Raw genomic sequence first — 57,671 nt, forward strand, 5'->3', positions numbered from 1 at the left:
CACCTTCAAGAATATCATCATGTTCCAATCGCTTGTTCGATAGCATACGATAGAAGGCAGCTTTTAAGGAATGGGTTGGAGCTAACCGATTGATGACTGCTGTTCCCGAAGATAATAAATCTGACAAACAATTTTCTAATCTAACTGCAATACGACTATCTGATAAAAAACCTTTATAAACACCTGAATAACAATGATCTAACATCATTAAAGATACAAAAAATAAACCACAAATAATTGATAATCAGATCGTTATAATATGTTTTCTATAAATAAATGTGTGTAAAGATTAGCTCTTTTAGAGGGGTGTCCGCAGGACGGGGTGTTCTATTTGTTCTAGCCGGTCAGGCCTTTTTCTTTTTGGCATCAAAAAGAAACAAAAAATGCCGGCTGAAAATTTTTCTTTAGAGGTCAGTGGTGTGGCGGGGTCAGCAGAATCCGAAAAATTTGTTAGGCCGGATTTAAGTGGAACGGGGATATGGTGCTGTGGCCTAGCTGGATGGAAATGTATAATGTCGCAAATATCTTATTAGTAAGTAATTGCAAAATAACGTCAATTAAAGCTTAGTCGAAGGACCTTACTTATAAAAGGCTAATTGTTAAATCGCTCAATCCACGCCAACCGCTTAACGCCAAAACCGTGGCCCGACTGTAAAAGCGATAATTATATAAACATTTTCGGTAAAAGTGTAACATCCGGAAAGGCCATACCGCTAGCTTTGTTTAACAATAAAACCCTGCTCTGGTTGCAAAGCAAATTAAAAATGCAGCTCGCTAACTGGTATCAGGAAATACTTTGGTAACAATTTAACTTAAACACAAAATGAAAACGTTATTTAAATTATTGACAATCAATATCCTCGCGCTAATTGTGGCTGGCAGTTTGTCAGCGCAAGAAAAAGCAGCGTCAGTTAACCCTTTGCAGGCTTACTACGATGTTAAAGATGCCTTAATTAGTAGCAATGCAAGCACAGCGGGCAACAAGGCTACTGTATTAATTAACGCCATAAAAGCCAACGAAAAAACCAACGCTTCGAAAGTATTGCGTGATAAAATATTATTTGATGCCGAACACATTGCCGAAAGTAAAGATATCGAACATCAAAGAGGTCATTTTGCCTCCCTGTCGACCGATTTTTATGCCTTGGTAAAAGCAGTAAAACTTAGCGAGGAACCCATTTATTACGCTTATTGTCCAATGAAAAAAAACTATTGGTTAAGCGAAGGCGAGGCGATAAAAAACCCGTATTATGGTAATAAAATGTTAACTTGTGGCAAGGTTGCCGAGGTACTTAAATAAAACATAAGCCAAAAATGAAGTTTATTTTAGTTTGTTGCCTTAGTATTTTGCTCAGTAATTTTGCTTTTGCCCAACATCAGCACAACGAGGTAGAAGCAGCTGCCCCCAAAAAAGCCCCTCAAAAAGCAAGTGCTATCGAAACTTTAAGCAACAACAGGTTGCCAAGGCTTGTTCGCTATGATTTGTACATTGCCGATACAACGGTAACTTTTGGCGGAAAACCTAAACGAGCCATTGCGGTTAATGGGCAAATACCGATGCCAACGCTAACCTTTACCGAGGGCGATACAGCAGAAATACACGTGCACAACAGGCTAAAAGAGTCAACTTCATTGCATTGGCATGGGCTATTTCTCCCTAATCAATATGATGGGGTTCCGTATTTAACCCAAATGCCTATTGAGCCCAATAAAACCCATGTTTACCGTTTTCCTATTATACAGAATGGTACCCATTGGTACCATAGCCATTCGGGTTTGCAAGAGCAAATTGGTATGTACGGTGCTATGATTTTGAATAAAAGGGACGAACTGGCTATCCCTACAGTACCTGTTGTGTTAAGTGAGTGGACCAATATGATGCCTCACGAAGTTGATCGGCGATTACACAACGCCAATGATTGGTTCGCGATAAAAAAAGGTACAACACAAAGTTATGCTGAGGCCATAAAAAGTGGACACTTTAAAACCAAGCTCACCAACGAACTGAAACGGATGACCGCTATGGACGTGAGTGATGTATATTATGACGCATTTTTAGTAAATGGAAAAAATCAATACCAGGTACCAAACAACCTTAAAGCAGGTGATAGGGTAAGGTTGCGCATTGCTAACGGAGGAGCATCTACCTATTTTTGGCTCACTTATGCCGGTGGTAAAATAACAGTAGTGGCCAATGATGGTAACGATGTAACACCTGTAGAAGTAGATAGGCTGATTATTGCCGTTTCTGAAACCTATGATGTAGTGGTAACCATTCCCGAAAATAAAAGCTACGAGTTTTTGGTAACACCCGAAGACCGTACCAAATCAGCCTCGCTGTGGCTAGGCAGTGGGCGGAAAGTGCCGGCTCAAAAATTACCCAAATTGAAATATTTCGAAGGCATGAAAATGATGAACGAAATGATGGATATGAACGGCAATCTGGTGCAGATGGAAGGCATGAAAATGCAGAACCAGATAATGGATATGAATACCGTAATGTATGCTGAGCTGGACGATGCTGGGACAGATACAGCTGTTTCTGATGCACACAAAGGCCATAGTATGCGTGATGTTAAAGCCGTAAAAGGGCCATTAACCACATTAAATTACGACATGTTGCGCTCGCCTGAAAAAACGGTTTTGCCTAAAGCCTCAACCCGGCAAATGGAGTTTCAGTTAACGGGCAACATGAACCGTTATGTTTGGACTTTGGATAATAAAACCATCTCCGAAGAAGATAAAATCCTTATCAAAAAGGGCGAAAACCTGCGGATCATTTTATATAACAATAGTATGATGCGTCATCCTATGCACTTGCATGGGCACGATTTTAGGGTAATTAACGGCCAGGGTGATTATGCTCCTTTAAAAAATGTACTCGATATCATGCCTATGGAACGTGATACCATTGAGTTTAGCGCTTCAGAAAGTGGCGATTGGTTTTTTCACTGCCATATTTTGTACCACATGATGAGCGGGATGGGTAAAATTTTTAGTTATGAAAACTCACCACTAAACCCCGAGATTCCGAACCCTAAACTGGCACAGCGAAAACTTTTTGCCGATGATAGGATGTTCCATTTTATGGCCGAAAACGATTTTGCCAGCAACGGAAACGACGGTATGGCCATGTTGGCAAATACGCGTTGGAGTATTGGAGCCGAGTGGCGCTTAGGTTATAATAAAATGCACGGCTTTGAAACCGAGACGCATATTGGCCGATATGTAGATAGAATGCAGTGGTTAATGCCTTTTGTGGGTTTCGATTGGCGCTATCGGAAAATGGAAGCTGGCGAACAGGAAAGCAATATTTTTGGCCAAAAAAGTACAAAGGATAAAAGAAGTATGTTTAGTGTAGGGCTTGCCTACACCTTACCCATGTTGGTCATAGCGCAAGCAGAAGTGTATCACGATGGTAATGTTCGTTTGCAGTTAATGCGGGAAGATATACCGGTTTCTAAGCGCTTAAGGGCAAGTTTTATGGTAAACAGTGATAAAGAATTTATGGGCGGACTTAAATTTATTGCCACTAAATACATGGGTATTTCTGCACACTATGATAGCGATATGGGTTTTGGCGCAGGTTTAACGCTTAATTATTGATTTAATGTTTTTTGCTCGGGTATTTTGGTTAATGGTTTTGTATTTGTCGAATTTAGCAATAAAATCCATTAGAATTTTGTCAGTCACCACAAGTCAAACTGATGTTATAAGCTGATGCTATTTTCGGTCAAACCAATTTTCTATTTTTATACCGTCCAAACGTTCAAAATCCTTTATATTATCTGTAACCAAAGTTAGTTTATTCTCAATTGCTGTGACGCCAATAAATAGGTCGAATTCGTCGTGTATGGGTTTGCCTATTTTTCGAAGTCTAACCTTCTCTTTTGCGTATCGTTTAATTGAACCATAGATTGGTACAATTGAAAGTCCGCTTACAAATGCGTCAACAGCTTTATGTGATTTTGCCGGGTTATCGCTATTCTCCGCACCGTACCGAAGTTCTGCAACTGTTATTTCTGAAATGAAACAATTTTCTCGTCCTTTTTCTCGAATGCGCTCGTCTAAATTTAATTTCCCTCGCAAAAAGAAAACACAGATGCTTGTATCAAGTAGATACTGCATTATTAGAATTTGATTTCTTTACTCCTAAAAAACCTGCTTGATTTAATGTCCTTTATAATTTTCTCGCCTGATTTTTCTTTAGAAAAAGCCCCAAATGATTTGTAAAATTTATTGTCTTTTGTTGTCTTTTCGGTTTTTAATGACTTTGAAAGACTTTCTATTAATTCAATTTTACTTAAAGAGCTGAGACCCTCAAATAATCCTGAATAAGTTTCAACAATATGTCTGTCAGTATAACTCATTTTGCTTTTTTAGTAAAGTTACGATTTTTTTTGTCATGCCCAATGAGTCGTGCCCATAACATGCAAGAAGTTAGTTGTTTGTAATCTCCCTCAACAATTTATCGCATTCAGCAAAGGCGTTATACAGATATTTATTGCGGTGTTTTTCTCCCTGACCGCTAAAGGAAACCGATTTCATAATCAGGCCTTGCATCCATTGTTTGGTTTGTTTGCAATAGGCCTGGTCTTCGGTTCTTAAATAATTAAATGTATTAAACCTGTTGTAGCAGGCCATACGGTCTTTAAAATCGACCAGGTAGGCAATGCTTCCCAGTACATCACAATTGTACCAGTTAAAAGTATGGCTTGGGTCGATGGTTTTTTTACTGCTAATGGCATACATATTCATATCGGTAAGGCAATACCTTACCTGTTCTACAATTTTGATGGCCAGTTCGGTATCAGTAAGGTGCCCGGCTTCGAATGCATACCTGATCTGTTCGAGTGTGCCTGTTACGGTATCTTTAGACCATATTTCGGTGCTTGGTATTTTCAGATAAGTAGCGTGAAGCTCTTGTGAAATTTTAATAATCTCCTCAGATAGGAAGGAGGAGCTGAATGGCATTTCGAGATTATTGGCACTATTTGCCCAAAAGAAGAGCTTAAAACTGGTGAGTTCGGGATACTTGAAAAAATGAAATAATGGGATATCGTCGGTTGTGATGGTGATGTGTTTTTTGCCACTATTCCTGATTGCCTTAATGTTATCCAATAAGTTTCGGAGATAGCTAATCATATCTAAATCTTCATTTACACTTAAATAGCTAAAAGTAACGGATAACGATTGTTTCGGGCTGTATAGGAATGGGACGTCAAAACAGTCAGAAAGTTTGATGATTTGCTGGAAAGTAAGGTTGCTGTCGCCCCTGATTTTCTTATAAGCCTCATTGGTACTTATTCCTAATTCTTCGGCTACACTCAGCGCCAGATTTTGGTATTCGGGCAGGGCTGATTTAATCGCCTGAAAAAATAATGCTTGCTGATTATCCATAAAGATTAATTTATGAGTTGAGTGATGTATATTTTAATAACTATTGGAATTGTTATAGGATGTTAATTTATAAAATATAATTTATAATCTCCAATGGAGTTAAAATATTTACTTTAAGGGTATTTTTAAAGTTGTGTGTAATCTATAAGGTTAATTAAGGATTGTTTAGTGCTTTAGATTTGGTAAACAATTTAAACCTGAAATATCAAGATGAACAAATTAAGATTTATAAAAGATGAAGGCTCCGAATTCTATAAAGAATTGAACGAGCAAGTGGAACAATATTTTATTCAAACCGGAATGAAAAAGACGGGAAACATAAAGATGTTTTTCAAGATCTTCCTATACTTTGGTTTGGATATCCTATTCTACACCTTAATGATTACCAGCCATTCGGTACTTGCATTTTATGCTTTTTACCTGTTGATGGGCTTTTCGGTTTTGTTAACTGCTTTTAATGTTTCGCACGATGCTGCCCATGGCGTGGCGGTTAAAAGTAAGTTCTGGAACCAGCTGTTGTTTTCGTTGAGTTTTAATCTGCAGGGTAATAATGCTTATGTATGGGGCAAGAATCACAATGAATCGCATCATTTATATACCAATGTAGAAGGTAGTGATATCGATGTGCTGAACAACCCGCTGTTTAGGATGACCGAATCTCAGCCTTTACAATGGTACCATCGGTATCAGTTTATTTATGCACCATTTCTATATCTCTTTTATTCCATTAACTGGTTCTTTTTTAGGGAAACCCTGATGTTGTTCAATTTATCGAGCCGAACCATTAAAGTGGAAATCCCTCGCGCTGAGGTCATAAAGTTAGTAGTATATAAACTCTTGTATATAGGTTATATGGTTGTTTTGCCTGTTTATCTGTTGCCTTTCGGTTGGACGGTCATTCTGATGGCTTTCCTGCTGAACCATTTTATCATTTCCCTGTTGTTTGTATCGGTCTTGGGCGTTGCACACTTATCAGATTATGTTGCTCACCCTGTGCCCGATGAAGATAATCAGTTAAATATGAGCTGGCCGAAACTGCAGTTGCTTACTTCTATAGACTACCATGCAGAAAGTAAATTTTTAAACTGGACACTAGGCGGTTTTAACGCTCATGCCGTACACCATTTGCTCCCAAATGTTTGCCATGTGCATTACCTTAAAATTATTCCAATTTTTAAGGCGCTGGCTAAAAAACATAAGCTTACTTATATGGAAATGTCGTATGGCGAATCGTTAGCCTCGCATTTCAGGTTTTTGAAAATGATGGGCAGAAGTGAACGCTTAATCCCGATGCGATATGAAGGATAAACATATTCATGTAGCGGCTGATAGTCAGTTGCTAAAAGCAATATACAAACGTGTGGAGCAGGAACTGGTGATCGATAAATCTGCATTTATGAGAATGATTGCTACTAAGTTTCTGGTATATTTCTCGCTCACGGTATTTGCCTATTTAGCCTTGTATAAAATTGCCGATCCGATGGGTTTCGTAGGCTGTTTTGTAATATATGGTTTTATCTCGTTGCTCTTTGCCTTTAACTTTTCGCACGATTTTTCGCACAATACCATTTTTAAAAGCAAGCGGCTTAACCACATCTGCTTTGTAGCTATTTATACATTGGTTGGGGCGCATGCCGAGGCGTGGAAACTGAGGCATGTTAATTCGCATCATTATGCACCAAATGTGGAAGATTATGACTCAGACCTTAAAATATCGAAGCTGATCCGCGTGGTGCCCGATAGTAAACAGTATTGGTTTCATGCTTACCAGCATTTATATGCGCCATTGGCTTATACTACTTATTCTTTGTTCTGGATTTTTATCAAAGATTTTGTCATCCTCCTTAGCGATGATGGTTATGCCGTTAAAAAGGGTTTTAAGTATTACCTATCTTTTGTGCTTCAGAAAATAATGTATATCAGTTTGTTGTGGGTATTGCCTATACTTTTTTCGGCTCAGCCATGGTACGTGGTCGTGTTTGGTTTTTTGATGATGCACTTAAGTCAATCACTGTTTCTGCTGTTTACGTTTTTTATGACGCACCATGTAGAAGAAACGCAATATCCGAAGGCAGATGCGCAGGGTTATATTAATGCTTCGTGGTTAATGAACCAGATCAAAAGTTCTAACGATATGCATCCGTTTAGTAAAACGGCGAACTTTATTTTGGGTGGCTTTAACAATCATATTGCCCATCATTTATTTCCGCATTATCACCATGTATATTACCCACAGATCAGTAAAATATTGTACGAAATGTTAAATGAAAACGGCATAACACCCAATTGCACGAGTTATTTCGGTGGAATAAAATCTCATTTAAGATTGTTGAAGAAAATGGGAAAAGCAGCTTAAACTTTATATAACCAGGTTATGAAATATTTAATGATATGCTGTTGCATGCTCTTTTTTATAGATGCTTTGGCACAGCAAGATACTTTACATCAAAGGCGGAAAACCTATTTTGGCCTCGGTTTTAGTTTGGGTGGTGGAGGAAACAGAGGACTATATGGTGATGTGGATTTTTACCTGCAGAAAAAAAATAGTTATATCTCACTTAAAACTTCAGCGATAGAGCGTATCAAGATCTTTTATTTTGGCGGTTTGCCAGAGCCTCGTATTTCTGATATCGGTATTTTAGTGGGCAAAAGTTATACAATTAATCGGCGCCATTATTTTAAGTTTGGCGCCGGGATTTCATTGGTTGATCAGATAAGCCGTGGTGCATTTCTGTATAACGATTGTGATCGGCCTGGCGGATGCCTTTTTAGTAATAATGTATATGAAACGATCAGAAAAAAAACGATCGGGTTACCGCTTGAAATAACGTACGGCCTTTATTTGGATAGGACAGCAGCAGTTACCGTTGGTTTTTCGGCGAACCTGAACAATGTACAGTCTTTTTATGGGATATCCGTTGGACTGGTACTAGGCAGGTTGAAAGATAAAGTAAACCGCGAGTATTAGGTGTAAATGGCTTTAATCACGATAGACCTAGTTTTAATACGGTGGATTTTATTATCGGCAAGACCTTTCATTATAAACCTGATGGGAACGACAGCCCGAGCTTTTTCTGCGAGGCTACAGTGTACAGCAGGACTGACTATTTTTGCTTTCGCTAACCTATGTTTTCCAAAAAAAAACTGCAATATTATAGATTGCTTCACCCCATCACAAAGCACCGCTTCGTTCGCAATGACGAATATTTTTAATGAAAAGAAGTAGCGGGTACTTTTACCTGTTCGGTTACTCCCTGATTACTTTTTATCAGCCAAAATGCAAAGATAGAACCAACTAAAGCCATTGCGGCACCAACATAGGCTGGCGAGGTATAATCGAAGCCATATACCAGGGGAAGGCCGCCAAAGAAAGCACCCAGGGCATTGCCGATATTGAAACTGGCCTGACTTGCCGAAGCGGCCAACATTTCGGAGCCTTTGGCACTCTGGATCATTAACATCTGTATTGGAGCAGCCAACGCAAAAGATACGGCGCCGGTAACAAAAGTCATAATTAAAGCTAATGGCTGACTTGCCGATACGAAGTGTACAATGGTTAAGGTAATCACCATGGTTAGTAATAGGGCCGCCGATGCTTTTGCAGGCGAAAATTTATCGGCCAGTATGCCGCCGATGTAATTGCCACATAACATTCCTAAACCAGCTAACATTAATATATAGGTTACTGCATTTGGCGAAAAGCCTGCAACATCTGTCATTAATGGGGCGATATAACTGTACCAGGTAAATAATCCACCTGTTCCGATCGAAATCATAAAAATGATAATCCATGCTTCTCTTTTTTTGAAGAAACTTAGTTCGGCTTTTAAATCGCGGTTTTTGGTGGCTTCTAAAGCTGGTAACCATAATTTTAAACTTAGCAAGGTAACGAGGCCCACAAATACGACAACGGCAAAAGAGATTCGCCAGGAGAAATTGTGACCAATAAAGGTGCCCAAGGGTACGCCAACAATATTGGCAATGGTTAAGCCCATAAACATTAATGATACAGCTTGAGCCGCTTTCCCCTTTTCGGCTATTCTGCTGGCCACTACCGATCCCACGCCGAAAAATGCACCGTGTGGTAAACCCGAAAGCAACCGGGCAATGAACAGGGTATTAAAAGTAGGGGCAAATGCAGAGAAGGCGTTGAAAACCGTAAACATGATCATCAAAGCAATCAATATCATTTTTGGTGGGTATTTACCCGCGATCATAATCAATAATGGAGCGCCGATTACCACACCTAATGCGTAAGCGGAGATTAAATGTCCGGCTTGTGGAATCGTTACTGCTAAATCTTTTGAGATATCGGGTAATAAGCCCATCATAACAAATTCTGTTATTCCGATGCCTAAACCGCCTAAAGTAAGTGGGAGCAAGTTCTTGTTCATAGCGTGCTTAGTGTTAAAATTACACTATGTAAAGTTAAGGCTTTTTATTTTAGGGGATTGTAAAAATTAGGCCATTTATAGAAACATGTAAGATGGAAGAGGTAGGATGGGAAATGGAAGATTCATTGCTGATTGTTTCATTGATAGTCAATGGCTCATAGCCAATACCACTAACAGATGTGAAGCTGAGGTATTGAATATGAACTAATGGCCAATGAATTATTACTGCCAAAATCCCTACATCATCCATTTTACATCTCACATTTTCCATAACAAAAAAAGCTTGTCCCACCCTGTGGAACAAGCTTTTTTGGCTCATGTAAAGATTTACTACTTTGTTCTGCTGTAAGCTAAAATCTTGTTGATGGTTTCATCTTGAGGATTTTTAGCCAGTCTATCTAACTTACCTTTTATTTGATCATAAAATAAGTCGATTTCTGCGTCCGATTCAATATCAGTTTTAGGCTGAAACATGTTAGGTGTAGGTAAATTTACATTTGTTTTTGATGTAGAGGTTTTTGTCATAAGCAACTAAATGTGATAAGTTTTATAAACTTAACGATAGTTCAGATGCTTTATTTCGAGCCTCAAAAAAAAATATGTAACATTTTTACTACCCTTTGTAGGTCATCTCCTTTGTTTTAAGCATTTTACGCAAATTACTGAGGGCATAACGCATGCGGCCCAAGGCTGTATTAATGCTCACATCAGTTAAATCTGCTATCTCTTTAAAACTTAAATCAGCGTAATGGCGCATGAGGAGCACTTCTTTCTGCTCATCAGGCAATAAATGGATCATTGCTTTTAAATCTTTATGCGTCTGGTCGCGAAGCATTTTATCTTCTGCGCTTTCGTCATAAAAGTGTAGCATATTGAATACATCCATTCCATCAGCACTGGTGATGATTGGTGTTCTCTTTTCTTTTCTGAAATAATCTATAACCAAATTATGGGCAATACGCATTACCCAAGGTAAAAACTTACCTTCTTCGTTATATCTTCCTGATCGCAGGGTGTTAATTACTTTTATAAAAGCATCCTGAAAAATATCCTCCGCCAGATATTGGTCTTTTACCAATAAGTAGATAGAGGTATAAATTTTACTTTTATGTCTTCTTAAAAGTTCCTGCAATCCATTCTCGTTCCCGGTAATATATACCTTTACCAGGTCCTGATCATTATATGATTGTAAATTCATAGGTTTACCTACACTAAATCCCGTACTATTTGCTAAAAATTAATTTGTAGATGTTTAATTTCTATAGCTTCTCTCCTATGTTTTTTGAATGTGTTAGTTTGGTTTTGAGGTTGTTAATATCCAAAGGAAGTTATTTTTTTATCAAAAAACAAAAAATAAAATGTTAAAAAATAAATTAACCATCTCAGTACCCTATTTTTGTATGTTCTTAAAACCCTAACAACATTCTGGGGTTATACATTATATTCGTTACCATACATGAGCAAAAAAGAGGCCGAAAAAGATCCGCATAAAAATATTATCATTAAAGGTGCCCGTGTGCACAACCTAAAAAACATCGATGTTGCCATTCCAAAAAACAAGCTTGTGGTGGTAACAGGTATGTCTGGTTCGGGGAAATCTTCGCTGGCATTCGATACTTTATATGCAGAGGGGCAACGCCGATATGTAGAAAGTTTATCTTCTTATGCCCGCCAGTTTATGGGCCGGATGAATAAACCCGATGTTGATTATATTAAAGGTATTGCTCCGGCAATTGCCATCGAACAAAAGGTAATTACTTCTAACCCTCGTTCTACCGTTGGTACTTCTACCGAAATTTACGATTACCTCAAACTGCTTTTCTCGCGTATCGGTAAAACCATTTCTCCTGTTTCGGGCAAAGAAGTGAAAAAGGATTCGGTAAGTACGGTGGTAGATTATGTAAATGCCATGCCGGAGGATACAACGGTAACGATTTTTTGCCCGCTGTACCCACACAATAACCGTACGATTAAGGAAGAACTGGCTATTTTATTACAGAAAGGATTTTTACGCGTTCTGATCAATGATAAAATAGAAAAAATAGAAGCGGTTTTGGACGATGCTGATTTTAAAGATGCAGAACTTACTGATGATAAAACGGTTCAGATCCTGATTGATCGTATTGTAACCAACCAGGAAGAAGAAACATTAAGTAGGTTGGCCGATTCGGCACAGACTGCTTTTTTTGAAGGTAAAGGCGATTGTTATGTAGAAGCCCAGGGTACAACGAAACATTTTAGCGATCGGTTTGAACTGGATGGAATAAAATTCGAAGAACCTACGCCGAACTTTTTCTCTTTCAACAACCCTTATGGCGCCTGTAAACGCTGCGAAGGTTATGGAAACGTAATCGGCATTGATGAAGATCTGGTTATTCCTGATAAGAGCAAAAGTGTTTACGATAATGCTATTGCCCCTTGGCGTGGCGAAAAAATGAATGTTTGGCTGCAGAATTTTATTAAAGCTGCCCCGAAATTCGAATTCCCGATTCACCGACCATACAGTGCCTTAACAGAAAAAGAACAACAGTTACTTTGGACAGGGAATAAATATTTTGCAGGCCTGGATGCTTTTTTTAAAGAACTGGAAGAGCAGACCTACAAAATTCAGTACCGCGTAATGTTATCACGTTATCGTGGTAAAACCACCTGCCCTGATTGTAAAGGTTCGCGTTTGCGTAAAGATGCATCTTATGTGAAGATAGCTGAAAAGTCGATTATCGATGTGGTGCTGATGCCATTGGCCAAAGCCCTGGTTTTCTTTAACGAGCTGAAATTAAACACCAACGATACCAAAATTGCCAAACGTTTATTGGCTGAGATTGATAACCGTTTCCTTTATTTAAACAATGTAGGTTTAGGCTACCTTACCTTAAACCGTTTATCGAATACGCTTTCGGGTGGAGAATCGCAAAGGATTAATCTGGCAACTTCATTGGGGAGTAGCCTGGTGGGTTCCATTTACGTTTTGGACGAACCGAGCATCGGATTACACCCACGCGATACCAATAAACTGATTGAAGTGTTGATTTCACTCCGCAATGTGGGTAATACGGTTATTGTGGTAGAGCACGAGGAAGAAATGATGCGTGCGGCCGATTACATCATCGATATTGGTCCTGAAGCTGGTACTCATGGTGGTAATTTGGTTTTTAGTGGTAATTATGAGGAGATTTTAAAAGATAAAAACAGTTTAACAGGTCGTTACCTGGCAGGCATAGAAAAAATTGCCATTCCAGATAAACGCCGAAAATGGAAAGATCATATCCTGATTAAAGGAGCGAGGGAAAACAATCTCCAGAATATCGATGTGAAGTTTCCACTGGGTGTTTTTACTGCAGTAAGTGGCGTTTCAGGATCGGGCAAAACCAGTTTGGTTAAAAAAATCCTGTATCCGGCATTGCAAAAAGCGATTGGAAACTACGCTGGTGAGCAAACTGGGGCTTATGATGGCATTTTTGGTAATTACGACCTGGTAAGCGCTGTAGAAATGGTCGATCAGAATCCGATTGGCCGTTCGAGCCGCTCTAATCCGGTTACTTATGTAAAAGCCTGGGATGATATCCGTGCCTTGTTTTCGGGCCTGGCATCGGCAAAAGCTGCGGGCTTAAAACCAGCTGCTTTCTCTTTCAATGTAGAAGGTGGCCGTTGCGATGTTTGCCAGGGTGAGGGTGAGGTGAAGATCGAAATGCAGTTTATGGCTGATATTTACCTGCCTTGCGAAGCTTGTAATAGTAAACGCTTTAAACAACAGGTTTTAGATGTAACCTACAAAGAGAAAAACGTATCCGAAATTTTGGATATGACCATTGAGGAAGCTGTAGAATTTTTTAAGGATGAGCAGAAGATCCTCAATAAATTAAATCCATTGGTTGATGTTGGCTTGGGTTATGTACATTTAGGCCAATCTTCTAATACCTTATCGGGTGGTGAGGCGCAACGTATTAAACTCGCTTCATTTTTAATTAAAGGAAATAATGCCAATAAAACGCTGTTTATCTTTGATGAGCCGACTACTGGTCTGCATTTCCATGATATTAAAAAACTGTTAAAAGCACTGAATACTTTGATCGAACAAGGGAATACTATTTTGGTGATCGAACATAATATGGATATGATCAAATGTGCCGATTGGGTAATCGATATCGGTCCTGAAGGGGGCGATGGCGGCGGTCAGGTGGTATTTGAAGGTATACCAGAAGATTTAGCGAAGGTAGAAAAATCGTACACCGGAAAATATTTAGCATCGCATTTAAATTTAAATCCATAATTTCGGCAATGCTTTTTCTAACGTTTTTCATAGGCATCATTCTCAATGCCATGGGTTATATTCCCCCAGGCAACATTAATCTTACCGTTGCACAGCTCGCCATTAACAAGGGCATGCGGCAGGTTTGGTACTTTATTCTTTCCTTCTCTTGTGTAGAAGTGTTTTTTACCTTTGGTATGATGCGTTTTGCCCGCTGGGCCATGAGCGATATCAATCCAAACGAGGCCGTTAGCGAAGTACGCTTAAGCACTTTAGTCGATTGTTTTATGATCGTGATGTTTTTGGTGATGGGTACCATTACCTGGAAAAATCGAAAAAAAGTGCCTAAAACAAGTAATACCAAAGAAGATAAGCGCAGCGGAAGTGTTTTATATGGGTTAATTTTAGGGATACTAAATCCTGTTCAGATTCCATTTTGGCTGTTTTTTGGCAATTATGTAATTTTACACCAATGGATCGAAACCGATTACCTCTCATTAGTAATCTTTAGTTTGGGCTCTGGCGTTGGCTCTACACTAGCGCTTTACCTATATGCTCATTTTGCAACCTATATTCAGGAGAAGTTTACGTTAAGCAGCTTAATTATCAATAAATCGATAGCGATATTCTTGTTTGCATTGGCAGCTTATCTGGTTGTGAAACAGGTCATCGTTATTTTATAGCATTGTTTGCTGAAAGTCCTTCGACAGGCTCAGGATGACATGCGCTTGAGTTTTTTTTAAAAATAAATAATCGATCCTTTTTTAATTGTCAGTCTGAGCTTGTCGAAGACCCAAAGGTAAGATACCGTAGATGAATGATTTTAAAATAACATTCATTGAATTTTTTTATTACAAACCAATTCTTTTTCGTGCTGTGAGGACACATACCGAGGAATGGGTCTCTAAGTATCGTCATCTCGACCGTGGTGGAGAGATCTTTTAATATAGTCCAAAGATCTCTCCGCTACGCGTTGCTCCGGTCGAGATGACGACCCTTATATTGGAATCTATCAATGGTAGCTCGTCGAAGATGGAACAACACGTTTTATTTTTTGAAAAGCAGGTTTCGTTAGTTTCAATCACTAATCCAAGGTCTGTGTCCTTACCGACCTTCAAGTTGGCTTTTATCAAGTATTCAATAGGAAGAAATTATTTGCTTTTCGTTCTGTGAGGACACAGACCGAGGAATAAGCTTAGGAAGATATGCGCATGATTTCTGTTATAAAATTGATACACAATTACGCTTCGGTTAACCTAATCATAACATTAAATTTATGTTTAAGAAGCCATACTAAGTTAATATTGGGCTTTGATATAAAACATATCTTATCCTTATGTCTAACAGACGATTTTTTCTGAAAAATAGTTTGGCCGCTGCTGTAGTGGCCAGTATTTCGCCAGTTTTTTCCTCATTTGCTGAAGAACACACAGCCCCCGCCAGATCGGACAAAGCACCTAAACTGCGTTTCGCGATTGCATCCGACGGGCATTATGGCCAACCCGGAACAGAATATAAACTGCATCACGAAAATATAGTAAAGTGGTTAAATGAATCACATGATAAAAATCCACTCAATTTTGTGATTATTAATGGAGATCTTGTTCACGATCGCCCGGAACTATTGTCAGAAGTAAAAAAAGAATATTACGATAAACTTAAAGTTCCTTTTTATGCCATCCCGGGTAACCACGACCATGCTGATGCAAAGATCTGGAAATCGGTTTTTGGATATGAGGACAACTTTTCTTTCGAAAAAAATGGAGTAGGTTTTGTTTTGGCCAACACTTCTGATACCAAAGGAACTTATTTATGCCCCAACAATGATTTTTTAAAACAGGAACTGGATAAGTTTAAAAATCTGAAAACTGTTTTCGTGGTGCTACACATTCCCCCTCATTTCTGGGTGCCCGAAAGCCCTTTTGTAGAATGCCCGGATACGATTAAGCTGCTGCATAGCTATGCAAATGTAAAAGCAGTATTCCATGGGCACGACCACAGTCTCGATGCCGTTTTTTATACCGATAAACTGCCGCATTTTTTCGATGCACACATTGGTGGAAACTGGGGTACAGCCTATAAAGGTTACCGCATTGTAGAGGTTAATGAAAATGATAAGATCCTAACTTATCAGGTAAATGCAAGTCAATCGCCGTTATTAAATGAAACCAAATTTTAATTGATAAATCATCGCAATGAAAAAGACATTTTTGATGCTCATTTTTGCCGGTGCCGTTTTAAACTGTGCCGCCCAGCAAATAGGTGAAACCAAAACTGATATCAAAACAGGAACCGATGCCGTTCAGCCCTTTCTGTTTTCGCTGAATACCTTAACCGCAGAAAATCCCCGTTGGAATATCCACTATTCAGGGAGTTATGGTGAAAGAACCAACGGGCAGTTTGGTTATGATGGCTTAGGACAACAGTTTGGTGTTAAAGGATATTTAGGCAGCAGGTTCACCTTGTATGCAACAGCAGCAATCGGTTTTGCCAATTCAGGAGGCGTAACCTCTGCCGAACAAGCTGAGGTGATTAGAGATTTAGTGGGCGGTAAAGGCATATCCGGTTTTAGGTTAGGTGCTGGTTTAGGCTTAAGCAGAGACTGGTCGAACGTTGGCTCAGCGATTAGCAGGATCACCGCTTCATTTGATCGAACAAATTGGAGAATAGGGGGTAACCTTCGCTTTGAAAAAGCTTTTGATAAAACCAGAGATAAATTGGATTTTATTAGCAGTTTTGGCTATCAATATCGCGTTTCTAATGTTTTATACCTTGGTTTCGAAGCTTTGGGGCAGGATTTGGAAGGATTTTGGGAGAAAGATGAAGCAGAAGGTGGTGCAAAGGTGATGATCGGGCCATCGATCAACCTGGAACCAAACCATTCGAAACTTTCATTCTCTATTTCCGGCGGACCTGTTTTTTATGCGACCCGTAGCCAGGTAATCCCATCAGAGGCCATCCGCGAAATCGGTTCGGTAGCATCGGGCAATGGCTACACCATCAGGGCCCTGGTTAATTTTAATCTTCAGCGTTAGTGCTGTTATCTTCAATTTAAGAAAATGAAAAAATCATTCCTATTACTAATACTGTGCTTCTTTTTTGTCCAAAATGGATTTGCACAAAGGCCAGGCAAAAACGAAAGTACTCAACAAATTTTATTGCCAAATGGATGGAAACTGAGTCCGGCAGGGCATTCGCTGCAATTGGGCGATCTGCCTTTAAATATGCAGTTGAGTGCTTCGGGTAAATATATTGCCATTACCAACAACGGACAAAGTACGCAGTCGCTGCAACTGCTTGATGCCAGAACAGAAAAAATTATCGATGAAAAAGTACTGAGCAAATCTTGGTATGGTATTGCTTTTAGTAAGGACGAAAAACACCTGTATGCTTCAGGTGGTAACGACAACTGGATTTTGGATTTCAACATCCAGAACGATAAACTTGGCAAGAGCGATACCATTAAATTGGGCCCGATCTGGCCGAAAGGGAAAATCAGCCCCGCGGGTATTGTGGTAAATAAAAATAACAGTAGATTGTATACTGTTACTAAAGAGGATAGTAGTTTATACATTATCAATCCCACAGAAAAGCAGATCCTGAAAAAAATTCAGCTTCCTGCAATTGCCTACAGTTGTGTTTTATCTGCCGATGAAAGTAAACTATATGTTTCACTCTGGGGTGGGAAATCTATTGCCGTTATCGATTTGGTATCAGAAAGTATCTCACAACGCATTCCTGTTGGCGATCATCCAAACGAACTATTGCTTAATAAAAAAGGAAATATTTTATTCGTAGCCAATGCAAATGATAATACCGTTTCGGTAATCAATACTTCAAACAATAAGGTAATCGAAACCATTGCTACTACACTTTATGCCACACAGTTAACAGGTTCTACCACCAATGGTTTAGCCTTAAGTACCAACGAGAAAACTTTGTACATTGCCAATGCAGATAACAATTGTTTGGCCGTTTTCGATGTAAGCAAGCCTGGGGTAAGCCAGAGCCAGGGTTTTATTCCGGTAGGCTGGTATCCAACAAGCGTTAAGGTTTTGGGATCGAAAATTTTGGTTACAAACGGTAAGGGTAATACGCCTATGGCCAACCCTCAGGGACCACAACCGATTTCTAAAGTAGATAATAGTGGTTACCACATGGGCAGTACGTCCAATAGCAGACTGCAGTACATTGCTGGTTTATTTAAGGGAACGTTATCTTTTATTGATGCGCCAAAACCTGAGCAGTTGAAAGTATACACCAAGCAGGTATATGCCAATACTCCTTTTACCGATAAGCGGACTATTACTGCCGATGGTGAAGCTGGAAATCCTATTCCACGTAAACAAGGAGAAAAATCGCCCATTAAACACGTTTTTTATATCATTAAAGAAAACAGAACCTACGATCAGGTGCTTGGCGATATGCCAAAAGGAAACGGCGATTCTACTTTAACTCTTTTTGGTAGAAAAATTACACCTAACCAACATGCCTTTGCTGAAAATTATGTGCTGCTCGATAATTTTTATGTAGATGCAGAGGTAAGTGCCGATGGACACAATTGGAGTATGGCCGCATATGCAACCGATGTGGTAGAAAAAACCTGGCCAACCAGTTATGGCGCGCGAGGCGGAAGTACCACCTTCGAAGGTGGTAGACCGGTTACCTATCCTAAAGGTGGTTTTATTTGGGATTATTGCCAAAGGGCGGGGGTAAGCTACCGCAGTTATGGTGAGTTTGGCGATTATGGCAAAGCGAATATTAAATCGCTGCAAGGCCATATATGCACTGCTTCGCCGGGTTTTGATATGGATATTAAAGATCAGGTGCGGGTAGATGCCTGGCAGCATGATTTCGATTCGCTATTGGTTGCAGGTGTTGTACCTCAGTTTAACACTTTAAGAATATCTAACGATCATACCAGTGGACAAAAGAAAGGAAAATACTCGCCACAGGCCGCAGTTGCCGATAACGATTTGGCTGTAGGCCGCATTTTGGAGCATTTATCGCACAGTAAAATCTGGAAAGAGTCTGTTGTTTTTATTCTGGAGGATGATGCACAAAATGGACCTGATCATGTTGATGCACACCGTTCGCCGGCATATGTGGTTGGTCCTTATGTAAAAAGAAATACACCTGTTCATACGATGTATTCCACTTCAGGATTTTTAAGAACAATGGAACTTATTTTAGGTCTACCGCCAATGAGCCAATACGATGCTGCTGCTATGCCGCTATACGAATGTTTTACGGCAACGCCCGATTTTACGCCCTATAATGTGATTCAGCCGCTTATCGATTTAGATACACGGAATGTGGCGGTGAATGAGAGCAGCAGACGTTCTGAACTGTTCAACTTTGCCAAAGAAGATTCGGCACCAGATTTAGATTTAAATGAAGTGGTGTGGAAATCGGTTAAAGGCGAACAATCGGTCATGCCAGCACCAAAGCGGAGTGCTTTTGTAATTCTCGAGAAGAAGAAAAAAGATGATGATGATTAGGTTGCTAATCATCATCTCGCTTTAAACAAAAGGGCAATTTTCGATTAAGAAAATTGCCCTTTTGTTTAAGAGTGAACGTCATTGCTTCCATGTGCTGTGTCTTCACAGAACATTTATTTGTCTCTATAAATTATATTAAAGATCTCTCCACTGCGGTCGAGATGACGAAACCTTGCATCCTGTCACCCTCACTCTAATATTTTTCTAAAAAGCTGAACCCTCAGGATGACAAAAAAGGATTTCCGCGGCATCCGATAGCTATCGGATCAGGTTTAAATTGGTAATATTTGCTACTATTGAAGGTTGGTAAGCATGATGCAGATCGATGGATCGTATTCCAACATTGTGCAGCCCCAAATAGCATTGCCTACTGCGGCCACCTAAACCTGATGGCAGCGGTCCCGATTTAAGCACTATTCTTTTATTTTTTATTGTGTGCTTGCTTGTTTCACAGGTTTTATCAGGATTAAGCGAACAGCAGGGCAGGATAAACTGAAATGCTACTGTATCTGATTTCCATAAAATGAAAATGATTCTCCTGCTTTCTGCCAAATTGCTTCGTGCTTCGCAATGGCGATTTTATTTATAATTTCCAGTCTGCTCTTTCGAAGTGGCAAGTATAACCGTAAGGATTTTTCTGTAAATAATCCTGGTGTTCTTCTTCTGCGTTCCAAAAATCGGTTTCGGGTACTACTTCGGTTACAATTTTGCCTGGCCATTTGCCAGAAGCATCCAGTTCGGCAATTAATGCATTGGCGGTGTCTTTCTGTTCTTCACTATTGAAAAAAATAGCTGAGCGGTACGATGTACCCACATCATTTCCTTGTCTGTTGCGTGTGCTTGGATCATGGATCTGGAAGAAGTATTCTAATAATTTACGATAAGTTAAAATAGTTGGATCAAAAGTAACTTCAATGGCTTCGGCATGTGTACCATGGTTCCTGTAAGTAGCATTGGGTACATCGCCACCAGCGTATCCAACAACTGTTGAGATAACTCCAGGGTAATGACGGATCAGTTCTTCTACTCCCCAAAAGCAGCCGGCTGCAAGAATGGCTTTTTCAGTATTCATATATCTTTCCTTTTTAATTAAATAAAGGTACGACGAAGATGTGTAAAAGGAAAGTAAAGAAGGGGGCTACTTGTATGACTTCGTCGGCAAGTAATATGCCAATCAATAGGATAAATCGGTTCTGTATTAAAACTATCGATTTCAATTGGAGCGCAAGGCCTCTGTTAAACAGGAAGTTTCTTCCCGTTTTACGCTTATACGCTTTCCCGAAAGTTCGGGATGCCCCGTTGCTGTAGGGTAACGCTGCAACCGGGGCTAGGTAGCTAAGACGGTTGTTTCATTTTGAGGTTGCAGGGGGCACAAGCCAAGGAGTTTTAAAGTCGCATTGGGAAGTTCTGATCGTGCGGTCGTCATGAATCGTCATTGCGAGAAGGCTTTTCAGCGGACGAAGCAATCTTTATAGCAGGGATCATTAGCATGAAAGATTGCTTCGTCGTTCCTCCTCGCAATGACGATCCATCGCAATAAACTATCCCTCAGGATGAAGATTTATAATACAACACCTATATGCCTTTTTAAAATCTGCGAAAATCTGCTAATCTGCGGGAACCTTTTTTTATTTATTCCGGCTGATTTAAGATGATAAGCGCAGAATCCAGTTGGCTGTTTGCAATTTTTAATGCCAGTCTACCATTAATCAATTTAGACAGTTAACCGATTAACCCACATCATTAAATAACATTCCGCGTAATTTTTCCTTTGATGATATAAAGCGATTCTATGTTTTTTTTATCAATCACCGTATCGCCTTTAAAATTTGGATTTGAAGCACGGAGGATTAATTTGGTATCATCGGTGTGCTGAAAAATTAGTTTTATGGTACGTAGACTGTTACTATCTTCATCCGTCATCACCACATAAGCTTCGCCCCATTGTAGAATTTCGTAATTGGTAATTTCTTTTATGGCTATAATTTCGCCTGCGGCATATTTGGGGTACATGCTATCGCCATAAACCGGTAAATAAGCCGTGCAATCGTTAAAAGGGAGGTAATTTACCAGGTATTCTGCCCGTTGTTCTTCTACCAGGAGATCTTTAGCATCCGATAGGCTCATATCGAAATAGGGAACGCCCTCTTTGCTTTCGTTAACGCCTGGCTTCTTTTTAAAAAACGGTTCGCCCGTTCCGTTTTCAAGCCATGTTAAATTTACGTCGAATTTAAGTTCGAGTTTATCTTTAATCGCATTGGATACATTGACTCTTTCTCTTAAAATATCCGATAAGGAGCCTTGCTTAATATTCAAAGCGGCTGCAAAATCTTTTTGAGTTTTAAATCTAAGTAAATCCATTAAAGTTTTTAAACGCTCATTTTCATTCATAAACTAAATATGTTAATAAGTTTTATGTATAATTTATAGTTTAACTTAATTTGTTTTGCTAAATTCGTTAGCTAATATAATCATTTAAAAAATATACGGCTATGGAAGGGAACTCAAATTTTAAAAAAGAAACGATGGTATTTATTGATGCCATTGAAAGCTTTTTTTTATCAAATGGTGTAGGCTATCATTTGAATTTTTTAAAAAACTGGTTAAACCCACCTCAAAACGAATTCGATTATTCGCCGCAAAAGCATCCTGCAAAACTGTTGGGTTTTTACGAAAAACTGTTGCCGCTATTCGATTATTCGGATTTAATTTTTAATCGGAGTGAAACCGATATTGCTTTTGTAAAGGCTATTGAGGCCGATGAATGTAGTTTAGAACGCGAATCGGTTCTGCTTGAATATTGTCCGAAATTATTGAGCAAAGTGGAGATGAAAAACCCAAAACTTACCTTCTTAGCTATTTTTATATTCTTTCAATCGGATAACTATAAGTTTATTTACAAAGAATGGTTGTTGGCCGGATTGGAAAATAACCTCGATCTGGATTGGGATCAGTATATTTTTCCGTTTTACGAGAATACCAAAAAAATGTTGGAGGCTTGCTGGCTCATCCACGAAAGGTTAATCACTAAAAATAGTTTTAAAAGTATCGATCGCTATTACCATATGGCCATGTTCGAAAGTACATCGCCTTTGGCTTTTGATCAGGAATTATTTGATGATCCATTTAAGGCAATTGAATTTTTTTTTAGTTTGGATAACCTTGCAGGGCACAAAGCATACCTCAAAAAATGGTATAAAATTGCCTTATCAGAAGAGAACCGTGTAAGTGATGTTGCCGATTATTTTTTCCTTTATAACCAGTTTACAAAATTGCTTAACACTGGCTATTTAATTGCAACCAAAAAACTAACTTATCAAGGGGCCTTGCCCGAGGGGTTAGTTACTACTAAAGATCGCTTTATTGCAAGCGATGCGTATCATAAAGGCCTTTACGAAGTAAATACACTACCGGCCGAACACATCGAAAACCCTTATCGGTTTGTGGAGTCTTTTTTCGTTCCCGAAAAAATTAAACAGCTGCGTTTAGGTCTTTTAGAGTGGTTATATGCTGCGTTTAGTACCAGGAGCAGCATTAAACTGATGGATAAGGAATTTTTATTTGAGCAGTATGAAACCATGCTGATGATCATGGAGGCTTTTTTTCTGATGATCGGTAATCCTTCACTAAGTGATAATGTTAACGACGAAAGGGGCCATTATGCGGAATAAATCATTAAATCTTAGCCATAGTGCCTTAAAAGAAGAAACCGTAATGCGCTTATTAAAGGGCATTACAGCTGCGGTACCCATTCAATATATTTATCTTCATACCAGCTTTTTTGCAGGTAAAGCGGTGCAAGAAATGCTGATTATGGTTTCGTTTAAACATGTGCGCATTTTAAACGAGTTAACACCAGTATTAAATATTGTATTTAACGGGCAAATGGAATTTACTTATCGGGTTTTCCATGTGCACGAGGTTGAGCAGACTTTGCTAGCGGGGAGTTTGTTTTTTTACTATGCCACTGCAGCTCAAAATTGCTTATTTAGTAAATCTGGAAGTTTTCTGGACTGTGGTGCACCTAGGCTCATTGCAGATCGGGTTAGCAGCACCTATCAATGCGAAACTAGTAAAGCCAACAAATTTTTATCGGGAGCCAATTTCTATTTTAAACAGCGAAATTTCGAATACTGCACTTTTATGTTGCACCAGGTTTTCGATTTAATGTACCGGGCCATTGAAGTTTTGGTCATGGGAAAGGATAAAAAAACGCATCGCATTAAAACCCACCAACAGTATATTAAAGCTTATGTAAAGCAGCTTTCTGAACTATTTAATCATGATGAGGAAGAGCTTTGTCTGTTGCATTTGCTTGATGAGGCTTATCTGGCTGTTCGGTACGAAAACAATTACGAGATCGGTGAACCAGATGTGATACGCATGCTTGAAAAAGTAGATTTATTATATATTGTTGCAGAACAGGTTTATCAGGGAATTATGAATAATCATTTTGATCAGCAGGTTGCTGAAATGCGTATTGGTTAATCGTTACTGGTAAAATTACTGATGAGCTAGCAACCACTATTAAATTCTGTGTGCTTTATTCATTGTCATTATATTTTTTATCGTATTTATTTGCACTACTCCATTGATCGTATCTCGGATTAAGGTTTGCTCCAGCTAAAATCCATAAAGCTTACATTGTTTTTGCGCGAAGAACTTACCGCAATTCCGCTATCAGCACTATCGGTAAAGGTGAAACCTTCCAATTCATCAGCTTTGTCCGTATCAATTACTGCTAAAACAGTTTCATGTCCACTTGAAATGGATTTATCCAGATCAAGAAAAGTTAACCGCCATTTACGCCCCTCAATCTGGTTCTGGATTAACACCAGTATACCTTTATCGGCAATCCAATGTAGGTTTTGTACCCATGGCGAGCAGGTAAATTTTTTATAAAGGACTCCCTTTTCGCTGGTTTTATTGGCTTTTGATAGTGCTTTTGGATCATACAAGCGAACTTCATTTGCTTTATTGCCATAATCGGCTGTTGCCACAAACCATTTGCCTTTGTAATTTACATATTCGGGCCGTGTACCTTGTATGCATGCATCATCTTCAATGGTTTTAATCAGGTTTCCCTCCAATGTTTTGGCTTTTAAAAAACCTTCCCAGTTAACGCAGTTGATTACCGCTTTCCAAACCGTGCCTTCGGCATTTTGCCTTACCGAATTACCCACAAATGTTGGTAAACCTCTACGGTATGCGATACCTGTAGGATGTTTGATAATGTTCTCTCCCTTTACTGTAAATCTATATTCCTTATTTTGATAGATTAATGAGTCTTTTTGGAGTTGATATTCACGCATTACACCAACTTCTCTATCTCCATAAAGAAAATACCGCCCATTCTGGTAAGAAATTCCCTGGCAAGCCCCTAGTGAATCAACTGTAATATTTTTGGTGATCTTTCCATCTGTTTTATTGTATCTGGCTACAAAAAACATGACGATCAACAATAAAATTGGATTTAATGTTTTCATAAACTAAGGATCTAAAGGTTCATCAAAATCAATCTGTAAAGAAGCTGTATTTAAGTAGAATTCAGATTCTGTATCGCTTATACGTTTTCCATTTTTGTAAGGATAATAACCGAGTTCTTTTTTGCAACGCTCGGGCAGGAGATTGGTAATGCTGTAGCTTTGCGACCTTACGGTACAGGCCAAACCAGGTTTATCAATTGGCATACCGTACCTAAACATCAGCCTAGCACAGTTGCGCAGATTGGTGGTGGTATGGCGGGCATGTGGCTCCATAATAATGGCACTTTCAGGTATTTGGAGCTTCTCCATTAAAAATTTCTTCATTTCGTACGCTTCGCTAAACTTGGTTTTATAAGGGTGAACACGTCCGCCAGATACCACAATAAATGGTGCTTTACCCTTTTGGTATTGTATGGCCGCTAACCGACAACGGATCATCCCACCAGGACTTAGTGCAACTTCCTTTTCTTCTGGGCCAGCACCTGGTACTAAAATCACACTATAAGGGTATTTCTTCCAATCTGTTTTTTTGATCTGGTTAATGGCTGCCAGGTTTACGCCCTTAACCATTGGCTCATAATCGGCGGCATCATTCCGCTCATTCAGTTCCAAAGCTTCAAGTGCAAATTGCATGCTAGGCTCAAAAAACAGATTATTATTGCTTTGTAATGCTAACGAAGCACTGGCTGCTGTAAGTTCTGCAAACGCTTTGTCCTTTAAGCTAAAGCTGATGGAATCTATCTTAGGATAATTGGGTTTATTCCCTTCCACATACACGCCAATGGTATAATTAACAGCATTGGCATCTTGCTCCCAGGCTTTAACCAAAAGCGTTTTGTGTTGTTCTTTGGCAAACATGGCATAACAACCTGAGGGGATGAGGTGGTTTTTTACCAAATTTCCCAATGGATTATTTTCTGTATAAAGCAGGGCCAAACGGTTCCCAATACTGGCTATTTCCTCATTGGTAAATTTTAAAGCCTTGGCGTAACAGGCAATATCTGTTTTGCAGGTTTTCACCGCTTCATTTACCTGTGCCGTTTTTAGTTTGTAGAGGTTATTCAGCGCTGTATCTGTGCTCAGTATTTTGCGTAGCTCGGGCAGTTGCTGAAAAAGGCTAAGCAGGTAATAATTTTTGTACTGTACCTCATTTCTGGTCTTGATGAGCTGATAAGACTGCATGGGCACATCCTGTGCAAATAAGCCCTGGCAAAACAGGCAGAACACTAAAAACGGGTAGAGGAATTTCATTCGAAAAGTTTTAGAAACAAACATCGGGTTTAGGCATTAAACAAAGATTAACATCATGTTATCTCTTTCGGAAGATTAAAACGGGGTAGTAACATCATTATGGTGGATTTAACATTGAGTTAAAATAACCTCTCCAATATGCATTAAGAGTTAATGCAAGGGATACATAGTGTTAAAAGTACACCTCTACTTTTGCGGCTGTAGAACGCTCAAAAAATTACTCATTAACCTTAAAGGATAAGCCTATGTAAATGTGAAATCTACGCTTCTACTAAAAAACAAATCCCAATTATATTTCAAAACCATTACTAAGAACAAAAAGATGACATCATTTTTTTTAACCGCAAGTATAAAAAGTGCTTGCAGGAAATTGCTATTGCCTATCGGATTACTGGCCATCTGTAATGCTAACGCAATCGCAATAAACCACGGTGTGCCTACATCGGATATAAAGCATAACGCATTTGCCTCGGTAAGTGGAACAGTTACCGATCAAAATAATCAGCCTTTACCAGGTGTGAGCGTTTTCGAAAAGAAAACAAAAAAAACAACAGTTACTGATGCCAATGGTAAATATTCGATTACTGTTGATGAAGGTGCAATTTTAGTATTCACTTATATTGGATACGATAACGAGGAAGTTGCGGTTAACGGCCGTTTAAATATTAATGTTACTTTAAAAGAAAGTAGTAATACCTTAAATGAGGTGGTGGCTATCGGTTACCAGAAGATCAGAAAATCGGATGTAACGGGGGCGATTAGCAGTGTTAAGGCCAGCGAAATGAATTTAACTTCTCCTACTGTTGGCCAGGCATTGGTTGGTAAGGTTGCAGGTGTACAGGTATCGCAAACCAGTGGTGCGCCATATTCGGGCACCAAAATCAGGGTGAGGGGTATCGGTTCCATTAACGCCAGTTCTGATCCTTTATATGTGATTGATGGTTATCCGGCAGGAAATAATGTATCGATCAATCCAGAGGATATCGAAACCATCGACATTTTGAAAGATGCGGCTTCCGCTGCCATTTATGGTTCAAGAGCATCGGGTGGGGTAGTGTTAATTACTACCAAAAGAGGTACTGATGGAAAAGGGAAGTTTGAATATGATGTTCAGGGTGGTGTTTCTCAATTGGCTAAAAAAGTAAAACTATTAGATGCCAATCAATTTATCCAGCTTTTAATTGATGGACGTAACAATGCCTATAAAGATTTATGGGTAAACGCTGGTAAAACCTGGAACGATGCCATGTTTAGCGATAACAATACTACCCGTATTGCCAATGTAGGTAACGGAGGTAGTGTAAGTATCCCGGCCGATCTTTATAATTTTAGTACACAACAAGCTATCCCTGCTGCTTACAATACCGATTGGCAGGACGAACTGTACCGCAATGCAGCCTTTCAGCGCCATAACCTTTCCTTTTCTGGCGGTAATAAAGATGTAAAATACTTTTTAAGTGGTGGTTATCAGAACAACGATGGTATTGTAACCAATACCAACCAGAAGGTAACCAACTTTAGGGGTAATATTGATGGCAAAGTGAGCGAGCGTTTACATGTAGGCGCAAACATTGCTTACACAAAGAACGATAATAGAGAGGTACAGGAAGGACGTTATAACTTAAGCCCAATGATGTCGGCATTAATTTATCTGCCTTACCTGCCAGCAAGAGATGCCAACGGAAATCCTGTTCAGTTTGGAATGGGTTCACTTTCTTCTCAGTTCGGAATTCAGAACCCTGAAAATCCTTTGGCTACGGTTGAACAGTTAAAGATTACCAGAAAGAGCAATAGGAGTAATTATAATGCCAATGCTACTTACAAAATTTTAGAGGGGCTTAATTTTAAGGCTAACTTAGGAACACAAACATACAACGAGAAATATGAGTATTATTTGCCTACCAGCTTAAGTAGTGGCAATACCCCACCTTACTCTCCAGAATCGATTAGGGCCGCAAATGCAATAGCACAAACGCTTAGTCAGGTAGATCAACTGGCAGAGTTTACTTTAAACTATAATAAAACCTTTGGTGAACATAGCATAGATGTTTTAGGCGGATATTCTGCCCAGAAAACATCAAGTGATCTGATCCGTGTTGCGGCAAGCGGGTTCCAGAACGATTATATCGGTGAAATTACGGATAAAGGGGCTGAGGCAGCATTTTTTAGATTAGATAGAGCAGGTAAAACAGTTACCACTTTACTTTCTTATTTTGGTCGTTTCAGCTATAATTACGCGGGCAAATACTTTTTAACTGGTTCCTTCCGTCGCGATGGTTCATCAAGGTTTGGTCCGTTGAATAAGTATGGTAACTTCCCTTCAATAGCTGCTGGCTGGAATTTATCTGACGAAAGTTTTTACAATAACTTTTTGGGTGAACAATCGCGGGTTAAGCTAAGGGCCAGCTGGGGCTTAAGTGGAAATAACAATATTCCAGATTACCGCACACAGCAAGAGTTAAGCGCACCAGGTGGCGCGGTTTTCGGGAGTGCAATTTCTACCGCCATTTGGCCAAGCAGCATTCAGGATAGGGGATTAGGCTGGGAATCTACTTCTCAGTTCAACTTTGGTACGGATATCAGTCTGTTCAAAAACCGTGTGTCGATCATGGCAAATTATTATTTAAGTTACTCTTTTAATTTATTGTTTAACAAACCTCTTTCGGCAATTGCCGGAACATCAACAATTTTAACCAATCTTACTGATAGTAAGGTGCGCAATAAGGGTTTCGATTTGCAGATTGATGGCAAAATTATCCAAAATGAAAACTTTACTTTCGGTTTAAGTGGAAACATTGCGGCAAACCGAAACAAGGTTTTAGACCTGGGTGGCAACAGTACTATATTTACTGCTGGTGCAGAGCGCTCATATATCACACACGTTACACAAGAGGGCCAGCCAATTGGTATGTTTTATGGATTTAAGGTTCTAGGCCGGATTACTGCCGATAATTTAGGCAAGGTAGCGCCATCAGCTTCTTCTACCAATCCGGCAAAAATCGGTGATTTATATTTTCAGGATACCGATGGGAACGGCATTGTAAACGATGCGGACAAAACCGTAATCGGCACACCATACGCAAAATTTACCTATGGTTTTGCCTTAAATACCTCGTACAAAACGTTCGATTTAAGGGCCTCATTTAACGGATCGTACGGAAACCAGGTTTTAGATGGACAGGATTATTACCTGTACAACTTTGAAGGTTCGGGAAACCAGTATGTAGAAGTTGCCGATCGTTACAGAAATGAAGCCAATCCGGGTAGTGGTTTAAACTACCGTGCATCGCGTGCGGGTACCCAGAGTAATAGTACCCGTTTATCGTCATTTTACATTCAGGATGGATCTTATTTCAGGTGTACCAATATTACTTTAGGTTACAGTTTTCCAAAGCAACTGGCCAATACACTTAAGGTGAGCAACATCCGCGTTTATGCGAGTGTAGATAATGCCTTTACCATTACCGATTATAAAGGTTATAATCCTGAGGTAGATTATAGTGCGGGCAATAACCTTGCTCCTGGTGTAGATTATGGAAACTATCCATTGGCAAGAACCTATAACCTTGGTATCAAATTGACTTTTTAGAACTAAAGAAATGAAAAAACATATTTATAAAGTATTGGCCCTAAGTGCAATTTTAAGTTTGGGTGCCTGTAAAAAAGATTTTCTAAATCAAAGTAACCCTAACGCCATTGCTGTAGAAAACTATTTTAAAACAGAAAATGATGTATTGTTGGCTGTTAATGGTGTTTACCAATCGCTTAGAAGCAACAATACCCTGGGTGAAAACAGCGGTTTATTTACTGATGAACGCTCTGACGATGCGGGTAGGAATGATAACCAGAGTAATGCCGGAGAGCCCTTTCAGTTTAATGATTTTTCGCTCCTGCCAAGCAATTCTTATTTAAAGAGCCATTGGTTAGCACTTTATGAGGCTATTGGCAGAACCAATGTTGTACTTACAAACATTGATAAAGTATCTTTTACCAATGCGGCTACTAAAGAGAATTATAAAGCAGAAGCGAAGTTTATCAGGGCTATTATGTATTTCGAACTGGTTAGGAAATGGGGACCCGTACCAGTGGTAACCAAACAGCTTAGCACAGCCGATGAAGTAAAAGATAACACTTTTCGTGTGCCTGAAGCGGATGTATACAACCAGATTGTAATCGATTTAAAAGATGCCCTTAACAGCACATTGCCAAATTTCCAAACGGGGGCGAATATAGGTAGAACTTCGAAAGCGGCAATAAACGCATATTTGGGTAAGGTGTTTTTAACAATGGCGGCTACATTGCCTGCAAATAAAACCGAAAACTTGAGCAATGCCAATACTTATTTGACGACAGCTTACAATATGAAAGCTTTTGGAAATTTATCTGAAATTCCATATGCTGACGTATTTGATGTAGCTAAAAAAGGAATTTGTAAAGAACTGATTTTCCAGATTTCTTACAGACAGGGCGATATCAATTTTAGTTCGAGCATTGCAGCAAATAACCAGGCCAAAGGCGAAACCATCAACTCGCTCAAACCTTCTACCGGGATTGGCGGTAATGCAAAGCTTGATCTGATTAATGAATACGAAACAAGCGATTTAAGGAAAGATTTCTCTGTTAAATTTGCCAATGATGCAATTGTAAAAGACTGGTTTATTACCAAATTCCGCGATGCGAGCCAAGCGGCAACCAATGCGGGTTATGGAGGTAATGATTATATTTTAATGCGTTATGCTGACGTAATTTTAATGCTTGCCGAAGTAAACATGTTGCAGGGCAACGATGCGGTGGCCATTCAGTATTTAGATATGGTTAGGACAAGAGCTGGAATGCCATTATACGCTGTAGCAAAAATGGACGCCACTTATGCGGCTAAATTTCCTACTCTAAAATTGGCTATTTTACACGAGCGTAGGTCTGAATTCGCTTTTGAGCACCAAAGATGGTTTGATTTAATCAGGAATTTTACAGCAGCAGAGTTGGTTACTTACTTAAAAGCCAAACCACAGTCTTCGTATGGTATTGCTAAACTGGCTAACGTAACTACTAAAGATAGGTATTATCCAATTCCTTTTGATGAGGTTAAACTAGATCCGGTTAAAATGTACCAGAATCCGGGATATTGAGCGAAATGACTGATTTGTGTGAGCAAATCAGTGTATCTTTATACATGTAATTTTTGGGGCATTGCAGCATTGCAACGCCCCTTATTTATCATCCGCAGAAGTTATAAACTCACTTGGGGTTTTACCGAAATGTTTTTTAAACTCTGAACTAAAATATTTCCGATCGTTAAAACCTACTGAATAAGCAATTTCGGCAATATTGCCTGAACCTTGCTTGAGTAATTGGGCGGCTCTTTTTATTCGCAACGATTTAATAAAATCGTTTACCGAAAGGTCGGTTAGTGCCCTTATTTTTTTATAGAGTACGGGTTGGCTCATGCCAATTTCAGATGCGAGGGTAGGTACATCAAAATCTGTATCAGCAATTCTATCTTCGATAACCTGAATAATCTTGCTTAAGAAATTCTGCTCTGTGGTGTTAATCACCATGTTTTTCGGTTCGAGTGTAATTACCTGGGCAAACTTTTGTTTAATGGTTTCTCTGGCGTTTAACAGGTTCTGGATGTTCAGTTCGAGTATTTTTAAATTAAATGGTTTCATGATGTAGGCATCGGCTCCGTTTTCGAAACCGTTTACCTGGTGTACATAAGCCGATCTTGCCGTTAATAAAACCACAGGGATATGGCTGGTTCGCTCATCTGTTTTAAGTTTCCGGCATAATTCGAGGCCATCCATTATGGGCATCATTACATCACTGATAATTAAATCGGGAATCAGATCTAAAGCACAGGCTAGTCCAGTAACCCCGTTTTCGCACTCGTAAATCAGATAAGAGGGGCTTAAAGCCTGTTTAATAAAGGTTCTTACATCTTGGTTATCTTCTACCAGTAAGATGCTGTTCTTTCTCTTTTCCGCTGAATCATCTGGCACGGCATCATCTTCCTTAAACTGTTCGGTTACCTGCGTTGCACTAAGGTTATAATTTAAGGCATCGTCGTAATAAACATAATCGGGAATAAAATCGGATGGATTAAAATGTTCTTTCCCTGTTTTTAAACTTACTGTAAAAGCAGTATTGCCAAAGGCTTTGTCGTTTTTAGGTGTGCTTTCGAAACTGATCTGCCCATGATGCAGTTCTACAATGCTTTTAGAGAACGATAAGCCCAAACCTGTACCAATGGTTGTAGTGGCATTGGCCTGATAAAAATTAGTGAATAAATTGGCCTGGTTCTCTAAAGGAATGCCTTTACCGTTATCACAGATCTTAATATTAACCAATTGCTTTTCTGTTTCTATCTTTAGGCTAATTTTTCCGTTTACAGGTGTAAACTTAAAGGCGTTTGAGAGTAGATTAAACATCACTTTTTCCATTTGAACCTTATCAAAATAAAGTTCAATTTCTGCAAGTTCGGTTTCAAACTGGTAATCGATGTTCTTAGATATGGCCATGTTCTGGAAAGCCAGAAATATTTCCCTGCAGAATTTCACCAGATCACCCGGACTTACATGTAATGCCATTTTTCCGCTTTCAGCTTTTCTAAAGTCGAGCAGTTCAGTAACCAGGTTCATTAAACGGTCGGCATTGTTTTTAATCGGTTGCAGATCTCTGTTTAGGGCAGGGTCGTCTTTTGCGTTTTCGATCAATTTATCCAATGGACCAACAATGAGGGTTAAAGGCGTACGTATTTCGTGAGAAATATTGGTGAAAAATTCTAACTTATGTTCGTTAATCTCTTTTTCTTTTTTGAGTACAGCTTTTATCAATAAATAACGTATAAATACAAAGGAAATGGCTGCAAAAGCACAAACGTAAAAGAGGTAGGCCCACCATGTTCTATAAAATGGCGGCAAAATTTTAATATCTAACGTGCTCGTTTCTTTGGTCCAAAGCCCATCATTATTACTTCCTTTAACCATAAGGGTGTAGTTTCCGGGAGAGAGGTTGGTATAGCTGGCCGAAGGAATGTCTACATAATTCCAGTTTTTTTCGAAACCACCGAGCTTGTAAGCATAACGGTTTTTATCAGCTTTTATAAAGTTAAGTAGCGTAAAATCGATAGAAAATACATTCTGGTCAGATTCGAAGGTAATTGATTTAATGGTGCTGATATTTTGTTTAAGTAGGCCATCTTTGGTATTCAGCGCTATAGGTTTATTAAACAGTTTTAATCCAGTAAAAATAACAGGTGGAGTGTTTTTATTCTCTTTGATTTCGTTGGGGAAAAAGCTCACCATTCCACTTAATCCCCCAAAGAAAAAGGCACCCTTACTGTCTTTTAAAAATGATTTGTAATTAAATTCGTTGCCCGGCAGTCCATCTTTAATATTGTAGGTTTTACAAGTTTTAAGTTTGGGGTTGTATTTACATAAACCTTTGTCTGTAGTTATCCATAGGTTATTAAAATCATCTTCCAGTATGCCCATGATGTTATTGCTGGGTAAGCCATCAAAAGTGGTCATTCTGGTATAACTATGGCGATCGGGATTTAGCTTAAATAAGCCATTATGCAAGGTGCCTATAAGCAAATACCCTTCTTTATTGCCAGTTAAACAAGTGATTTCATCATATTTTAAAATTTCAGGATCGGCAGCAACACGGCTCACAAATCGCTGGCTATTTCTTTTCAACTGGTAAAGGCCTGAGTTGGTGGCTACCCAAAGGCTTCGTTTGGCATCTTCAAAAATGTAAAGTATGGCATCAGTTAAGCCATTTACCCGATTGCGGGTAAATTTACCTGTAGTACTATTAAAGCTATTTAAGCCGCCGTTAGTACCTACCCAAAAGCGTCCGTAACTATCTTCAAAAACGGCTGTAATTTCATCGCTACTAATGGATGAGGTGTCGTTTTTGCGTTTCGTATATCTGACAAAATTTTTTGTTTCTGGCTGAAAAAGGTTTAGTCCTCCATAATGGGTTCCAACCCAAACGCTGTTTTTTTTGTCCCGTATAACCGATTTTACCAGATTTGCACTTAAGCTTTTGGGATCATTAGGGTTATTTTTATATCGGGTAAAAGTATTGTTTTTCCTGTCGTAATAATTTAGCCCTTCTCCTTCAGTCCCAATCCAAAGGTTTTGGTGCTGATCTTCCATAATCGAGCTGACTACATTACTGCTTAAGCCATTTGTTGCTGTAGTGCTTCGATAAACCTTAAAGGGGGTATAATTGGGGTAAACCATGTTGATGGCGCCGTAATAGGTGCCTATCCAAATTATGCCTTGCCGATCTTGATAAATATCGTAAACGGAGTTTTGACTCAGGCTGGATGGATCTTCCGGAATATTATGTAAGGAGTTGAAATTTTTGGTTGCAGGATTGTAGATGTTGATGCCATGTAATGTTCCGATCCATAATTGACCTTCTTGGTCCATTATAATTTTGCGCACATTATTGCTGCTAATGCCTTCTTTGTTAAGACTAGAGTATTGGTAGGTGGTAATGGCTTCTGTACTTAGGTTTAATTTGCTTACACCGGTTTGTTTGGTCCCTATCCATAAATTGTTTTCACGGTCTTCAACCATTGTGGTGATATGGTTATCTGTCGCTTTGTTCAACTCTTCGCTAAAGTCTTTAAAGTATCTGAGGTGTATTTTTCCTTTTTTAAAGCTCATGTTCATTAAACCATAAGTTGTACTTAGCCATAGTGTTCCATTATGGTCTTCTGTAATGGCATAAATTTCTTCGGGCTTTTGTCCATCCAGAAAGCGTTTAAATTTATACCTTCCATTAGTGTTGAGCAGGTTTAAGCCAGTTTTCGTACCGATCCACACACGGTTCTTTTTGTCCTGAAAAATGCACCTTATAACAGAACCGCTTATGCTGTTGGGATCTTTGTCATTGTGCGCATAGCGGTCGAAGTTATCATCCGCTTCATTATATTTATGTAACCCTTCTGATGTGCCAATTAATAATGTTCCATTTCTTAAAGCTAAAATAGATGAAAGATAAGCCGCATTACTTAGGCTTTTCTTATTGTTATTGTCGTGATTATATACCTTAAAAGATTGAGAGTCGTATTTATTTAACCCGAAGCGGGTACCAAACCAGATAAAGCCTTTTGCATCTTGTGCTATGGCCAGTACCGAACTTTGCGAGAGCCCATTTTCTACATTGAGGTGTTTAAAAGCATATTTGTTTTGGGCATTACTTACAATGATAAAAAGTACTAAAGTAAATGTTAGCAGGTATTTCATGTTGGCAGAAAGTGAGGGATGGTTAGCTTTTACCTGATTAAAAGTACAAAATGTTTCTATTATAAAAATCAAATACGTTTGGTAAGGCAATTTTAATACTTTATCTGCTTATTTGCCTCTCCTAATGCTGTTTTCTGCCTTTCTTTAGGATTTTTACACCTATTTATTTAGGATTTTACCCCCTTCTTTTTTTCTCTTCTGAATAGATTTGACCCTATGCATTTGTAACTGATTGCATTGTGACAGCCAAATATTTAATAACCAAAAAACTAATCTGTATGTAAAGCGAATGCGCTGTCATTCCTTAATAACGGATAAGCAACTAGCCAACAAACAAGAAAATATGAGGAAAACTTACTTTAAGCAATTAATGCTTTTTTCGTTAACGGTATATGCTGTGTGCCCAAGTGTGGCCAATGCAAATACCATACGAGTCAAAAGCCATGTAACGGGGAAAATTGTGGTTACTAAAAATCATAGGTTAGAAGTAACAGGAACGGTGACCGATAATTTTGGTAATCCATTGTTTGGCGTAAAGGTTTCGATTAAAGAAACAGGAACCAGTGTTTCTACCGATAAGAACGGGAAGTATAAAATCAGTGCTGTAGAAGGCGATATTTTAATCTTTACGCTTAACGGCTATTTGGTAAAAGAGGTAGAAGCAAATCAGGCTTTATTGAATATTAGTTTAGGCGAGAGTCAGAAACGCCAGGCTACTACACCTGTGCTATATGGCGAACAAAGTGTAACAACCAATCTACAATCTACTTCAACCGTTTATAACAACGATTTAATTAAGGTTCCGGTAGCTGGAATAAATAATGCATTGTCGGGCAGGCTGGCAGGTTTGTATACGCTACAAAGTAGCGGTAGACCTGGTGCCGATGGAACAAGTATTACAGTTAGGGGTAATGTACCATTGGTTTTGGTAAATGGCGTGCCGAGAGATTATCCTTCTATAGATCCTGAAGAAATAGAATCGGTAACCATTTTAAAAGATGGTTTATCTACGGTAATGTTAGGGCAGCAGTCTTCTAACAGCGTAGTGATGATAACTACGCGTAAAGGGGAGGTAGGAAAACAGCGGATCTCGCTTACCGCTCAGGCAGGTTTACAATCGGCTATTAAATTGCCTCAACCGCTAGGCGCTTTTGATTACGCTACTTTGTACAACGAAGCACTGGCAAATGATGGTAAGGCACCACGATATACTGCGGCTGATTTAAATGCCTGGGCAACCGGATCAGATCCTGTATTTCATCCTGATGTAGATTGGTATGGAACTATCTTAAAACCAAATACTGTTTTTAGCCGGTATAATTTAAATACCTATGGCGGGGGCAATTCTACACGATATTTTCTTGACGTAGATTACCTTAATCAGAGCGGTATCCTTAAACAGGATGATCAAAATACTTACAGTACCAATACCGATTATAAAAGGTACCTGGTTCGAACCAATATCGATATTGATATTACGCCAACAACTTTATTAAACTTAAACTTATTTGGACGTATCCAAAATGGCAACCAGCCAGGTGGTGCAGGTGCCAATACCGCGATTTTTACTACAGGTACAACGTTAGCAAATTTTGGTGGGAATAATATTTTTGCGCAATTGGCCGCTACACCCAATAATGCTTATCCTATTTTTAATCCCAATGGATCTTTAGCCGGCAGTTCTGATTATCAAACCAATTTATGGGCAGCAACTACTCGCTCTGGTTATTTTTATAACAGTACACGCGATGTTTCTGCCGATATCTCCTTACGGAAAACCCTCGATAATGTGACCAAAGGTTTGTGGTTAAAAGCTTTGGCCAGTTTTAATACCAGTGTATCAGAAAACATTATCCGTACCAAACAGTACGCAGTTTACAAGCTGGCGAGTACCAATCCTGATGTATACCAGAAATTTGGTGTAGATGGTCAGCAGATTAATCTTTCTACCAATTCTGGGCAGAGCAGGAATTTATTTGTGGATTTTTCTGCAGGTCTAGATAAAACCTATGGCAACCATAGTATTAATGCACTTTTAAAATACAATTCGCAAAGTGCACAAACGGCCAACCAAATCCCGATGATTTTCAGTAATTTATCGGGAAGGGTAGATTATAATTATAAAGAAAAGTATTTGGCTGAGGTTGCTTTAAGTTATAGCGGCTTAAACCGATACGAGGAGGGTAATCGCTTCGGTTTCTTTTATGGTTTTGGTTTAGGATGGAATATTGCTAAAGAAGATTTTTTAAAAGATACCAAATGGTTAAATGCGCTTAAAGTAAGGGCCAACTATGCCTATACAGGTAATGCAAACGCTGGTTATTTTGCTTATAAGCAGTATTATGTAACAGGTGGTTCTTACAATTATGGTACTACACCAACTGCAATTACCGGAACAACAGAAGGTACCTTAGCCAATGCAAACATTACCTGGGAGAAAGCAAATCAATATAACCTCGGCATTGATGCGAGTTTGTTTAACAACAAGCTGTCGATAGCTGCCGATTATTTCAATAATGAGAATTTTGATCTGATCCAAACCAGAGGAAGAAGTTCGGCATTATTGGGTACGGCCTATCCTGCAGAAAATATAGGCATTAGCAGATATTCGGGGGTAGAGTTTGACCTGAAATACAGCAACAATATCGGCAACTTTAACTATTACATTGCTCCAAATGTTTTCTCGCTCCAAAAAATCATTCAGTATCAGGATGAGATCGATAGACCATACTCATGGATGGTTAGAACTGGGCAGCGCGAAGATCAGACCTTTGGTTATATAGCCGATGGCTTGTTTCAGAACCAGGCTGAGATTAACTCAAGCGCAAAAATACAAGGTTATAGCCCTGTGCCGGGTGATATCAAATACAAAGATTTAAATAGCGATGGCATTATCAACGAGCTTGATATTCAGTCGCTCAAGAATAATAATCCGGTCTGGTTTTATGGTTTAAATTTAGGTTTCAGTTACAAAGGTTTCGATTTTTCTGCACTGCTACAGGGGGTTCAAAACCGTTACGTTTATGTATCGGGTTCAACAGAATGGGCATTCCAAAATAATGGTTTAGGGCAGGCCTTTGAGCAAAATCTTGGCCGATGGACTCCTGCTACAGCAGCCATTGCCACACAGCCGCGCCTAACTATTGGTTCAAATCCTAATAACGAGGCTACCTCATCATACTGGTTGCACGATGGGAGTTACGTGCGCTTAAAAAATGTTGAATTAGGATACACACTACCCAAAACGCTAACCAATAAACTAAAACTCGCTTCAATCCGCTTTTTTGTAAATGCTGTAAACGCAGTTACGTTATCGGCTTACGACAGGGTAGATCCTGAGGTTTACGGAAATGGTTACCCGCTGCAAAGAGTGGTTAACGCTGGTTTAAATGTGAAATTTTAATGCTGGGTTGATATGAAAGCTCAAAGGGATCAGGGAAATTCCGGGCCATGAGCGTTTCATCACCATTAAAAAACAAATTAGAAACAGATGAAAATTAAGATAAAAGAAATAGTTGGTGTTTTAACCATTACCATCATTGGTTTTTCGGCATGTAAAAAGCCACTATACGAAACAGAGCCAACCAGTCAGGATATTACTTACGTTTTCGACAAAACAGACTCGCTGGGCATACAGGCCAAAACGTTTTTGGCAGATATTTATTCCTATCTACCAAATGGATACAATAGAATTGGCAATGATGTATTAGATGCAGCCTCTGATGATGCGATTAGTTCATCACCAGCAAGCACCATCGAGTATTTTGTTAACGGCCGTATTTCTGCGGTAGCTACTGTAGATAACTCTTGGGACAATAATTACAAAACCATCAGAAAGGCCAATATATTCCTGGCCAATATTGATGTGGTGCCTTTAAATCAAAAAGGATTAAAAGTGTACTGGAAATCAGAAGCCAGAATACTTAGGGCAATTGCCTATTTCGAACTGATTAAACGTTTTGGTGGAGTACCGTTACTTGGCGATAGGGTTTTGGGGTTGGATGATAATATTCAATTACCTAGAAATACCTATGCTGAATGCCTTAAATATGTGGTTGATGAATGTGATGCTTTAAAGGCTATCGCCAGACCCGATAACACGCTGGCTGCTGATGAAGATTATGGAAGGGTTACCCAGGGTGTGGCACTTGCCTTAAAAGCAAGGATTTTATTATACGATGCCAGTCCATTAAACAATCCAACCAACGATTTAGCCAAATGGGCTTCGGCAGCACAAGCTGCTAAAGATGTAATGAGCCTGAATATATTTTCATTAACTGCGGCTTATACTTCAGTTTTTAACACGCGAAAAAATAGCGAGGTTATTCTTGCCTATCAACGAGCGGTAACTTTCGATTTGGAGACCAGGAATGCACCAGTAGGATATACTGCTACCAATGCATCTGGTTCTGGTTACACTAGTCCTACTCAAGAACTGGTTGATGCCTTTGATATGAGCAACGGAAGAGCAATTAGCGATCCGGCCTCGGGTTACAATGCTGCAGACCCTTACACGGGCAGAGATCCACGGTTTTACAGAACTATTTTTCACAACAACGCAAAATGGTTAAATAGAATAATTCAAACTTATGACGGCGGTTTAGATAGACCAGGAAGTGCCGTAAATGTACAAACCCGGACCGGTTATTACATGCGTAAATTTTTGAACGAAACTTTTGAAAGTGCCACTGTTTACAGTAACCAAACACACAATTTCCCGATTTTCAGGTATGCAGAAATTCTGCTCAATTATGCCGAAGCCATGAACGAAGCGGCAGATAATGCCATAAACAGAACAGAAGCTTTTAACCAGTTGAAAGCGTTAAGGTTAAGGGCTGGTATTGCGATAGGCAGCACAGTAGGGTATCAACATGGATTAAAAACTACAATGACTCAAGCTGAAATGAGAGAGGCCATCAGGCACGAACGTAGGGTAGAAATGGCTTTCGAAGAGCAACGTTTTTGGGATATACGCAGGTGGAAAATAGCTGGAACTGTGTTGAATGGCACTTTGCATGGCATGCAGATTATCAAAAATGCAAATGGCACATTCTCTTACACCCAAACAAATGCCCTAAATGTATCGTTCGATGCTTCTAAAATGTATCGTTATCCAATTGCAGCCAGTGAGGTGAACAAGAACAGAAACTTAACGCAAAACCCAGGCTGGTAATTGGAGATTTTAAAAAATGTTAAATGATAACCATACCTATTATGCAAAAAATATTATATAAATTATTAATCCTTTTTATCCTTTTGCCCGGCATTTCTTTGGCGCAAACGGTTATTAGAGGAACTGTAGTCGATAATTCGGGCCCCTTACCTGGTGCTACAATTGTAGAAAAGGGTTTAACCAACAATGGAGCGGTAAGCGATGGTGAAGGTAAATTTCAATTCACTTTAAAAGGAACCTCAAAAACGCTTATTGTCAAATCAATCGGTTATTTAACCCAGGAGGTTAATGTAGCTGGAAAAACAGTAGTATCCATCAATTTAAAGGCCGATACTAAAGGCTTGGACGAAGTTTTGGTTGTAGGTTTTGGTAAGCAAAAGAAAATTACCAATACCGGGGCTATCAGTTCTATTTCGGCATCAGAAATTAAACAAAATCCAAGTGCGAGTATCCAGAATACCCTTGCAGGTCGCTTACCAGGTTTCACCTCACAGCAGAGAAGTGGTCAGCCAGGGGCAGATGGCGCAGCTTTCTTTATCCGCGGTGTAAGTACTTATGCAGGTAGTACCTCTCCTTTAATTATTGTTGATGATGTGGAATATGATTATAACCAGGTTTCCGATATCGACCCCAATGAAGTAGAAACTGTTTCTATTTTAAAAGATGCTTCGACCACGGCTGTTTACGGTATTAAAGGTGCTAACGGGGTGTTGGTAATCACTACTAAAAGAGGATTAGCAGGTAAACCACGAATTAATTTAAAATCAGAGGCTGGTTACCAGATGGATGTAAACACCCCTGAATTCTTAAATTCTTATGAGGCTAAATTATTGAACAATGAGGCACTAAGGAATTCGGGCGATTTAACCAATAAAGCTTACGCTACTGATGCAGATCTGGCAGCATACCGAGACCATACCGATCCATATGGCCACCCTGATATTGATTGGTGGAAAACCATTTTTAAACCAGGTGCCATGATCACCAGGCAGAACCTCGATTTCCAGGGTGGTACAGAAAGTGTAAAATACTTTGTATCGGCAGGTTATTTATGGCAGAACGGTAATGTAAGAGATTTTAGTTCGGATAACGGTGTAAACAGTAATTTCTATTACAAACGTTATAATTTTAGATCGAACTTAGATATTCAGGCAACCAAAACCTTAAGTATCCGCTTAGATTTAACCGGCCGTTTTGGCGAAACCAACCAGCCTTTTAATTCACAACAAGGTAATGCCTATTATGCAAACGGAAATGGTATTGTTGGCGAAATTTACAGCGGTGGTTATTTACCACCCTGGGCTTTCCCAGTTACCAACCCAAATGGCTCGTACCCATACAATCCTTTATTAACCAATGCAAATACCAGTATTATTGGTCGTTTAGCAGAGTCAGGATATTCGAGAACTTTTGATAATGACCTGAATATTGTTTCGAGCGCCAGCCAGAAGTTAGATTTTATTACACCTGGTTTAGCAGCAAAAGTATTATTATCGTATGCAAGTGCCCAAAGTTATAGTGTAAGTGCAAGCAGGACCGCTTTACCTTATTATCTGTATAATTCAGCTACAGGTCTTTATTTGCCATTAAATGCTACACAATACCGTACGCCACCATTTTCGGCAGGATATAGCAATACCAGTATTTTCCGTACCCTAAGTACGCAATCATCTTTAAACTACGATCGTAATTTTGGCGATCACCGTGTATATGGCTTGGTTTTGTATAACGATAACCGTGTAATTAATTCAACTACAACAGCTGATGCCAATCAAGGGCCAGGTGTGCCAACAGTAATTACAGGAACAACGCTTAGGGGGGGATACGATTACAAAAACAAATATCTGATTGAGTTTAATGCCGCCTACAATGGTACCGACCGTTTTACGGGTTCTAAAACCAAAGGTTGGTTCCCTGCTGCATCAATAGGCTGGAATATTTCTGAAGAGAAATTTTTCTCGGATAATATCAAGTTTATAGATCTATTTAAAATCAGGGCATCATATGGTATGGTGGGATCAGATGATATTGGCGGTGCTAAAAAATACCTTCAGCTTTATACACAAGGTTCTGGTTCTTACAACTTTGGCACATCGCCTACTTCATACAACGGTATTACCGAAGGTAGCCTAGGTAACCTGGATGTAACCTGGGAGAAAGAAAAGAAACTGGATGTGGGTATTGACCTGAACATGTTTAAAGGTAAACTAAAAATTACTGCCGATTATTTCAACAACGACAGGTACGATATTTTAACCACCAGACAAAGTGTTCCCTTTACCATTGGGGTAGGTTTACCACCGGTTAACCTGGGTAAAGTAAACAACAGAGGTTTTGATGGAGAGGTAAGCTACAACGAAAAAATTAACGATTTCTCGGCAGGGGTAAGGTTAACTTTCTCTTATGCCAAGAATAAAATCCTATATCAGGATGAAGCTCAGCCTGCTTATCCTTGGTTAGCGGCAACGGGCAAACCGATTGGTCAGTATTTTGGATGGCACTTTTTAGGTTTTTATACTGCAGCAGAAATTGCAGATCCGAATGTGGCCAAACCAACAACAGCTGTAGGACCTGGTGATATGAAATATCAGGATCTGAATGGCGATAAAATTATTGATGATACCGATAAAGGAGTAATTGGCAAACCAAATCTGCCAAACACTACCTATGGTGCAAACTTTAATTTCGGGTATAAAAACTTTTACCTGAATGTATTTTTTCAAGGCTCATATGGTTATAGTACCCGTTTCCACTCAGAAACTATTACACCAGGAAACTCGAACTATCAGCCGATACATTTGCAACGCTGGACACCAGAAACAGCTGCTACAGCTATCTTTCCACGATTGGGTGGTAATGCAGTAACCAACTTTCCAAATGCCACAAACAATTTCTCTGATTTTTGGACGAGAGACAATTATTATGTGCGTTTAAAAACGGCAGAAATCAGTTATCTGTTTCCAAATGCATTGGCTAAAAAACTACGCCTTTCGGCAATAAGGGTATATGCCAATGGTAACAACCTGCTTACTTGGACCAATGTAACCGACCTTTACCAGGTAGATCCCGAAAATGGAAACAGTACCACAACGGTAATCAGTGTTTACCCAACCCAGCGCATTTATAATCTTGGATTAAATGTTACATTTTAATTAAAATGATCATGAAACCATCATGGGCATGCTGTTTAAAAATAGTGATGAATATGCCCATGATAGCTTCATCACCTATAAAATAAATCATTATACAGATGAAAAAGAAAATTTCTATCATAGCCTTATTTGTTCTTGTAATAATCAGCTTTTCCTGTAAAAAAGGAGGCTTATTGGATGAGAGCACATTAACTACCCTAAACGAGGAAACCACCTTTGCAGATAGTATCAATACCCAGTCGTTTTTAACACGTATTTATCAGCAGGTTGGCTTTCAGTATGATATTCAATACTTTGACGCCGGTGGGCATGCGGGTGCGGCCGACGAAGGTGTTGCAGGCCGTTACAACGGTACCCAAAATTCGGCAGTGGTTATTGCCTTTGGTCTGGTTTCTAAAAGCACAACCAATAGCGATTTTATTAGCATGTGGTCGGTTCCTTATCAGAATATCAGAAGGGTAAATGTACTTCTTCAGAATATTGGTGGGGCGCCATTAAGTGCAGCAACCAAAAAAGGCATGATTGCCGAAGCCAGATATTTAAGAGCCTGGTATTATTTCCTGTTGATCAGGGCTTTTGGAGGTGTTCCATTACTGGGCGATAAAGTTTATGATATTACCGAGGATTTTAACTTAAAGAGATCTACCTATCAGGAGTGTGTAAATTATATTGTTTCAGAATGCGAAGCTGCAAAAGCAGATTTACCAACCAATGCAACCATTCTGCCCCAAAATTATGGTCGCATTACCCAGGGAACTTGTATGGGTTTAAAATCGCGTGTTTTATTATATGCCGCAAGTCCGTTATTTAATGGTGGTCAACTAGCTACATCAGGCGAAGTACGTGAGCTAACAGGTTATGCTACTTACGATAAAGAACGCTGGAAAAAAGCTGCCGATGCTGCATTAGATATTATCAATACCGGTAACTATTCTTTATATGTAGATAACGGGTTGCCAAGCGGTACAACCAATAGAAACGGATATGGTTTTTATAAGGTTTTTCAGATGCGGGTAAACAGCGAATACTTGTTTGCGGCAATGAGGGGGGCACAACGAGAGTTTGAAACTTTTTTACTGCCACAGAGCAGATCTGGTGGTTATGCCTTCACGGTAAGCCAGCAAACGGTAGATAAGTTTCCGATGATTAATGGAAAAGCCATTAATGAAACAGGTTCTTTATACGATCCGGCCAATCCTTACGCCAACCGCGATCCCCGTTTTGCCAATTCTGTAATTTATAATGGTGCCCCATGGATTTTGAGTGGGAATAATAACGCACCGGTAAATACTTTTGTAGGTTCCGGTACAACAGATGCTGTAAGTGGGCCGCTTGGATTTAATACAGGCTATTTTCCGCGTAAATATCTTTTAGAAAACTCTACAGGGAATGGTGAGCGGTGCTGGGGGCTAATTCGATATGCCGAAATTTTATTGAATTATGCTGAAGCATTGAACGAATATAGCGGACCAGTACCTGAAGTGTATGCCCAACTAAGAAAAATTAGAGAGCGTGCTGGTATTACCGCAGGCACAGATGGTAATTATGGAATTAAGGCCAATGCAACACAAGATGAAATGCGGACCATTATTCAAAAAGAACGTGATATAGAATTGTTTATGGAAGAACACCGCATGTGGGATGCCAGAAGATGGAAAACAGCTGCGGTTGATTTTGAAAAACCAATACGAGGCGTTAAGATTACCAAAACAGGCAATACCTATAGTTACGAATATGTAGATGTCCGTGAACATCATTTTCCAGCCAACTATGGTTTATTCCCGATGCTGGCTTCAGAAATAGCAAAAAATACAGCATTGATCCAAAATCCCGGCTGGTAAAAAGTAAAGAAACAGCAGATCGATCTAAAAAAAATGGTTAGTACATCGTTAGTTTGGGGCCACCTTGCCCAGCTTGGTGGCTTTTTTAAATGTTAAAATTTATTATTGAAGCGTATTAAATAGAAAATGCCGTTTAACAAATTAAAATATACCCGCAGCCTGCTGAAAGTATACCTCCCGGTATCCTTGTTACTATTGCCGTTCATTACCTGTGTGGCACAAATACCAGCGGATGAAGTAAATTGGCCTGTTTTTATGGCCAGGCAAAATTTAAAGTGGGATAATCTTGGTAAAGATTATTACAGTGGTATTATCCTGGGTAACGGGCTGCTCGGTACCAATATTTATAAAGAAAACGACAGTTTAATCCGTTTCGATATCGGCAGGAGCGATGTAGTAGATCACCGTGAGAAACTAATGCCTAGTGCTGGTAAATTATATTCGCAATCGCGTTTGCCAATTGGTTATTTTACGCTTAAAACCGAGGGTAAAATAACAGGCGCCAAAATAGCGCTTGATATTTACAATGCCGAAGCCAAAGGCCGCATATTTACTACACAGGGAACAATCCTGTTTACTGCCTTTGTTGCGGCCAATCAAAATGTAATTAGCATTTCGGTTAACACAACGCAGAAGGAAAAAGTTTCAACCTGGAAATGGAACCCTGGTAAAAGCATCAGCCCGAGGTATCTCCAAGCCTACCCGACAGATAAGCCTGCAAACTATCCTGAAAACCCTCCTGTAAAAATTACTACTATAAACGGTTATACCTTTTGTAATCAACCCTTACTCAATAATGGTGGTTACACCACAGCTTATAAAATTAATGGCAATGCCAGTTCAGGCAAACTGCTTGTAAGCGTGGGGTACGATGGGTATAATAATCTCGATGAAACGAAGGAAGCCTTAAATAACCTTAAAAACTTTAACTCCGATACAGAAAGTATTGCTGCGCACCGCAATTGGTGGCACCACTATTATCAGCAGAGTTTTATTGCCTTGCCCGATAAACGCATGGAAAACTTTTATTGGATACAGCTTTATAAACTCGCTTCTATTACCCGCGCAGGTAAACCCATTGCCGACTTAATGGGCCCCTGGACAACTGCTACACCCTGGCCAGCCATTTGGTGGAATTTAAATACCCAGCTTACTTATTCTCCAATTTTTACGGCTAATCATTTAGAATTAGGCGAATCGCTTTTTAAGTCTTTAAATGTTCATCAGCAAAATTTAATCAATAATGTTCCAGCACAATGGCGTAACGATGCTGCTGCCATTGGAAGGAGCTCTTCTTACGATCTGGTAAGTCCAATTACTGAAGCAGAGATCAACAAGGGGACATTTGAGCCAGCAAACCTCACCTGGATGTTATATTATTATTACCAATATTATAGCTATACCAAAGATGAGCAAACCCTCAACGCTAAAATTTACCCTTTATTAAAAAGATCGGCAAATTTTTTAATCCATCAACTTAAGCAGGATGAGAAGGGGATTTATCATTTTCCGATGTCTCATTCTCCGGAATATAAAAATGCAGAGGATGCAAATTACACCTTGTCGAGTTTAAGCTGGGCATTGCAAACTTTAATTAAGGTAAATAAAACGCAGCAATTGAAAGATGCCGATGCCGATAAATGGAGCTTGATATTGAAAAACCTGGCACCTTTTCCCGTTGGCGATACTGGGTTTTTGATCGGTAAAGACGTGCCATTAAATAGCTCGCACAGGCATTATTCACATTTGCTGATGATTTATCCATATAATCTGGTGAATTGGGAACAGCCAGAAAATAAGGGGCTGATCAGCTTATCTTTAAAAAACTGGCTCTCCTATAAAAATGCGCTGGCAGGCTTTTCTTTTAGTGGAGCTGCTTCTATTTACGCAGGTATGGGCGATGGCGATATGGCTTACCAATGGTTAAACGAATTGTTTGATCGTTTTATGCAGGCCAATACCCTATACCGCGAATCAGGGCCGGTGATAGAAACCCCTTTAGCCGCCGCCACTTCTATCCAGGAAATGCTGATCCAAAGCTGGGGAGACAAAATCAGGATTTTTCCTGCCATTCCATCTAGCTGGAAAAACGTTTCGTTTAAACACCTTAGAGCAGAAGGAGCTTTTTTGGTCAGTGCCGATATGCAAAATGGGGAGACAAAAAATATTAAAATAAACTGTTTAAAGGGCGGGGCCTTAAGGTTAGTGAGCAACATGGATAAATTTTCTATCCGATCGAATAAGCGTAGTAAAATAGATTATCAGCAATATAAAGAAGGCGAAAAAATCAAAATTGAAATTAAAAAAACCATAAGTGGAGAAACCATACAGCTCGTTTCTACAAGCTTTGAAGAAAAACAGGCGCCAGGTTTTCCTTATAGTCAATATCAAAACTGGTTTTGGGGCTTAAATAAAAAATAAAGATGTTTGGCGTAAATAAAAAAACAAACTACAAAATAAAGGTGTACCAAAGGGTTAGACTTGGATTCATGGCAGGATGCCTACTGCTGATGAATATATCAGCGCAAGCGCAAAACGAACCTTTTAATACCATTCTGCAACGTATTAATAAAGATTTGCAGACTTTTGTTAAAGATAAACCATTGGCTGACGAGGTTACCCAGCACCTTAAAAATCTAAATGCCGATGGCAGTTGGCGAGATATTAATTATGCTGATGCACAGTATGATCCCTTAAAGCGGATCAAAGATATGGCAACCGTTTATATCCGCCCATCGAATAGGCTTTATAACAATAACGAGCTATATGCAGCTATTGTTAAGTCTTTACAGAACTGGTTGGATAAGAACCCAAAGAATAAGAACTGGTGGTACAATGATATTTTTTATCCGCAGGCTATTGGAGAAACGCTAATATTAATGCGAAGCGCCAAAATAGGGCTTCCTGCAGCGCTGGAAAATGCTTTGATTACAAGGATGATCAGAAGGTTAAAAACAGGAGATGGTGCCAATACTTCAGATGAAGCCTTACATTACCTATACAGGGCCTGTTTAACCAAAAACAAAGCAACCTTAGATTCGGCTGCTAAATATTTATTCGAACCTATTGCCATAACCGACGGAAAAGAAGGTGTTCAGGTTGATGGCAGTTATTATCAGCACGGAAAACAGCAGGCCATTGCCAGTTATGGAAGGGTGTTTGCCGGAAATTCGGTTAGTGCGGCTTTCTATTTAAGAGAAACTGAATATGCCTTGCCGAAGGATCAATTGGCTATTTTGGTCGATTATCTTAAAAATACTTTCTTAAAAACCATAAGAGGATCGTTTTACGATTTTAATGTACGTGGCCGCGGTATCAGCCGTAAAGATTCTTTAAGCAGTGGCATGGGCGGTATGGTAAGCAAAATAAAACGCTTCGACCCTGAAAATGCGGCTTATTGGGATGCTTCAACATTAAGAACATCGGGTAAAGAGCCTGCCAGTTATGCTGTTACGCATAGCCACAACCAATATTGGAAAAGTGGCTATACCCTGCACCTTCGCCCTGCATATACCTTTAGTGTGCAAACAGCATCCACTCGAACCTTACGTACAGAGCGCGGCAACAACGAAAACATATTGGGGAAATTTCTTCCCGATGGTGCAACCAATATCCAGCGCAGTGGATCGGAATACGCCAACCTGATGCCGGTATGGGAATGGGATAAAATTCCTGGAACAACCAGCAGGGATTATGCCGATGATAATGGCGCAACCATTAAAAGTGATTGGGGAATTCCGGGTACAACCAAATTTGTTGGGGGAGTTAGCGATGGCATTTATGGTGTTTCGTGTTATGATTTAAATTACGACAGCGTTCAGGCAAAAAAGGCCTGGTTCTTTTTTGATAAAGAAGTAGTTTGTTTAGGTGCAGGTATTAACAGCAGTGCAAAGGAAAATATCACCACAACAATCAATCAGGCCTGGTTCAGGGGCAATGTGACTTCTTCAAATGGCGCCCAGGCCAATGGTAAAAGCGAGCTCTGGGCAGTTCACGACAGTATTGGCTATATTTTTCCCCAGGGTGGAAATTTAGAAATCAGCAACAAAGCACAAACCGGGAACTGGTACCGAATCAATCATTTTCAGAGCAAAACCGAACTGAAACACAACGTATTTAAAATCTGGTTAAATCATGGCAAAAATCCTCAGCATGCCAGCTATCAATATCTAGTTGTGCCGGGAGTTGATGTTGTAGGCTTAAAAAAATACGACCGATCGATGATACAGATATTGAAAAACACTGATGAACTGCAGGCTGTAAAACATATTGGACTGGACATGCTGCAAGCGGTTTTTTATAAAGCAGGAACACTGGCTGCTGGTGGCTTATCGCTTCAGGTAGATCAGCCGTGTACGGTTTACATTAAAGATTTAAACGGTAAAAGCCCTACGCTGTATATCGCAGATCCAGCACAAGAAAATGCAAGCATCAAGGTTTTGCTAAAGTTGCCAGGATTATCGAAATCAAAAAGTATAGATTGTAATCTGCCAACCGGTGCCTTTGCGGGTGCAACGGCAAATTTTAAAATTAAAGAATAATACACACAGACTATTAAATTATGAAAAAAATCAATTTCGCTGTAGCATTGCTGATGCTTGGTAGTTCAGTTTCATTTGCGCAGACCGAGAAAAAGCCGATGGCTCAGTTAATTAACGATGAGTTTAAATTCGCCGCCGACCAATATAAAGTACTCGCTAAAAATATCCCTGAAGGGAAAACACCTCAGAGTTTCGAAAAAGGAAAATCCGTAAATTACGACATCAAATGGTGGTGTAGCGGTTTTTATTCAGGCAGTTTGTGGTATATATATGAACAAACCAAAGATCAAAACATTAAACGAGAGGCAGAGGCGGCCTTAAAAGTAATAGAACCGAACCAAACTTACACCGGAAACCACGATTTAGGTTTTATGATGTACTGCAGTTTTGGGAATGCCTATCGTTTAACAGGCAAAGCAGAATACAAAGCGGTAATTCAACGTTCGGCAGAATCTTTAGCTACGCGTTACCGTCCGGTTGTAAAATCTATCCAATCGTGGAACAAGAGCAAATTATGGGAATGCCCTGTAATTATTGATAATATGATGAACCTTGAAATGATGAACTGGGTAAGTGATAATGGCGGAGATAAAAAATATAAAGAAATTTCAGTTATACATGCCAATACAGCTCTAAAAAACCATTTCCGCCCAGATTACAGTTCTTTCCACGTAGTAGATTATAATCCTCAAACCGGAGCAGTAATTAGGAAAGCAACATGGCAGGGCGCAGCAAACTGTTCGGCATGGTCGCGTGGGCAGGGCTGGGCTTTGTATGGCTATACCATGATGTACCGTTTTACTAAAGATCCGGTTTATTTAAAACAGGCCAAAGGTATTGCACACTTTATACTGAACCATCCAAATTTACCTGCCGATAAAATTCCTTTCTGGGATTTCGATGCACAGGGTATTCCTTTTGCCAAACGCGATGCTTCTGCAGGCGCATTAATGGCTTCGGCATTGTTAGAGCTGGGGCAATACACTTCAGGGAGCGAAAAAACTGAATTTAAATCTGCCGCTGAAACCATGATCTATTCGCTTTCGAGCAGTGCTTATCATGCCAAATTGGGCGAAAATGGTGGCTTTTTGTTAATGCACAGTACAGGCGCTTACCCATTGAACAGTGAAATTGATGTACCTTTAATTTATGCCGATTATTATTATTTGGAAGCATTGGCCAGATATAAAAAATGGTATTTATAGAAAACTATTAAACGTGAGATTTAGGTGCTATTTAGAAGTAGCCAAAACTCACATTTAATTTAAGTTTTTATTTGGAAATGAGGGTTCAGTAATGCTTCGGTAACAGCAGTCCCGTTATTCGCTTTATCCCGATAGAAACCTGTGAAACAAGCAAGCACACCAAAATACAACAAAAAGCTGTGCTTAAATCGGGATGCACGCTACTACCGGGTTTATGAACAGCGGTTTGTGAAAAAGCTGCTAAGATTAATGTTTGCTGGTTAAATACCCAACCTTTAATAGTTTTACGTACCGTGCCACCTAGACCCGATTGAAGTGGACATCCTGATCCTTCATCGGGATAAAACGGAAAGCGGGAAGAAACCTGAATAATTGTACAGGATTTGCTCTCCAAATAATTTAATTTAACACTGAGCTTTAACACTCACATTATAAAGAAAATGAAATATAAACTGATTTTTTCTGCCCTGCTAATTTTTTGTCAGTTGGCAAATGCACAAAAGAAACCTACAACCGGTGCCGAAGACCGGGCTTTTTGGGTTAAAACCTTAAACCGCATCGCCTACCCCGTAATCCACAACCTGGCTAATGAAACTTTAAAAAAGAACATGCCATTAGAAAAAGCACCTGGCTATGGTTTAAGTGCGGCTAAAGTTACGTATCTCGAAGCATTAGGCCGCACCATTGCAGGTGTTGCACCTTGGTTGGCCTTGCCTGATGACGATTCTGCAGAAGGTAAACTTAGAAAAACCATGCGTACCGAGCTTTTAAAAGGTTTGGCCAATTCGGTAAATCCCGAGAGTCCGGATTATATTAGTTACCGCTCAGAAAGTCAGCCCATTGTTGATGCTGCTTACGTTGCACATGCCTTTCTTCGTGCACCAAAAGCACTATGGGAACCACTTGATGAACTCACCAAAAAGAGATTTATAGAAGAGTTTAAATCGTTGCGTACCCGTAGTGGTGCTTATAATAACTGGCTTTTGTTTTCGGGTTTAACCGAAGGTTTTTTATTAAGCATCGGCGAGCAGTATGATCCTGCCCGTGTTCAGTTCTCGATCAATAAAATGAAAGAATGGTATGTGGGTGATAGCTGGTATAGTGATGGCGAAAAATTTAGCATGGATTATTATAACTCTTATGTAATCCACCCCATGCTTGTTGATCTTTTAAAAGTATTGGTTGATAAGAAAAAAGCAGCTCAGGCCGATTATGATGTAGCCTTAAAAAGAATGGTACGCTATTCTGAATATTTAGAAAGAATTATCTCGCCAGAAGGTACTTATCCTGCTTATGGTCGATCGATCACTTACCGTACGGCAGCCTTTCAGGCATTGGCCCAAACGGCCTTAATGGAAAAACTGCCCGAATATGTAAAACCAGCGCAAGTTCGTGGTGGCTTAACTGCGGTAATGCATAAACTATACGACGGAAACCAGAATTTTGATGATAATGGATGGTTGGTATTAGGCTTTAACGGCCGTCAGCCAGAAGTGGCTGATACCTATACTTCTACCGGGAGTTTATACATGGCCACGCTAGGCTTTTTAACCTTGGGTTTACCTGCCGATAATAAATTTTGGACAGATGCTCCTGAACCCTGGACCAGTTTAAAGGCCTGGAGTGGAGAAACCATAAAAAAGGATTATAAAGTTGAGTATTAATACAAATAATAAGTAAGGTATAAATATATTTGCGGATAGGATCTGATATCAGTTCAGGTCTTATTGCAAAACTCAATTTTTAACCAATGAACAAATTCGAAAGCCGTTACGCTCAAAGCCCTAAAGAAGTTAAACAAATGGATACCGCAACTTTGCGGGATAATTTCTTGATCGAAAACGTATTTGAGGCAAACCAGGTAAACCTAACCTTATCTCATTTTGACAGGTATATTGTTGGCGGTGCAATGCCTGTTGATCAGAAAATAGCACTTCCAAATCCTGATGATTTAAAAGCAAATTACTTTTTAGAGCGTAGGGAACTGGGTATTATCAATGTTGGCGGAAAGGCAATTGTTACTGCCGACGGCGAAAAATACGAATTGGATTATAAAGAAGCATTGTATATTGGTAAAGGCACAAAAGAAGTGTTTTTTGAATCTGCTACCCCAGGCGAAGCGGCTAAATTATACATCAATTCTGCCCCCGCACACCATACATATCCAAGCAAAAAGGTAAGCAAAGCGGAAGCAGAAATCGTAGAATTGGGTACGCCTGAAACCGCTAATCACAGAATAATCAATAAGTTATTGGTGAACAGTGTTTTACCAACTTGCCAGTTACAAATGGGTATGACCGAGTTAAAATCGGGCAGTGTTTGGAATACCATGCCTGCGCATACCCACGATAGAAGGATGGAAGCTTATTTCTACTTCGAAGTTCCGAAAGGACAGAGTGTTTGTCATTTTATGGGCCAACCACAAGAAACCCGTCACATTTGGATGCAGAGCGATCAGGCGGTAATTTCGCCAAACTGGTCTATCCACTCAGGCGCAGGTACAAGCAATTATACCTTTATTTGGGGGATGGCAGGTGAAAATCTTGATTATGGCGATATGGACCATTGCGCTATTACCGAACTGAGATAAATTTACGCTCGTCATCTCGATCCGATAACTATCGGATGGAGCATAGCGGAATGGAGAGATCTTTTTAAATGATCAATAGAATAAAAAACATGTCAAACATATTTAATTTAGCGGGTAAAACTGCATTAGTTACTGGCTGTAAAAGAGGAATAGGAAAAGCGATGGCTTTAGCATTAGCCGAAGCAGGTGCCGATGTTATCGGCGTTTCTGCAAGTCTCGAACTTCAGGGCAGTACGATAGAGAAAGAAATTTTAGCGCTGGGCAGAAAATTTTATGCTTACCAATGCGATTTTGGTAAACGCGAAAATACCCTGGCTTTTGCGGCTCAGGTAAAAGCAGATCATCCAGTTATCGATATTTTGGTAAATAACGCTGGAACGATTTTACGTAAGCCAATTGCTGAGCATCCCGATGAGTATTGGGATGAAGTAATTGCGGTAAACCAAACGGCTCCCTTTATTTTAACACGCGAAATTGGTAGAGATATGATTGCAAGAGGCAGTGGAAAAGTAATCTTCACTGCGTCCTTACTATCATTCCAGGGCGGAATTACTGTGCCAGGTTATGCGGCGAGTAAAGGGGCAATTGCATCTTTAACTAAAGCTTTTGCAAACGAGTGGGCATCAAAAGGGGTTAATGTAAATGCCATTGCACCTGGCTATATCGCAACCGATAATACTTCAGCTTTGCGCGAAGACCAGGATAGAAGTACTTCTATTTTATCGCGTATTCCTGCAGGAAGATGGGGAACACCAGAAGATTTTAAAGGACCAACCTTATTCCTGGCCTCACCTGCCAGTGATTATGTTCATGGAACAATTTTGACCGTTGATGGCGGTTGGATGGGACGATAGGTTAGTTATGAGTTTGGAGTTTGGAGTAGTGAGTCGTATAATACTCCAAAACCGAAACTCCCAACTTTTTAAAACCCTACTGGTTTTTTATGCACCTTGGACTCCAAACTCCAAACGCCAAGCTCCCAGCTAGTAAAGGTTGTAAATCTCCTTAATATCTTTCAAAATCTTTTCGAAATCGATCTTCAGGTCAATTAACCGGCCGGTGTGGATGTCGAAAACCCAACCTTGAACGGTTAATCCACGATTAGCAATAGCTTCCTGAACTGCTGCTGTTTTTAACAGGTTTACACACTGCTCCTGCACATTAAGTTCTACCAGCCTGTTATAGCGGAGACCTTCATCCTCAATGGCATTCAGTTCATCTTTATGGATACGGTACACATCGCGGATGTTTCTTAACCATGGGTTTAATATGCCCAGATCGGCAGGTTGCATGGCTGCTTTAACGCCGCCACAGTTATAATGGCCGCAAACCACAATATGGTTTACTTTTAAGTGGCGTACGGCATAATTTAAAACTGTCATTACGCTTAAATCCACGTTGTTTACCAGATTGGCTACATTTCGGTGCACAAAAGCCTGGCCCGGTTGTATGCCCATTAAATCTTCTGCCGTAACACGGCTATCTGAACAGCCGATGTACAAAAACTCAGGGCTTTGACCTTTCGATAATTCAGTGAAATAATCAGGATTAATGGCCAGTTTCTCGGCAATCCATTTTTCGTTGTTCTTAAAAACTTCTTCTACATTCATGCTTTAAATAGAATTTTGAGATATATAAATTATGATAAGTGCTAAAAAAGATGTTTATCTTGCTATAAAACTAAAAAAAGATTTCCTGATTTGAGCAAGTTCTTCTTCTGTAATTGCATCCAGATTGAATTTAAAATCTATCAGACATATTTTCTTTCACGAGATTACTTAACAAGTTTCACCTCCGAAATGTTTAGCGATTTGCCAGATATTGAGGAATGAAACCCACAGTAAAGATCATAAAGGTGATGAAGGCCACAAAATATAAAAAGGGTTTAATTCCGCTGATATTGCTGCCATTCTTCAGCACTATGTGTCTTACTAAATCAGAAATTAACAAAAGAACACATAATAGAAATACGAAAACTAAAGCTATTCCGACTCCTATCCCGAAAATACCATTTTCACTTCTGGTATGAAATACATTGGAAATATCAATTAAGAAAAGAAGGTTCCAGATCACCACAATGCCAATGGCAACTGGAATTTTAATGGGGAAACCAGTTTGGTTTTGAAGTTGCGTGATCTCCACATCAATATGGTTGGGGGTAGGTGCCGTAGAATTAAGAAAACCTGTTTGCTCAATTTCGGCCATCCGCCCTTCGGCATTTCCAAGAAAAGTAAAAAGAATATCTTTATTGTATTTTTCAACCCGGTGGGTAATCCTGATTGAACTGCCGAATAGGGAAGTGTCAGGTTTAATGGAGATGATGTCTGATCTTTTAAAAACAAAATTACCCCTGATGGATGCATTAAGTTCGAGTTTAAATTCGCTTACTTTTAAAGTGGCAAAAGGCCAGATTGCCTTAAAGCCGCCTATTCTAACGCCACCTGTTTCTTCAAATTTATTCATATACTGAGCGATTAATCTGTTCGAATATATCCCATTTAATCTAATTTTTTATAGTCTTGATTAAATTTATATATGAAGAAAAATAAAAGCCAATATCAATCACCGTTTATTGTTTAACGCGAATTAATATTGGCTTTAAAAATGTTTTTTTAACTCGCAACGGCTACCGCATTTTTGTTAATGTGGTTAGGTAGTTCTTCAAGTGTATACAGGTTAACCAACGATTCTCTTAATACGTTCGTAGCATTGTACCAAACGTTGTCTTGGGTAAAATGACAAATGCCATTGGTGAGTTCGGTGATAATTGCACCAATTAAAATTGCGAAATGGTTTTCGAAAACATCACCCGAATGGTATTTTAAAGAAAATACTTTGTTGTAATTCTGCAGTTGCGTTTCAACCTCAGCACTCAATTTTACGGGTTTTGATACTTTCCTTTTTTTCTTCTTAAATAACCCTAATATCTTTTGGACAGCGCTTTGTTTAATAATTTTTTCTTTAAAAAGTTTTTTCTTGTATTCCTTTAGATCGAATGATTTAAGGGAAACGCTGAAATTTAGTTTTAAACTATTTTCGTTAAATATTTCGAGGCTAGGTTTATCCCATTTAAAAATAATTGGGAGGCTTCCGTTCGGATTTCTAAATGAAAAGGATGAGTTAATGTCCAGAACATTTTCATGTTCGTTTAACCTTTTTAAAATTGTTGGAATTAGATCGTCTGTTAAAGAATTGGTATAGATGTTAATATAAGCACTCATGTTTAATTAAGATTAGCTGAATCAATGTAAATTGCGCAGGTACTTTTTTGCCAACGCTTTATTTAAATGATAATTAAGGATATCATCATATTACGGAGCAATCTATTTTGCATAGCCTGCACTCCAGAATACCGATTAACTTGGGAATCTTAATGTGAATTGACAGTTGTAGTCTTTCATTTGTATATGTGGTTTTTTTGTGTGGCATATTTCCGCAAAAAATGCGGCTCGTTAAATTTCAATTACTTAAACGAATCAAAACACCGAAACGTTACAGTTAATTTTTTAAATAGCCTTTTAGCAATAATTATACCACAAATACCGTTGATTATTTTAATCGTTCAAGTAGCTTTTTCATATTTGTGAGCTGTAGAACGTTTTTAAATTCGGGTGTATCAAAACCT

At 39.3% G+C, this 57,671-nt stretch carries 40 protein-coding genes (1 of these 40 running past the window's edge); 24 read left to right on the forward strand and 16 right to left on the reverse strand.

Going from position 1 to position 57,671, the window contains the following annotated elements; translation table 11 throughout:
- Positions 1-208 (reverse strand): hypothetical protein (locus EZ456_RS25360; protein ID WP_205945114.1); only part of this gene is annotated, 208 nt, incomplete at its 3' end.
- A 615-nt stretch (positions 209-823) separates the two neighbouring features.
- Between EZ456_RS25360 and EZ456_RS15460 the strand changes: the two genes are divergently transcribed.
- Both EZ456_RS15460 and EZ456_RS15465 read left to right on the forward strand, forming a co-directional pair.
- Positions 824-1,300, forward strand: a complete 477-nt coding sequence (locus EZ456_RS15460; protein ID WP_131531628.1) for a DUF3347 domain-containing protein — start codon at positions 824-826, stop codon at positions 1,298-1,300.
- A gap of 14 nt (positions 1,301-1,314) precedes the next feature.
- Complete coding sequence (locus tag EZ456_RS15465) at positions 1,315-3,606, forward strand: multicopper oxidase family protein (RefSeq protein WP_131531631.1); 2,292 nt, start codon at positions 1,315-1,317, stop codon at positions 3,604-3,606.
- A 117-nt stretch (positions 3,607-3,723) separates the two neighbouring features.
- Here the strand turns inward: EZ456_RS15465 and EZ456_RS15470 are convergent, their stop codons facing one another.
- The 3 genes from EZ456_RS15470 to EZ456_RS15480 all read right to left on the reverse strand — a co-directional run bounded on the left by EZ456_RS15470 (position 3,724) and on the right by EZ456_RS15480 (position 5,400).
- Entirely contained in the window at positions 3,724-4,128 is a 405-nt protein-coding gene (locus EZ456_RS15470) for a type II toxin-antitoxin system VapC family toxin (RefSeq protein ID WP_131531633.1), read from the reverse strand.
- Positions 4,129-4,130: 2 nt separating this feature from the next.
- Positions 4,131-4,370 carry a hypothetical protein gene (locus EZ456_RS15475; RefSeq protein ID WP_131531635.1) on the reverse strand — a complete coding sequence of 80 codons (240 nt, stop codon included), beginning with the start codon at positions 4,368-4,370 and terminating at the stop codon, positions 4,131-4,133.
- Positions 4,371-4,440: 70 nt separating this feature from the next.
- Positions 4,441-5,400 carry a hypothetical protein gene (locus tag EZ456_RS15480; RefSeq protein WP_131531637.1) on the reverse strand — a complete coding sequence of 320 codons (960 nt, stop codon included), beginning with the start codon at positions 5,398-5,400 and terminating at the stop codon, positions 4,441-4,443.
- Positions 5,401-5,610: 210 nt separating this feature from the next.
- Between EZ456_RS15480 and EZ456_RS15485 the strand changes: the two genes are divergently transcribed.
- From EZ456_RS15485 to EZ456_RS15495, 3 genes are read left to right on the forward strand one after another with little or no spacing between them, the layout of a single operon-like run.
- Positions 5,611-6,708: a fatty acid desaturase family protein gene (locus EZ456_RS15485; RefSeq protein WP_131531639.1), complete on the forward strand. Its 1,098-nt coding sequence runs from the start codon at positions 5,611-5,613 to the stop codon at positions 6,706-6,708.
- Complete coding sequence (locus tag EZ456_RS15490) at positions 6,698-7,756, forward strand: fatty acid desaturase family protein (RefSeq protein WP_131531641.1); 1,059 nt, start codon at positions 6,698-6,700, stop codon at positions 7,754-7,756. The genes EZ456_RS15485 and EZ456_RS15490 overlap by 11 nt, the downstream gene beginning before the upstream one ends.
- Positions 7,757-7,774: 18 nt before the next feature.
- Positions 7,775-8,368, forward strand: coding sequence for a hypothetical protein (locus EZ456_RS15495; protein ID WP_131531643.1), 594 nt, complete (start codon positions 7,775-7,777; stop codon positions 8,366-8,368).
- A 241-nt stretch (positions 8,369-8,609) separates the two neighbouring features.
- Here the strand turns inward: EZ456_RS15495 and EZ456_RS15500 are convergent, their stop codons facing one another.
- The 3 genes from EZ456_RS15500 to EZ456_RS15510 form a co-directional block, all read right to left on the reverse strand.
- Positions 8,610-9,794, reverse strand: a complete 1,185-nt coding sequence (locus tag EZ456_RS15500) for an MFS transporter (RefSeq protein WP_131531645.1) — start codon at positions 9,792-9,794, stop codon at positions 8,610-8,612.
- Between the two features lie 330 nt (positions 9,795-10,124).
- The gene (locus EZ456_RS15505) at positions 10,125-10,319 is read right to left on the reverse strand and encodes a hypothetical protein (RefSeq protein WP_086544764.1); all 195 of its coding nucleotides are present in this window, start codon (positions 10,317-10,319) and stop codon (positions 10,125-10,127) included.
- 88 nt (positions 10,320-10,407) lie between these two features.
- On the reverse strand, positions 10,408-10,992 hold the full coding sequence (locus EZ456_RS15510; RefSeq protein ID WP_057933765.1) for an RNA polymerase sigma factor: 585 nt from the start codon (positions 10,990-10,992) through the stop codon (positions 10,408-10,410).
- A gap of 258 nt (positions 10,993-11,250) precedes the next feature.
- On the opposite strand from EZ456_RS15510, the gene uvrA reads away from it, so the two are divergent.
- From uvrA to EZ456_RS15535, 5 genes are all read left to right on the forward strand, one after another.
- Positions 11,251-14,064: an excinuclease ABC subunit UvrA gene (gene uvrA, locus EZ456_RS15515; protein WP_131531647.1), complete on the forward strand. Its 2,814-nt coding sequence runs from the start codon at positions 11,251-11,253 to the stop codon at positions 14,062-14,064.
- Between the two features lie 8 nt (positions 14,065-14,072).
- Complete coding sequence (locus EZ456_RS15520; protein WP_131531649.1) at positions 14,073-14,726, forward strand: LysE family transporter; 654 nt, start codon at positions 14,073-14,075, stop codon at positions 14,724-14,726.
- Positions 14,727-15,379: 653 nt separating this feature from the next.
- Positions 15,380-16,222 carry a metallophosphoesterase family protein gene (locus tag EZ456_RS15525; protein ID WP_131531651.1) on the forward strand — a complete coding sequence of 281 codons (843 nt, stop codon included), beginning with the start codon at positions 15,380-15,382 and terminating at the stop codon, positions 16,220-16,222.
- A gap of 16 nt (positions 16,223-16,238) precedes the next feature.
- The gene (locus tag EZ456_RS15530; protein WP_131531653.1) at positions 16,239-17,078 is read left to right on the forward strand and encodes a hypothetical protein; all 840 of its coding nucleotides are present in this window, start codon (positions 16,239-16,241) and stop codon (positions 17,076-17,078) included.
- A gap of 24 nt (positions 17,079-17,102) precedes the next feature.
- Complete coding sequence (locus EZ456_RS15535; RefSeq protein ID WP_131531655.1) at positions 17,103-19,544, forward strand: bifunctional YncE family protein/alkaline phosphatase family protein; 2,442 nt, start codon at positions 17,103-17,105, stop codon at positions 19,542-19,544.
- A 583-nt stretch (positions 19,545-20,127) separates the two neighbouring features.
- Here EZ456_RS15535 and msrA read toward each other — a convergent pair.
- Entirely contained in the window at positions 20,128-20,616 is a 489-nt protein-coding gene (gene msrA, locus EZ456_RS15540; RefSeq protein ID WP_131531657.1) for a peptide-methionine (S)-S-oxide reductase MsrA, read from the reverse strand.
- A 671-nt stretch (positions 20,617-21,287) separates the two neighbouring features.
- Positions 21,288-21,935, reverse strand: coding sequence for a LexA family transcriptional regulator (locus tag EZ456_RS15545; RefSeq protein WP_131531659.1), 648 nt, complete (start codon positions 21,933-21,935; stop codon positions 21,288-21,290).
- Positions 21,936-22,036: 101 nt separating this feature from the next.
- On the opposite strand from EZ456_RS15545, the gene EZ456_RS15550 reads away from it, so the two are divergent.
- A complete protein-coding gene (locus tag EZ456_RS15550; RefSeq protein ID WP_131531661.1) occupies positions 22,037-23,215 on the forward strand; it encodes a hypothetical protein in 1,179 nt (392 codons plus the stop codon).
- On the forward strand, positions 23,181-24,032 hold the full coding sequence (locus tag EZ456_RS15555; protein ID WP_131531663.1) for a HEPN domain-containing protein: 852 nt from the start codon (positions 23,181-23,183) through the stop codon (positions 24,030-24,032). The genes EZ456_RS15550 and EZ456_RS15555 overlap by 35 nt, the downstream gene beginning before the upstream one ends.
- A gap of 119 nt (positions 24,033-24,151) precedes the next feature.
- Here the strand turns inward: EZ456_RS15555 and EZ456_RS15560 are convergent, their stop codons facing one another.
- Both EZ456_RS15560 and EZ456_RS15565 read right to left on the reverse strand, forming a co-directional pair.
- Positions 24,152-25,030 carry a hypothetical protein gene (locus EZ456_RS15560; RefSeq protein ID WP_131531665.1) on the reverse strand — a complete coding sequence of 293 codons (879 nt, stop codon included), beginning with the start codon at positions 25,028-25,030 and terminating at the stop codon, positions 24,152-24,154.
- 3 nt (positions 25,031-25,033) lie between these two features.
- Entirely contained in the window at positions 25,034-26,281 is a 1,248-nt protein-coding gene (locus tag EZ456_RS15565) for a YdcF family protein (RefSeq protein WP_131531667.1), read from the reverse strand.
- A gap of 322 nt (positions 26,282-26,603) precedes the next feature.
- On the opposite strand from EZ456_RS15565, the gene EZ456_RS15570 reads away from it, so the two are divergent.
- A complete protein-coding gene (locus EZ456_RS15570; RefSeq protein ID WP_131531669.1) occupies positions 26,604-29,870 on the forward strand; it encodes a SusC/RagA family TonB-linked outer membrane protein in 3,267 nt (1,088 codons plus the stop codon).
- Positions 29,871-29,880: 10 nt separating this feature from the next.
- Positions 29,881-31,410, forward strand: coding sequence for a RagB/SusD family nutrient uptake outer membrane protein (locus tag EZ456_RS15575; RefSeq protein WP_131531671.1), 1,530 nt, complete (start codon positions 29,881-29,883; stop codon positions 31,408-31,410).
- Positions 31,411-31,491: 81 nt separating this feature from the next.
- Here EZ456_RS15575 and EZ456_RS15580 read toward each other — a convergent pair whose 3' ends face one another.
- Positions 31,492-35,544 carry a two-component regulator propeller domain-containing protein gene (locus EZ456_RS15580; protein ID WP_131531673.1) on the reverse strand — a complete coding sequence of 1,351 codons (4,053 nt, stop codon included), beginning with the start codon at positions 35,542-35,544 and terminating at the stop codon, positions 31,492-31,494.
- Positions 35,545-35,887: 343 nt separating this feature from the next.
- On the opposite strand from EZ456_RS15580, the gene EZ456_RS15585 reads away from it, so the two are divergent.
- The 10 genes from EZ456_RS15585 to EZ456_RS15630 all read left to right on the forward strand — a co-directional run bounded on the left by EZ456_RS15585 (position 35,888) and on the right by EZ456_RS15630 (position 54,900).
- The gene (locus EZ456_RS15585; protein WP_165501343.1) at positions 35,888-38,947 is read left to right on the forward strand and encodes a SusC/RagA family TonB-linked outer membrane protein; all 3,060 of its coding nucleotides are present in this window, start codon (positions 35,888-35,890) and stop codon (positions 38,945-38,947) included.
- An 87-nt stretch (positions 38,948-39,034) separates the two neighbouring features.
- The gene (locus EZ456_RS15590; RefSeq protein WP_131531677.1) at positions 39,035-40,717 is read left to right on the forward strand and encodes a RagB/SusD family nutrient uptake outer membrane protein; all 1,683 of its coding nucleotides are present in this window, start codon (positions 39,035-39,037) and stop codon (positions 40,715-40,717) included.
- Positions 40,718-40,758: 41 nt separating this feature from the next.
- Positions 40,759-43,869, forward strand: a complete 3,111-nt coding sequence (locus tag EZ456_RS15595; protein ID WP_131531679.1) for a SusC/RagA family TonB-linked outer membrane protein — start codon at positions 40,759-40,761, stop codon at positions 43,867-43,869.
- A 98-nt stretch (positions 43,870-43,967) separates the two neighbouring features.
- A complete protein-coding gene (locus tag EZ456_RS15600; protein ID WP_131531681.1) occupies positions 43,968-45,710 on the forward strand; it encodes a RagB/SusD family nutrient uptake outer membrane protein in 1,743 nt (580 codons plus the stop codon).
- A gap of 126 nt (positions 45,711-45,836) precedes the next feature.
- Positions 45,837-48,131, forward strand: coding sequence for a glycosyl hydrolase family 95 catalytic domain-containing protein (locus EZ456_RS15605; protein WP_131531683.1), 2,295 nt, complete (start codon positions 45,837-45,839; stop codon positions 48,129-48,131).
- A gap of 68 nt (positions 48,132-48,199) precedes the next feature.
- The gene (locus EZ456_RS15610; RefSeq protein WP_165501344.1) at positions 48,200-50,251 is read left to right on the forward strand and encodes a polysaccharide lyase family 8 super-sandwich domain-containing protein; all 2,052 of its coding nucleotides are present in this window, start codon (positions 48,200-48,202) and stop codon (positions 50,249-50,251) included.
- Between the two features lie 20 nt (positions 50,252-50,271).
- Complete coding sequence (locus tag EZ456_RS15615) at positions 50,272-51,456, forward strand: glycoside hydrolase family 88 protein (protein WP_165501345.1); 1,185 nt, start codon at positions 50,272-50,274, stop codon at positions 51,454-51,456.
- Between the two features lie 440 nt (positions 51,457-51,896).
- The gene (locus tag EZ456_RS15620) at positions 51,897-53,120 is read left to right on the forward strand and encodes a DUF2264 domain-containing protein (RefSeq protein WP_131531687.1); all 1,224 of its coding nucleotides are present in this window, start codon (positions 51,897-51,899) and stop codon (positions 53,118-53,120) included.
- An 86-nt stretch (positions 53,121-53,206) separates the two neighbouring features.
- Positions 53,207-54,046 carry a 5-dehydro-4-deoxy-D-glucuronate isomerase gene (gene kduI / locus EZ456_RS15625; RefSeq protein ID WP_131531689.1) on the forward strand — a complete coding sequence of 280 codons (840 nt, stop codon included), beginning with the start codon at positions 53,207-53,209 and terminating at the stop codon, positions 54,044-54,046.
- A gap of 89 nt (positions 54,047-54,135) precedes the next feature.
- Complete coding sequence (locus EZ456_RS15630; protein WP_131531691.1) at positions 54,136-54,900, forward strand: SDR family NAD(P)-dependent oxidoreductase; 765 nt, start codon at positions 54,136-54,138, stop codon at positions 54,898-54,900.
- A 129-nt stretch (positions 54,901-55,029) separates the two neighbouring features.
- Here the strand turns inward: EZ456_RS15630 and EZ456_RS15635 are convergent, their stop codons facing one another.
- From EZ456_RS15635 to EZ456_RS15650, 4 genes are all read right to left on the reverse strand, one after another.
- Positions 55,030-55,656 (reverse strand): carbonic anhydrase, encoded by a 627-nt coding sequence (locus EZ456_RS15635; RefSeq protein WP_131531693.1) that lies wholly within the window; start codon positions 55,654-55,656, stop codon positions 55,030-55,032.
- 193 nt (positions 55,657-55,849) lie between these two features.
- Positions 55,850-56,509: a hypothetical protein gene (locus EZ456_RS15640; protein WP_131531695.1), complete on the reverse strand. Its 660-nt coding sequence runs from the start codon at positions 56,507-56,509 to the stop codon at positions 55,850-55,852.
- Between the two features lie 149 nt (positions 56,510-56,658).
- Positions 56,659-57,267 (reverse strand): hypothetical protein, encoded by a 609-nt coding sequence (locus EZ456_RS15645; protein WP_131531697.1) that lies wholly within the window; start codon positions 57,265-57,267, stop codon positions 56,659-56,661.
- Positions 57,268-57,595: 328 nt separating this feature from the next.
- Positions 57,596-57,671, reverse strand: partial view of a Crp/Fnr family transcriptional regulator gene (locus tag EZ456_RS15650; RefSeq protein ID WP_131531699.1) — the 3' end only. Its footprint extends 566 nt past the window's final position; the window shows 76 of its 642 coding nt (coding positions 567-642); its start codon lies beyond the right edge, outside the window; its stop codon occupies positions 57,596-57,598.

This window comes from Pedobacter psychrodurus (assembly GCF_004331735.1).
Taxonomy (GTDB): Bacteria; Bacteroidota; Bacteroidia; order Sphingobacteriales; family Sphingobacteriaceae; genus Pedobacter; species Pedobacter psychrodurus.

Coding starts and splice junctions, on each gene's coding strand:
- EZ456_RS15620 (WP_131531687.1), top strand. CDS start 51,897: ATGAAATATAAACTGATTTTTTCTGCCCTGCTAATTTTTTGTCAGTTG.
- EZ456_RS15575 (WP_131531671.1), top strand. CDS start 29,881: ATGAAAAAACATATTTATAAAGTATTGGCCCTAAGTGCAATTTTAAGT.
- EZ456_RS15610 (WP_165501344.1), top strand. CDS start 48,200: ATGGCAGGATGCCTACTGCTGATGAATATATCAGCGCAAGCGCAAAAC.
- EZ456_RS15520 (WP_131531649.1), top strand. CDS start 14,073: ATGCTTTTTCTAACGTTTTTCATAGGCATCATTCTCAATGCCATGGGT.
- EZ456_RS15525 (WP_131531651.1), top strand. CDS start 15,380: ATGTCTAACAGACGATTTTTTCTGAAAAATAGTTTGGCCGCTGCTGTA.
- EZ456_RS15490 (WP_131531641.1), top strand. CDS start 6,698: ATGAAGGATAAACATATTCATGTAGCGGCTGATAGTCAGTTGCTAAAA.
- EZ456_RS15630 (WP_131531691.1), top strand. CDS start 54,136: ATGTCAAACATATTTAATTTAGCGGGTAAAACTGCATTAGTTACTGGC.
- EZ456_RS15460 (WP_131531628.1), top strand. CDS start 824: ATGAAAACGTTATTTAAATTATTGACAATCAATATCCTCGCGCTAATT.
- uvrA (WP_131531647.1), top strand. CDS start 11,251: ATGAGCAAAAAAGAGGCCGAAAAAGATCCGCATAAAAATATTATCATT.
- EZ456_RS15605 (WP_131531683.1), top strand. CDS start 45,837: ATGCCGTTTAACAAATTAAAATATACCCGCAGCCTGCTGAAAGTATAC.
- EZ456_RS15465 (WP_131531631.1), top strand. CDS start 1,315: ATGAAGTTTATTTTAGTTTGTTGCCTTAGTATTTTGCTCAGTAATTTT.
- EZ456_RS15505 (WP_086544764.1), bottom strand. CDS start 10,319: ATGACAAAAACCTCTACATCAAAAACAAATGTAAATTTACCTACACCT.
- EZ456_RS15495 (WP_131531643.1), top strand. CDS start 7,775: ATGAAATATTTAATGATATGCTGTTGCATGCTCTTTTTTATAGATGCT.
- EZ456_RS15580 (WP_131531673.1), bottom strand. CDS start 35,544: ATGAAATACCTGCTAACATTTACTTTAGTACTTTTTATCATTGTAAGT.
- EZ456_RS15565 (WP_131531667.1), bottom strand. CDS start 26,281: ATGAAATTCCTCTACCCGTTTTTAGTGTTCTGCCTGTTTTGCCAGGGC.
- msrA (WP_131531657.1), bottom strand. CDS start 20,616: ATGAATACTGAAAAAGCCATTCTTGCAGCCGGCTGCTTTTGGGGAGTA.
- EZ456_RS15470 (WP_131531633.1), bottom strand. CDS start 4,128: ATGCAGTATCTACTTGATACAAGCATCTGTGTTTTCTTTTTGCGAGGG.
- EZ456_RS15475 (WP_131531635.1), bottom strand. CDS start 4,370: ATGAGTTATACTGACAGACATATTGTTGAAACTTATTCAGGATTATTT.
- EZ456_RS15500 (WP_131531645.1), bottom strand. CDS start 9,794: ATGAACAAGAACTTGCTCCCACTTACTTTAGGCGGTTTAGGCATCGGA.
- EZ456_RS15570 (WP_131531669.1), top strand. CDS start 26,604: ATGACATCATTTTTTTTAACCGCAAGTATAAAAAGTGCTTGCAGGAAA.
- EZ456_RS15600 (WP_131531681.1), top strand. CDS start 43,968: ATGAAAAAGAAAATTTCTATCATAGCCTTATTTGTTCTTGTAATAATC.
- EZ456_RS15560 (WP_131531665.1), bottom strand. CDS start 25,030: ATGAAAACATTAAATCCAATTTTATTGTTGATCGTCATGTTTTTTGTA.
- EZ456_RS15645 (WP_131531697.1), bottom strand. CDS start 57,267: ATGAGTGCTTATATTAACATCTATACCAATTCTTTAACAGACGATCTA.
- EZ456_RS15545 (WP_131531659.1), bottom strand. CDS start 21,935: ATGAATGAAAATGAGCGTTTAAAAACTTTAATGGATTTACTTAGATTT.
- EZ456_RS15595 (WP_131531679.1), top strand. CDS start 40,759: ATGCAAAAAATATTATATAAATTATTAATCCTTTTTATCCTTTTGCCC.
- EZ456_RS15550 (WP_131531661.1), top strand. CDS start 22,037: ATGGAAGGGAACTCAAATTTTAAAAAAGAAACGATGGTATTTATTGAT.
- EZ456_RS15615 (WP_165501345.1), top strand. CDS start 50,272: ATGAAAAAAATCAATTTCGCTGTAGCATTGCTGATGCTTGGTAGTTCA.
- EZ456_RS15535 (WP_131531655.1), top strand. CDS start 17,103: ATGAAAAAATCATTCCTATTACTAATACTGTGCTTCTTTTTTGTCCAA.
- EZ456_RS15590 (WP_131531677.1), top strand. CDS start 39,035: ATGAAAATTAAGATAAAAGAAATAGTTGGTGTTTTAACCATTACCATC.
- kduI (WP_131531689.1), top strand. CDS start 53,207: ATGAACAAATTCGAAAGCCGTTACGCTCAAAGCCCTAAAGAAGTTAAA.
- EZ456_RS15555 (WP_131531663.1), top strand. CDS start 23,181: ATGTTAACGACGAAAGGGGCCATTATGCGGAATAAATCATTAAATCTT.
- EZ456_RS15530 (WP_131531653.1), top strand. CDS start 16,239: ATGAAAAAGACATTTTTGATGCTCATTTTTGCCGGTGCCGTTTTAAAC.
- EZ456_RS15585 (WP_165501343.1), top strand. CDS start 35,888: ATGAGGAAAACTTACTTTAAGCAATTAATGCTTTTTTCGTTAACGGTA.
- EZ456_RS15640 (WP_131531695.1), bottom strand. CDS start 56,509: ATGAATAAATTTGAAGAAACAGGTGGCGTTAGAATAGGCGGCTTTAAG.
- EZ456_RS15480 (WP_131531637.1), bottom strand. CDS start 5,400: ATGGATAATCAGCAAGCATTATTTTTTCAGGCGATTAAATCAGCCCTG.
- EZ456_RS15510 (WP_057933765.1), bottom strand. CDS start 10,992: ATGAATTTACAATCATATAATGATCAGGACCTGGTAAAGGTATATATT.
- EZ456_RS15485 (WP_131531639.1), top strand. CDS start 5,611: ATGAACAAATTAAGATTTATAAAAGATGAAGGCTCCGAATTCTATAAA.
- EZ456_RS15635 (WP_131531693.1), bottom strand. CDS start 55,656: ATGAATGTAGAAGAAGTTTTTAAGAACAACGAAAAATGGATTGCCGAG.